Below are 56,098 nucleotides of genomic sequence, written 5' to 3'. Positions count from 1 at the left end.
ACGGCCTTACTTTTATCCGGCACCCGAACCTCGGTCAGATAGCTGCCAGTGTCGAAACCTGCCTTGCTCATCGGTTTGCGCGCAGGCACGATGCGCCATCCCAGAAGCGCGATGAAAGCCACGCCGACGAAGGCGACCGCCACACCTACGGGGGCATAGTCGAACATACCGAACTGCCCCAATCCGGCTTCGGCGCGAAAGCCCGAGACGATCAGGTTAGGCGGTGTGCCGACCAGCGTGGTCATGCCGCCGAGGATCGTGCCAAAGGCCAGGGGCATCAGCATCTGCCCCGGTGTCATGTCCAGCCGCCCTGCGAGCCGGATCGCGACCGGCATGAGAAGCGCCAGCGCTCCGACGTTGTTCATGAAGCCAGAAAGAACAGCCGAAAGAGCCACAAGCGCCGTCATGCTGGTCAGACGCTTTGCCTCGGAAGGTAGAATTGCCCCCGCCAGCCAGTCTACCGCCCCAGTATTTTGTAACCCCTGACTTAGTATCAGAACGCAGGCCACCGTAATCACGGCAGGATGACCAAATCCCGCGAACGCCGCATCGGCCGGAACCAATCCGGTCAAGACGCAGGCCATCAGCGAAGCCAAGGCAACCAGGTCGTGGCGAAGTTTCCCCCATAAGAACAGCGAGAGGGTTGCGCCGAGGATCGCGAACAAGGTGATTTGTGGCGCTGTCATCACGGCCTCCTTGCCTCGAAACTAGCGAAGAAGGCGTCCATGATACACGGGGTTATTCATTCTTCTGTTGGAAGGGCACTCAACCAAAGCCAAGACCGTCGGCGCAGTCATCTGGTTTAAGGTCCAGCTCCTCAGGAGTTGGGGAGGCAGACGCCGCTCCGATGTTCTGGAATTTATCTGCGAGATTTTGAGCGTCGGGGCCGTCCTTAAGAACTTCGAGGCCTCCGTCCGAGAGCCGCACCACTTCGCTGCCAAGCCTGATATCGATTGCACGATGTTCCGGGCGGCCGACCCACGTCCACCCACTAAAGTTCGCGCTAAACCAAGCCAGGGCACGAGTGAGCCAAGCGCCGTAGGTCAGGGCATCGGAAGCCTCATCGTGCGAAGAAGCAGGTCGAGTTTTCTTTCGATCCGGTCCAGCCGCGCGTCTTGCGCCTCCAGCCGTGCCGACAGATCCATCATCTGCTTGCGACGCTCCTTCTCCGCTTCTTCTTGCCGCAGACGGAGCGCGCGGAGCATCCGCAGCTCCTCGTTCATCAGCGACAACGCTTCGAGGATCCGTGCCCCAATGTCCGATGCGTTTTGCTTCATCCAGTCGAGCAGATCCAGAAGCGACATCAAGCGATCGGTTTTCGTGTCGATCGACTTCCAGAGATCTACGAGGACTTTGAAGCGTGACCTCGGTTTCAGCGATTTCGGCTCTTGCGGCATTCATAAGTTCTTTCAGTTGGGGTTGGATAGGTCGCAGGTTGATAATCAAGCGCGCGGCCGACAGGGCCATGGCGTGAGCGATCCGCGCGTGCAGGTGTTTGGGTTGCCACGCCGTGCCAAGCTCGCTTCCGCGCACAGCGCCGCTCTCGGTCAAGAAAACATAGCTGTCGTGGCCTGATTTCGTGGGCATCCGGGAAAAGCGGACCGGCTCGGGGCCGGCTTTCAGCTGCGTGACCATTTCGTCGAGCGTGAGCGGCGGGTTCGCCCCGAAGACGCGCGTAAGAGCGCGATAAGTAATCTGCGCGGCTTTTGACTTTAGATTCCGGATCGGGGTCGGCGGACGCAACGTCGGGAATTTCGGGTCGAAATATTCGGGGGCCGGTAGGCCGAGAAGTTTTGCGAGTTCTTGGTGCCGGTGATCCGTAGCCCTGCGCGAGAGGTTCGGCTTCAGCGTCTTGCCTGCCAATGTCGTTAGCGCCAGAGCGATGTGAATATGATCACACGTCGCATCCGTATGGCGCACGGCGATCCATGGAACTTGCATCGGCCGAAAGTCCATAAGCTCGAGGAGCGTGATGACGATCTGAAGCCAGAGCGCGTCTTCAGCGCGCATACCCTGCGGAAGCGAGAGTGTGATGTGCAGATAGCCGTGCCGGTCAACCAGTTGACTGAGTTGCTTTCGGGCATCGTGACGGCCGAAGATGACAAGAGTGCCGCCTATGGGCTCCGAGCCGTCACGTAGAACGTAATGCTCTACGAAGCTCGCATCAGAATGCCGTTTCGTGATTGCACGCATCGTCAGAAACCCGCCCACTTGTAGATCGCCGTAGTAAGCTCTTGAACGTTCCTCGAGAGCTGACGACAGGCGCTCTGCGATTTCGCATCGAGCCGGTTGACGGCGAAGCAAAGCTGACCGAGCGCCTCCGCGATTTCAGCGTCGCGGTTTGTCGGTTGCGGCAATTCGCCAGTAGCGCTCCGTCGCAAGTAATCTGCGATCGTCCTGCATCCTGTTGCCTTCACCCTCGCTTCGATGAGCTTCATCTCGCCATCAGAAAGCCGGACTTTAATTTCATGAGGGCGTCGCGCCATTTCAGCAGGTCTCCTGCGTCGCGATCTGCGTATCATCTGCCGCGGGGACGATAAGGCCCAAGCGCTTCTCGAGCCTAGCGTATCGTGCTTCGTGGATATGATGGCTCATGCACATGGCAAGCCTCCTTCATTCACGCAAGAAGCGTGTTATTTCTGTCTTGTTCATTTTGAATTGCGCCGCTTGGGAGCTTAGCTTGAATATACTGCTGCACCGCGTTTTGCGCAGGGTGGAAAAGCGCGAAAAGCGGGGGTTTGGGGCGAAATCGGGGCGATTATTGTGGAAAACTCGATCGCCGCTCCGCCCGAGTCCCGCACGTCACATATGTCGGTGGCCGCTCCTCAAGAAAATCCGTAATTCTCTGCCGGAAAAAGAATTTCAGAAATCGACTTGGGCTCGCGTGACACGAAAGAACCTAAGAGCTGCGCATGGGTGGGCCGGATTTTGAGGAAGCGTGTGGAGTTCCAGTCCAGACCTCCCAGAATGATCGCGGGAGATGCTCTTGCTTCTTGGTATGGAGCCTAAAGCGATCTTTGGCTGGCAGGGGGACGAATACGCTTCGTGACCTCGAAGGCCCTAGGTGAATTGAGATGGTCGCCTGCGCTCTTCCGAAATCCTCTGCAAAATGGAAGTATGCCTCCAGCGTGCAGGCCGGGTGAGGAGGGGGCGATGAGGCAAGCGATACTCTACAAGGCGATCGTCGCCAATTACGGGACTTATCTGTCGCGCAAGGATGGCAAGGCGGATCGCCTGGACCTCGTTGGGCAATATCTCGGAGATCCGACCGCGATCCAGAAAGCCCGGCATTTCCGGCAGTCGGTCATCGATGATCTCAGCCAGTCCAAGATCTACCTGCTCGACGGCCGCGCCGCGAATTACGTCGACAGTCTGCGTGATGAGGTGCAGGAGAGCGATACGGGCCGCGCGGCTGCCGATCTGGCAGCGTCCTATATGCGCGAGGTCGAGTTTCCCGCCGATCTCGTCTGGGTGGAGCACGATCACCGGATGCTGATCGCCGATCGCGCGAGACGGGAGGGCACCAACCTGCCGCGACATGCGCTCGAGGATGCCGGGCTTCGAGGCTATCTCTACGATCTGCGCGATCCCGGTGCCCTAAAGGTTTCGCTCTTCAGAAGCGACTCCGATGGCGGGATCATCGATCCGCTGATCTATCTTGTCTTCCCGCGCGACCCGGTTCGCGGAGAGTTCCTCGACACCTACGATTGGCGCCCGCATCCGCACATGTTCGACCTCTTCGCCCAGAAGAACACCTCCCAGAAGGATCTTCAGGGGATGGTGAATAACGAACTCAGTCACCTGACCTATGACATGGTGCTCGGCTTCGTGCTCTTCGCGCTCCTGTCCTCGCCGGAGAACGGGATTGAGCGAGAGGAGCGCGACAGCCTGTCGCCGGGAGAGCGCAAGACCGCCGCGAAATTCGGCAAGACCTGGCTCACAGAAAACCTTCGCTCCCATGTGACGATCCGGATCGGCAAGGAGGGAGATGCGCATCTGCGCGAGCAGGCAGCGCGGCGCGAATTTGAGCGTGAGCAGGCCGCCGGCCGCCACCCGCCGACCGAGCATTGGGTGAGCGCGCATGAACGGCGCTACAAGAGCGGAAAGATCGTGATGGTGCGCGCGCATCAGCGCGGCACGAAGCCGGACAGGAATATTCCGACGCGGGTGATGGGCCCGCGGATGCACTCCCCGCAGTGACCGCCCCCAGATACATGGGGGTGAAGCGTCCTTCTCTCCAGCATTCTCTCTGCCGCTGCCGCTGCTGCTTTTCTTGCGCCTCAATCCACGCGGGCGCCATTTAAGGCCTGTTGACTCCGGGTGAAATTTTCCGGTTCGGCACCGTTTCCGCCTAGGGCAAACCGAACTGCCTCGTCGCGTGGGGGGGAGGGAGCCCCTAATCTCGTGCCCACCTCCGGGCACGCTCGGTCTATTGCTCATCGATCCGGGTAGATTGCGAAACAGACAACCACGAGAGCGGGGGCGGCCGCGCCGCGCCCATAGTATCAATTGCAGAAGGTCTCCCGCAAAACATTGCTCTTGAAGGGTTTTTTAGTGTTATCCGCCCTCGCCATCTTGACCAAAATGCAGCCTGAGAGCCCGAAATGGGCCAATCGGGCACCGGCGATTCCGAAAAAAGTAAACGATTTCAATGCTGTGACAGCTGTTACGCGTGTTACAGGGCGCGTTACGCGCGCAAGCAATTGAAATAAAACAGAAATCTCTATCTAGGTATGTATGTAACACTCTATGAGATGAATATACATAGAGAGAGTGAGTGGTTCCTCCATCCACTTCGATCCAGAAAAGACTCCACCTATATATTTACTTCCGGCGTTACGCGCGTTACCGCGTTACGCGTCGGATAAGTCATTGAAATCGTTCAAGGTGCGTGTAACAGGCTTGTTCGATAACCTACCTGAGACGTTGGTCTGTGTTACGCGGGTGCCCGGTCTGGGAGGATCATTGCTGGTTTGTGAAATAACTTTTCATGGTCAATAGCCGCAAGCGACTACGACTGCACGGAGTTCGGACGGGCCTGAGCTCTCCCGCAAGGCAGAAAACTCCTTTCCTTTATTGCAACCGCGTCTTGCAAGGACCTCCCCTGCAAGATTGACACGGTCTGCCTGCATGGCGACGGGGCAGAGGCGCTGGCGATGGCGCGGGCACTGCGCGGACACCTGACCGAGGCTGGCTTCGAGATCGGCCGCTTCGGGGCCTGACCCGCCTTAGACCATCCGAGCGTGCAGGTTCCATAGTAGCCACAGCGTGCCGCCGCCCATCAGCAGCAGGATCAGCGTGGTGAAGAGGATCAGATGCAGGTCTTCCTGCTTCTGACCCTTCAGGCGGATATGCAGGAAGAAGCGGAAATGGACCACGATCTGCACGATCGCGGCCACCCCCGTCGCCCACCAGATCGCCACTTTCGGCAGCAGATCCCACGCCACCAGCGCGAAGATCGGCAGGGTCAGCGCCAGCGCAAGCGCATAGCCGATCAGGTAGCTGCGGGCCTCTTGGCGCCTTTCGTCATGTTCGCTCATGCCAGCCCCCCGATATAGACGATGGAGAAAATGCCGATCCAGACAATGTCGAGGAAGTGCCAGAGCACGGCGAGGCGCACCATCGACAGCTTCACCCGGTCGTCGAGACCGTAAACGAGCATCTGCACGAGGATCGCGACCGCCCAGAGGCACGCGAAGGTCACGTGCAGACCGTGAAGCGGCACCAGCGCGAAGAAAGCCGACAGGAAGCCGCTGCGTTCAGGCGTGCCGCCCTCGGAGAACATCTTCAGGAAGTCGTGGATCTCGAACCCCACGAAGCTCAGCGCCAGCGCCATCGCGACCAGCAGCCACAGCACCATCTTCACCGGGCGCGGCTCGTGCTTGAGTGCGAGATGCGAAAACCCGATCGCGACTGACGAGGTCAGGAGCAGCATTGTCTCGATGAAGATCGACTTCAGCTCGAACAGCTCCTGCGGGCCGGGGCCGCCGTTCGTATTGGGCCGCATCACGACGTAGGTCGCCATCAATAGCCCGAAGAGGATCGCGTCGGACATCATGAAGACCCAGAAGCCGAAGACCTCGGTTTCGGCGCGGTCATCGGCGCTTTGGTGTTTCTGGCCGAGATTGAGGCCGGGATGGCGGGTGGTCTGGCTCATCGCGCGGCCTCCTGCGACATCGGGATGGCGTGGCCGCGGTTGTCTCGGGTGTATTCCGAGCTGCGCGGCACACGCGGCGTGCGGGCGGCCAGCTCGCGGAAGGCGCGCCATTCCTTGCGGACCTCTTCGGCGGGGATGCGCTTCTCGGTGTTGCGGCGGAAGCCCTGCGCGATGATGACGAGCGGCACCAGCGCCGCGAGCGGCAGAACTGCCCACCACATATGCCATGTCAGGGTGAAGGCCAGCGCCGTTCCGAGCGCACCCATCACCGGGCCGAACGCCGCGTTCTTCGGGAGCCAGATATCTTCGAACCCGTCCTCGGGCGGGCCGAGATCATGGCCCGAAGCTTTCAGCGTCGCAAAGGCGTCGCGTCCCTCGACACGGGGCAGGGCGGGGAAGTTCCATTCCGGCGCTGGATTGGGGATCCCCCATTCGAGCGAGCGCCCGTCCCACGGATCGCCCACCGGCACGGCGAGGCGCTTGCGGTGGCGCACCGAAACCCAGAGCTGCACGATCAGCGACAGGAACCCGGCAAGGATCACCACCGCGCCCCCCAATGCGATGATCGTCCAAGGCAGCCACTCGCCGGTGAAATAGCCCGACATCCGGCGCGGCATGCCCATCAGCCCCAGCACGTAGAGCGGGAAGAACGCGCCCATGAAGCCGAGGATCCAGCACCACGCGGCGCGGTAGCCCCATTTCTCGTCGAGCCGGAACCCGAAGGCCTTGGGAAACCACATCGTATAGCCCGCGATCATCCCGTAAAGCAGGCCGGGGATCAGCATGTTGTGGAAATGCGCGACGAGGAAAAGCGTGTTGTGGGTCTGGTAGTCGATCGTCGGGTTCGCCAGCATGATGCCCGACAACCCGCCGATGGTGAACAGGAACAGGAAGGCGATGGCGTAGAGCATCGGCACTGAAATCCGCACCCGACCGCGATACATCGTCAGCATCCAGTCGTAGATCTTCACCCCTGTCGGCACCCCGATCAGCATCGTCGCGATCCCGAAGGCGGCGTTCAGATTGGCGCTCTGGCCCATCGTGAAGAAGTGGTGGACCCAGACGGTGAAGCTCAGCACCGCGATTGCCATCGTGGCGATCACCAGCGCGGTATAGCCGTAGAGCGTCTTGCCCGAGAATGTCGCGAACACTTCGGACCAGATCCCGAAGGCGGGCAGGATGAGGATATAGACCTCCGGGTGGCCGAAAAGCCAGAACAGGTTGGCGTAGTTCATCATGTTGCCGCCACCGCCGTTCGTGAAGAAGTGAAAGCCCATGTAGCGGTCGAGCGCGAGGAGCGCGGTCGCGATGGTCAGCGGCGGCATCGCGAAGATCATCAGGATCGAGGTGCAGAGCGACGTCCAGGTGAACAGCGGCATCCGCATCAGCGTCATGCCGGGGCAGCGCTTCTTGTAGATCGTGACCGCGAAGTTCAGCCCCGTGAAGGTCGACCCGATCGACGACAGCGTCACCGCCCAGATCCAGTAATCGGGCCCCGCGCCGGGATTGTAGGACAGCTCCGTATAGGGCGGATACCCTGTCCATCCGCCAGTCGAGAAGGGCTCGAGGACCAGCGAGACCATCAAGATGACCCCTCCCGCGATGGTCAGCATCAGCGAAACCGAGTTCAGCACCGGGAAGGCGACGTCGCGCGCGCCGATCTGCAGCGGCATCGCGAAATTTATCATCCCCGTCAGGAAGGGCATCGCCATGAAGAAGATCATGATCGTGCCATGAGTCGTGAATAGCTGTGCGAAGTGGTCGGGCATCACGATCCCGCCGCCATCATGGCCTACAACCTGTTGGCTGCGCATCACGAAGGCTTCGGCCAGCGCTCGCGCCAGCATCACGAAGGAGAAGACGATATACATGATGCCGATCTTCTTGTGATCGACCGAGGTCAGCCACTCGCTCCAGAGCGGGCGCCACCAGCCTTTCGCCGTTATCAGGATCACCACGACGACGAAGCCCAGCACGGCCATGCCCGCCGCCGCCGTCCCGGTAATTCCGGACAGCAATTCGGTCCGCCCGTCGGCTTTGAAGATATCCATGACCGGCAGCGCGTCCCATGTCAGCCGACCGAAGGGAAAGCCCCAGACATCATCGCTCCACGTATTCATTGTGCCGTCTCCTTCAGGCCGGCGATCTCGTCGAACATCGCGCTGGGCGCGGTCGAGAACAGGATCGGCTGCCCCGTGGGCTGGTCGAGCTTGCGCGCGAGTTCGACCTTGTTGCTTTTCGCCTCCAGCGCATCGCGGACCTTGGCGTCGAACGGCAGGCCGCTGGCCTTCGCCTTCGAAACCCAGCGCGAGAAGGCCGCGTCGCTCATGGCGCTCGCCTTGAAGGTCTGGGTGTAGAACCCCTCGCCGTTATATTGCGTGTTGCGCCCCTCGAAGGTGCCGGGGCTATCTGCGGCAAGGTTCAGCTTGGTGCGCATCCCCTTCATCGCGTAGATCTGGCTGCCGAGCCGCGGGATCAGAAAGCTCTGCATCACCGTGTCGGAGGTCAAATGCAGCTCGAGCGGACGCGAGGCGGGGAAGGCCAGCTTGCCCACGCTGGCCACACCCTCTTCGGGATAGATGAACAGCCATTTCCAATCGTATCCCACGACATCGACGACGAGCGGTTTGCCACTCGCACCGGGCACGGGATTGTATGGATCGAGGTTATGGGTTCGCTCCCACAGATAGCCTGCGAGGATCAGCACAACCATCACCGGCACGCCCCACGCGAGCCATTCGAACAGGGTCGAGAAAGACCAGTCGGGGCGGTAGTCGCCTTTCGAGCGGCCATAGCGATAGCGCCGGATCAGCCACGGGGTAGCCGCGAAAACCGGGATCACGACGATGGCCATGACGATCAGGATGATGCGCAGATGCGTAACCTGTGCAGTAGCCACCGGACCTGCGGGGTCGAGGAAGCTTTCGGCCTGCGCCTGTCCCGCGGCAGCCCAGAGTGCGGCGAGTGCGCCGACACGTAACCGGGCTCTGCGCTTTGGGACGGTGAGGGGCATGGCAAACTCGCTTGCACAAGGGGCTGTGCGAAAACGATAGACCGGCGGATTTGCCGGACAAGCGGGGCTGACCAACACTTTATTTTCAAGGAACTGCGCGCGGCGTTCCACGTTGTGCGCGGTTTTGGTTGACCGCAGTCGTATGTTGTCGCCCATTCTTCATATCCTGCGGACAGAGATTATGTCGCTTGAACCAGTGAAGGAGCGTCCCGTCGAACCGCTGGGGCGGCAGGCCTTCAAGGCCGCGACGCTTAAAACGGCTGGTCGGCAAGGGGCAGCGCCGGGCTGCGTTAGAGAAAAGCGCCAGTAGAATGCCTTGCCTGCGCGACGTAGCTGGAAAATTGCGGCAGAGTTTCTGGACAACTCGTCTGAGCACGAGGGAAATTCCTCAGCAGCGCGATCTCCGTTCCGCTTGAGCCCCGCGCGTCACTTATGTCGGTGGCTACGCGCCAGGATCGATCCGGATTTCTTTGCTGGAAATAAATCTTCAGGAAGCGACTTTCGCGCGCGTGACGCGAAAGAACCTAAGGGAGGCGCATAGTTGGGCCCGATTTATATGCGCGCATACTTTTCTTGGTCTATCAAGAAGTCTGGCGGCACCCTTCGGCGCCATCTGCTAGGAGGCCCTGCGACGTCATGATCGACGTAAATCATCCGCGCGACGAACCCGGCTTTAACTGGCCGGGATCGGGTTATGTCTTCGGCACCGGCTCCGCGAGAACACTCTTCGCGCAGGAAGATGACGAAGGACTTATCCATATCTCCAAGTTGGGCGAGACACATGGGAAATTGGTCTGCCTCGATTGTGGCGGTGCGCTCACACCGGTGCGCGGTCGAATTCGAGTTCATCATTTTCGCCATCTCTCAGGCACCGATTGCTCGAGCGCTGGGGAGACTGCGCTTCACAGGATGGCCAAGGAGATCATCAGCGAAGGGGGTGCGCTTCACATTCCGCCGCTTCAGGTTTCGTGCAATGTGAGCGCGAGGGATTGGAAAAAGGAGGTGTTTCCAGCGCGTCGGGTTCTGTTCGATCGGGTCGACCTACAAGTCCGGGAAGGAAATATTCACCCCGATCTCATCTGCACCAAGATAGGCCATTCGCCGACGGCCCCCATGGAAAACCGACTGCTCGTGGAGATCCGCGTGACCCATGCGGTTGGTGCGGAAAAGCTCCAGCGTTTCGTCGAGCGCGGCGAGTCCGCCCTCGAGATTGATCTCTCAAAGATCAGGCGTTCGCTGACGCTGGAGGAGCTCACGGATCATGTGCTGAAATCGGCGCCGCGCGCGTGGCTTTTCCATCGCAAGGCGGCTGAAGCACAGGCTGACTTCCGAGAGGCGAAGATGAATGAGGCGCGACGCATCGCGCGCACGAATGCCGCCTGGCGTCAAGCTGCGTATGAGCCCGTCGAACCGCCCAGCCAGAATGCGGAGGTCTGGCTCGAGGAAGAGCGGCGCCGCTGGCGCTCAATCTACGTGCCTCATATTCACTGGGGCGGTTTGCATCAAGGTGGTTTCAACGTCCCCGTCTCTTATGTCTAGGCGGTAATCTATCAGCCCCTTGCGCCATGGTGCACGTCCTACCCGCTCATGAGCGAACCTCGCGCGCTCGGGGAGATATACCGAGTGCTAATGGGCGAGATTGAAGACCGTGGCTGGGTCAAGGAAGCGGTGCGAGGAGATCTCTGGAGGCGGTGGGAAACTGGTGAGGTCGAGAGTTACCAAGTAGCGCGATCGGAGATCATCGAGACACTCACCCGGGCGGCTCGGCTGTGGGCTTCGCGCAAAGACGAGTTCAAGAGATACAGGCCCATCGAGGCACAACTCGCACGCATGCGGGCGGATCATATTTTGCAGTGGAGGGCCTTGGATCCGGCTCGGTGAGTGGGGATGGTTCTGCTAGAATAAAATTCGCGATCACACGTTGGATTAACCTCCGCTTGCACGTCCGGAATCGTTGGAGCGTTGGCTTCGGATAGTGAACTTCCAGCATCACACTCCGGATGATACTTGCTCACACTGACTTCTGGATGGACCTGGCCGCTCCCCTGTTTTTCTGGAGGTGCCCGCCCGAAAGCGGACATCGACGGGCCAGGAGCAAGACCTGTCGTCGTCACCATTAGTGAGACTCTGGGCGTTTCGGATCGTCGGGTCGCTCGGCGGACAGGAACCCCCGGTATCGAACCAACAACCCCTTCGTCATCGGTGCCAGTATCGCGACGTCGAAATGGAACTTGCCGTCAGCAACAAACTCTCGCGCGACGGACGCCGGCAGCATCCAGTGCGGTAGGGGTATTGGTCCCATACGTCCGGATGTGACCGGGTAGTGAAGCTCACCCCCCTGAACCTTAAGGCCGATCGCGAAGGTGAACGGCCCGAAACTCTCGCGCATGCCTTCGGGGCCTACGGAGAGGTTAGAGCGGAACGTGTTCCGGCCGAAGCGGCGAAGCCAGGTCTCTCCGCGTGAGGTGACGGTCTTGGTCACCGCCACTTCGATGTCCGGAGACCCGGGAGGAAATCGGAAAATCGCACAGAGCAAATGGGACCAGGCACCGGTCCCCCGCTCGACCTCACATCGCCCAACCCATCGTGAGGTGCCGAGCGTCAGGTGGGTTTCCTTGATCGCATCTGGCAACACGTGGAAGGCCTCCCCCAGCACCCGCGGGAAGATGGGCGAGATTGGCGCGACGCTGCGCTCGGTGACCACACGCAGGTCCGCCATCGCGGCCTCTGCCTCCTCCAAGTTGATCACCTCGATCGCCGGGCCAGCGCCGACCGGCAGATTGGCGCGGCGCAGCAAGGCGCGAGCCGCTACCGCCGGAATAAAAGGACCATCGCCATCCTCCGCCAAAAGGCTCCAGCTTCGGCATTCGTGGCGCGTGGTGACCGCGACGGACATCCCGCCGCGGCCGCTGCCGAAGGGGGCCAGGAAATCCGCCAGCACCTCGAACACGCGGACAACCGGGCGGGTCACCGGAAATGGCACGACCCGCCGCACGCCGGCGAAAAGCGCAAGGCCGTAACGCATGACGGCCAGCTCCAACCCTGCCCGGAAGAGGACCGTCTCTGCAACGAAATGTGTTGGAAAGAGGCGCTGGTCCGGAACCTCGACCTGCCAACCCTGCCGGACCAATCCACCTGGAAGGGTGTATCGCGCTGGCTTCGACCATCCGAAAGTCTTATCCCAGCGGTTCCCGTTCCAGACCAGCATGGGGCGTCCCGCTTGGGGCAGGATCGACTGCATGACCGAGAGCCCCCGGGGCGCGCGGTTTCCGGGCAGGATTGCGGTGTCGATCACCGCTGGCACGTCTGCGCCGGAGAGGGCGCGCACGGCGGCGGAGGACAGGGCCGGAACAGAAGAGAGGCCCGAGAGCACGCAGACACAGGCATCCCGCGCCTCGGCGTCGAAGGCCGATATGCCCGCGCAGAAATCTGCGTTGTCCGACAGATCGAGGTAGTGGACACCCGCCGCGATTGCGGCGCGCGCGAGGCGATAAGGCTCGTTGCCGTAGGCGTGGAAAGGTCCCGCGGCATCAATGACGACTTCGTGCCCCACTAAGGCGTCGAGATTGCCAGCGCGATCCATTCTGATTGCCCGGCAACCCAGTCCCTCAGCACAGGATCGGGCTTCTTTGAGGTTCCGGCCGGCGACGCAGACTTCATGCCCGTCGGCAACCAAGAGCTTCGCGAGCCTTGCGCCGAAAACGCCGTAACCTCCCAGCACCAGAATCTTCAACGGAGTAAGCGCCTTTGAAACGAAGGGTCCGGGATCGCACACATCTCCGCCCGTCCAAAAATCGCGTATCTATTGCGCGCGAGACGCTGGTAGAGCCAGTCCCGCATCGGTCTCGGCAGGATCAGCAAAACCGTGGCCAAACGTCCCCACCCTCCGAACCGTCGCGCGGCGTAGACCACCGCTTCGAAATCCTGATGCGCAATACCCTTGTCGATGAACAACCAGCTGGAAGGATCGGTCGGCTCAAGCCCGTAATGCTTAAGCAAGGCGGCTCCAAGCGGCGTCTGGATCGGACAGATGCGCACTGTCCCACTCCGGTCGAGGCGATGGATCATGCGCGCACCCCAGCTGCAGATCGCGCAGTCGGCATCCATCACGGCCAGCGGCGCCCCGTCAGCGAACTGTGGAACCTGCGGATCATCTCGAAAGGAGAACGGTTTGAGCATGTTACACTGACTATCCTACAACACCAAAGCTCGCACAAGAGACCGTCTTGAGACGCCAACTCCACATTCGGCGCTCTTCCGCTACGTGCTCAGCAGCGTTAGGCAATCAGAAAACACTCGTTTTGGCTCTCTACGAGGGGAACGCTTGTTCGCACGTGCGATTGAAAGTGAGTGTTCCGTCTTGAGACCATCGCCAGTTCCTTTCCGATCGAAAAGGCGGTTCGAAAAGTTGGATCAACCCATGTGTGCGGTGAAACCGGTCATTTTCTCTGTTCCTTCCAGGAAGTCTCATGCTTGTGCGTAAAACAATCAATCAGGGCTTCTTGATCTTGGCATGCTGGAGTTTTCCCTTCCAGAGATCGTCAAATCGTCGCCGGTAGTCGCGGAGATTGATAGGAATGCAGTCTGTGGCGGGCGTTACGGAGCGTTACGTCTCAAGTATCGGACTGTCAAAGAGAACGTCACCAATGATCGGTTCCATCTGCTTCGGGAGTTTCTTCGGGACTCTCCGGGAGTTTCCGTCGATTTATGTCCCGCTTTGGCTTCTCAGTCAGCAAATCAGCCAAATGCTCGTCTCCGCAATGAGGCTGGATTGTTTCTTTAAAAACAATGCTTTACCGTCATGGGAGCTTGGAGCGGGTAGCGGGAATCGAACCCGCGCGTTCAGCTTGGGAAGCTGACAGGCTACCATTACATCATACCCGCATGGTGCGAGCGCAGAGGTATTCCAGCCGAAAGCCACGGTCAAGAGGGATCGCGCGCGTCCTCGGGCCCGCTCACAAAAAAGCGCCCGGCGAGGAGGACCTCACCGGACGCCAGGCGCCGCGCGGAAGTTAGGGAGACGAGGCGCGGGGTCGATTTACATCTTCGGCTGAAGCACGGTGTCGATCACGTGGACCATGCCGTTCTTCTGCTTCACATCGGCGGTCTGAACCGTCGCGACATCGCCTTTCGGGTCCTTCAGCATCACCATGCCGTCCTTGACCATCGCGGTCAGATCACAGCCGCCGAGCGTCTTGATCGTGGCCATGCCGTTGCCCTTCTGAACGGTCGCCATGATGTTCTCGGCGGTGATCACGCCCTTGGCGACGTGGCAGGTCAGGATATGCGTGAGCATTTCCTTGTTCTCGGGCTTCACCAGCGTCTCGACGGTGCCCGCGGGCAGCTTGTCGAAGGCCGCGTTGGTCGGTGCGAAGACGGTGAACGGGCCGGGGCCTGCCAGCGTGTCGACGAGGCCCGCCGCTTTCACCGCGGCGACCAGCGTGGTCAGGTTCGGAGCGGCCGAGGCATTGGCTGCGATCGGCTTGCTCTCATACATCTTGGCGCCACCAACCATCGGGTTTGCCAGCGCGGGCAGGGCGAGGCCCAGCGTTGCAGCTGCGGTGAGCGATGCGGCGAATGCACGGAATTTCATAGACATAAGGATTTTCCTCCCTGTTAAACGACGGTTGTCCCCGCCAAAGCACAAGGGTTACGGCGCGCTGGGGGCGCGCCGATCACTTATGTCTCATCACGAAATCGTGTGCAGTCTGATCCGGCCTCAAATCGGGCTTCTCGAAGCGCTCCGGTGGAGGGCCCGAAGGCCCGCCTCAGCCGCGCCGGCGCCGTCTGCGCCCGCCATCCTCGCCGGATCCGCCGGTGTTGAAGCTGATCTCCGGAAGCGGCGCGATCTTGCGCAGCTCGGGGAAGGGGGCGGTGGCATGCGGCAGCGCGTTCGCGGCGACGAAATGCTCCTGAAAGCGCGGCTCGATCGCGGTCTCGACCTTGGTGATCTGATGCACCTGCACCTCGATCTCGCGCCGCGCCTTCACCGAACACAGCGCCATATGCGCCCCGGTGCCCGCCGCATTGCCCGCCGAGGTGACGTGATCGAGCGGCGCATCCGGGATCATCCCCAGCACCATCGCGTGTTTCGGCGAGATATGCGCGCCGAACGCACCCGCGAGCACCACGCGGTCGACCGTGTCCACGCCCATCTCGTCCATCAAGAGGCGCGCGCCCGCATAGAGCGCGGATTTCGCCAGCTGGATCGCGCGGATGTCGCCTTGGGTGACGGTGATGCGCGGGCCTTCCTCGCCGCCGTCATAGATCACGTATTCATGGGTGCGCCCGTTCGGCTCGCAGCGCGGCGTGCCGACCTGCTCGGCCGAGCCGATCAGCCCCGACGTGTCCACGATCCCGGCCATCCGCATCTCGGCCACGGCCTCGATGATGCCCGAGCCACAGATGCCGGTGATCCGCGGCGTGCCGAATTCGGGATCGGTCGACCAGTGGTCGTTGCCGATGATCTTGAAGCGCGGCTCCTTGGTCTCGGGGTCGATCTCGATGCGCTCGATGGCGCCCGGAGCGGCGCGCTGACCGCTGGAAATCTGCGCGCCCTCGAAGGCGGGGCCGGTGGGTGAAGAACAGGCCAGAACCCGTTGTTTATTCCCGAGAAGTATCTCGGCATTGGTGCCGACATCGACGATCAGAGACAGGTCGTCGCGCTTCTGCGGAGCCTCCGACAGCGCGACCGCCGCCGCATCCGCGCCGACATGGCCCGCGATCAGCGGCAGGATATAGGCGCGCGCGCCGGGGCTGGCCTCGATGCCGATCTCGCGCGCGGCGAATTCAAGGCTTTCCGAGGTCGCCAGCGCGAAGGGCGCCTGACCCAGCTCGACCGGGTCGATGCCCAGCAGCAGGTGATGCATCACCGGGTTACAGACCACGACCGCCTCGACAATCTCTCCCGTCTCGACCTTCGCCTCGCCCGCCAGCTGCCGCGCCAGATCGCCCATCGCGTCCCGCACCGCATTGGTCATTTCCTGATCGCCGCCGGGGTTCATCATCACATAGGAGACCCGGCTCATCAGGTCTTCGCCGAAGCGGATCTGCGGGTTCATCACGCCCGCGCTCGCCAGCACCCGCCCGTCGTCGAGCGCGACCAGATGCCCCGCGATGGTGGTCGAGCCGAGGTCGATCGCGAGCCCGTAAAGCGGCACCTCGCGCACGCCGGGGAAGATCCCCGTCACGCGCGGCCCGTCGCCCGCATCGTGGATCGCGACCGTGACCTTCCACTCGGCCTTGCGCAGCGCGGGCTGCAGCATCCGAAGAACATCAAGATCGGCGCGCACGCCCTTGATTTGCCATTGCTTTTCCAGCGCCTGCGAGAGCCGCTGCAGATCGCCCTCGGGGCGGTGCATATCCGGTTCCGCGACTTCGACATAGACGGGCCGCGTCGCCGGATCCATCTCCATCACGCGCTCGGAGGCCGCCTTGCGCACGACCTGTTTGTGGACCTGACTTTCGGGCGGCACGTCGATCACGACGTCGTCGAGGATCTCGGTCTGGCAGCCCAGACGCCGCCCCGGTTTCAGCCCGCGAATCCGGTCATAGCGCTCCTCGACCGCGTTGAGCGGGCTGACCGCGTCCGGCTCCACATGCAGGCCGAGTTTCGGGAAATCTCCGAAGGAGGGCGTGCATTGGCATTTCGAGCACACGCCGCGCCCGCCGCAGACGGAATCGAGGTCGACCCCCAGCTTGCGCGCCGCCGCGAGCACTCTCGTGCCACGCGCCACGCGCCCCCGCTTGCCAGAGGGGGTAAAGATCACCTGCACGTCGTCGGCCATATCGCGCTCCCGTTTTCCTTGCCCCCGTTCTAGGGCCCAAGCCGGGCAGAGCAAAGCCCGCAACCGACGCGCCTGCATGAGAAATCGTCATCATCATCATGCAGCCGATGCGCGCCGCCCATTGCTCTCCCCAGCGCCGCGTTCTATCTAATCGGGCCATGAAGATACTCTTTCTAGGCGATGTGATGGGCCGCGCGGGCCGCGCCGCGATCACCGAAACCCTGCCGAAACTTCGCGAGGAGTGGCGCCTCGATTTCGTTGTGGTCAATGGCGAGAACGCCTCGGGCGGCATGGGGCTGACCGGCGATCATGCGAAGCTTCTGCTGGATGCGGGTGCGGATGTGGTGACGCTCGGCGATCACGCCTTCGATCAGAAGGACATGTTGCGCTTCATCGAGAGCGAGCCGCGCATCATCCGCCCCGTGAACTACGCCAAGGAAGCGCCGGGCAAGGGCGCGCGGGTGTTTCAGGACCGGCGCGGGCGCAAGGTGCTGGTGGCGCAGGTGCTGGGCAATGTGTTCATGAAGCGCGCCTTCGACGATCCCTTCTCGGCCATCGAGGCGGAACTGAAACGCTACCCGCTGGGCGGGGCGGTGCAGGCGGCGCTGGTGGATGTGCATTGCGAGGCGACGTCGGAGAAGATGGCGATGGGCCATTGGTGCGACGGGCGTGCAAGCGTCGTCGTGGGCACCCATACACATGTGCCCACCGGCGATGCGCAGATTCTCGAGAAGGGCACGGCTTACCTCAGCGATGCGGGCATGTGCGGCGATTACGATTCCGTCATCGGCATGGCGAAGGCCGAACCGATGCGCCGTTTCGTGACCGGCATGGCGAAGGAACGCTTCTCGCCCGCGCGCGGTCCGGTGACGCTCTGCGGCTTTTACGTCGAGACCGACGACAAGACCGGGCGCGCCACCCGCTGCGAAGCGGTGCGCACCGGCGGCAGGCTCGCACAATCGGTGCCAATCTGAGCGTCGTTCGCGTCCCGAGTTGCCCGAACCTCATGCCGTTACGTGGAAATTTCCTCCGCCGCGGGCAGAGCGCGCTTGCTCGTGCAACACGTGTCGATAGTATCGGGCCGATGCGCTTACGCGAGAGCCTGACATGATCCAACTGCCCTTCACCGGCACCGAGACCGCCGTCGCGGCCCTTCTCGTCGTGGGGTGGATGTTCGTCATGTTCGTCCGCGAGACATGGCCGCCAGAGGTCACCGCCATGGCGGGCGCGGCCCTGATGCTGATCTTCGGATTCGTGCCCTACGAGAACGCGGCCGCGATTCTGTCGAATCCGGCGCCCTGGACCATCGCCTTCATGTTCCTGATCGTCGGCGCCCTGGTGCGCACCGGCGCGCTCGACGCGATGACGCGCTATGCGGAATCGCGGATCGACCAGAACCCGAAGCTGACCGTGCTCCTGATGTTCGGGGTCACGATGTTCGCAAGCGCCGTGATGAACAACACGCCGGTCGTCGCGGTGATGATCCCGGTCTTCATTCAGGTCGCGCGCAAGCTGAACCTCTCGCCGTCGCGGCTCTTGATGCCGCTGAGCTATGTCACGGTGATGGGCGGCATGATCACCCTGATCGGTACCTCGACCAACATTCTCGTCGATGGCGTCGTGCGGGGGCGGGGGATGGAGCCCTTCACGATCTTCGAGATCGCCCCTCTGGGCTTCGCGATCTGTCTGGTCGGCGGGACGTTCCTCGCGATCTTCGCGCCGAAGCTGATCCCCGAGCGGCAATCGCTCTCCTTCATGCTCGGCGACCGTCCGAAGATGAAATATTTCACCGAGGTCGCGATCCCGGAGGAAAGCGGGCTGATCGGCGAGTCGGTGCTCGAGACCGACACGTTCAAGCGCGAGGGCGTGCGGGTGATCGACGTGCTGCGCGGCGATGCGTCGCTGCGCCGCGATCTCGCCTCGGTCGAGCTGATGGCGGGCGACCGCGTGGTTCTGCGCTCCGAGATGGAAGAGCTTCTGGGGATGCAGAAGAACCGCGACCTGCGCATGGTCGACAAGCTGTCCTCGGTGCAGACCGAGACGGTGGAGGTGCTGATCTCGCCCGGCTGCAGGATGATCGGGCAGCGTCTGGGCGATATGCGCCTGCGCCGCCGCTACGGCGTCTACACGCTGGCCGCGCATCGCCGGAACCAGAATATCGGGCGCCAGCTCGACGATCTGATCGTGGTGGTGGGCGATACGCTTCTGCTCGAAGGCGCGCCCGAGGATATCGCGCGTCTTGCCGCCGATATGGACCTCGTGGATGTGTCCAAACCGCAGGCGCGCGCCTATCGCCGCTCGCATCTGCCGCTTGCCATGGGCGCGCTCGGCGCGGTGGTGATCTTCGCAGCGCTTGGCGTGGCCCCGATCCTCGCGCTGGCGATGGTGGCGGTGGCGGGCATCCTCGTGACCCGCTGCATCGACACCGACGAGGCCTTTACCTTCATCGAGGGCCGCCTGCTTGCGCTGATCTTCGCGATGCTGGTCGTGGGCGCGGGGCTGGAGCATTCCGGCGCGGTCCAGCTGATCGTCTCGGGCGTGGCGCCCTTCCTGAAGATGCTGCCGCCGCAACTCGCGCTGATCGTGGTCTATTTCCTCGGTCTCGTCATGACCGAGTTGCTGTCGAACAACGCCGTGGCGGTGATCTACACTCCGATCGCGATCTCGCTGGCTGCCGCCCTTGGGCTCGATCCGCGGCCCTTCGCGGTGGCGGTGATGTTCTCGGCCTCGGTGGCCTTCGCGACGCCGATCGGCTATCAGACTCACATGATGATCTATGGCCCCGGTGGCTATAAGTTCACCGATTTCCTGCGCGTCGGCATCCCGATGGATATCGTGACCGGGTTGACCGCCTGCCTGCTGATCCCGCTGATCTGGCCCTTCTGAGGAGGTTCCCCCATGCGCTTTGTCGCCCGTCTCGCCGCCCTGTCGCTTCTCGCACCGCTCGCGCTCGCCGCCTGTGTGCCGGGGCAGGGCAGCCGCGCGCCCTCCTGGCCAGACCGGGTGACCTTTCAGGGCACCGTGATGCGTGTCTCCTTCATCGACGGCAGGGTCTGCCACGCGAATATCTCGGGCCAGTATACCGGCGATCTGGCCGGGTGCCCGCATCCGATGCGCTATCAGGTGACCCGGTTCGAGCCGAGCTATCTCGGCGGCGTCGGTGTCGGCAATATCTTCCAGCCCTATGCCGAGGTCACGCTGAAGGACGCGCAAGGCCGCCGCTGGAGCTTCAAGACGCCCGAGCCGATCCCCTCGCGCAGCCAGCCCGACGGGGTCCTCAAGCTGCCGCATTGATCGGCAATGGCGGGCGCCCGGCACCGCCCGCAACCCATCTATCTTGAATCATCCCCCCGTTGCGCACTATACGGGGTCGATTTCGCGACTATTCCGAACGGAGATACCCATGGCAGGCCACTCAAAATGGGCCAACATCCAGCACCGCAAGGGCAAGCAGGATGCGGCGCGCTCGAAGATGTTTTCCAAGCTCTCGAAAGAGATCACGGTCGCCGCAAAGATGGGCGACCCCGATCCCGAGAAGAACCCGCGCCTGCGTCTCGCCGTGAAAGCGGCCAAGTCCCAGTCGATGCCGAAAGACGTGATCGACCGCGCGATCAAGAAATCGCAAGCGGGCGACGGTGATGACTACACCGAGATCCGCTACGAGGGCTACGGCCCCGAGGGCATCGCGGTGATCGTCGAGGCGATGACCGACAACCTCAACCGCACCGCGTCGAACGTGCGCTCCACCTTCACCAAGAACGGCGGCAATCTGGGCACCACCGGCTCGGTGTCCTTCATGTTCGACCGTATGGGCGAGATCATCTATCCCGCGTCCGTGGGCGATGCCGAGACCGTGCTGATGGCCGCGATCGAGGCGGGCGCCGAAGACGTCGAGAGCGACGACGAAGGCCATTGGATCTATTGCACGATGGAAGACCTCTCGGATGTCTCCGACGCGCTGGAGAAGGAACTGGGTGAGGCCGAGGAAGCCAAGCTGATCTGGAAGCCCCAGAACCGCACCGAGGTCGACCTCGAGACCGCGCAGAAGCTGATGAAGCTGATCGACACGCTCGAAGACGATGACGACGTGCAATCCGTCACCGCCAATTTCGACGTGCCCGAAGAGGTCGCAGCGCAGCTGTAAGGCGATATGCACCGAAAATTGATAAAAGCGCCCTCCGGGGCGCTTTTTGCGTCTCAAACGGCCTCAAACCGCCCGAATTTCGGCCCCCCGGTTTACATTCCCGCCCAGAACCCCCAATTTGTCGCGTGACGCTCCGAGCACCCGCGTAACCCCGTGGCCTCGGCAAATTCATCTCCCCGCGAAAGGATATCACCATGACCCAGGCAAAGGCTGGCGACACCCTGCATCTTCATTACACCGGCAAGCTCGATGACGGCTCCGTCTTCGATAGCTCGGAAGGCCGTGACCCGCTGTCCTTCACGCTCGGCTCCGGCCAGATCATCCCCGGCCTCGACAAGGGCGTGACCGGCATGGAAGAGGGCGAAAAGCGCACCGTGCGCGTCGAGCCCGCAGAGGCCTATGGCGAGCATCACCCCGAGCGCATGCAGTCGGTCGATCGCGCGAACATCCCCGACGACATCCCGACCGAGCCGGGCACCCAGCTTCAGGTTCAGACCCAGGACGGTCAGACCGTGAACGTGACCGTCGCCGAGGCGAACGAGAAAGAACTCGTCCTCGACGCGAACCACCCGCTCGCCGGCAAGGCGCTGACCTTCGACGTGGAACTCGTCAAGATCGACGCGTAAGCCTGCGTTTGCTTCCAGAGCTTGAGAAGGCGCCCTCGTGGCGCCTTTTTTCATGCACGCGAGCGTGCGCCGCGTCGCAGGAGCCTGCTCAGGCCGCCAGTTCGTTTCGCGCTGCGGGGGCCGTGACCTTCCTGCGCATTGCGGGCCCGGCACAGCGCGAGCAGGTCCGCATCGCTGCTCTCCGGATCGGCCCCCAGATAGGCGGCAAGTTTCGTCCGCAGAACGGTGAGATCCGCGGTCTTGGTCACCTTCGTGTGGTCCGTGCGCAGGGTCATGTCGAAATCACCCCAACCGAAAAACTGCCAGATGGCCTGAAACTGCCGCTCCGGGTCTTCGGTCAGGTCTTCATAGGTGAGGTCGCAAACGGGCTGGTCGAGTTGCGCGAGAACCGCATCGAGATGGGCTTCGTCCTGATCGATCCGAAAGATTTCGTGGGCAAGGTCCGCCCCGGTGATCTCGTCGACCGGATCGCCGCTGCCGGATTTGTGGTTCGGCGTGCGTTGCGCCTCTCCGGCTTTCACATGGGCAACGCCGCTCTTTCGATGCACGAGACGCGAGACCGCCTGCGCGACGCGGTCGCTGCGAGAGATGCGCAGATAGGCGCTCGATCCGAAGATTTTTGCATAGGCGTCGATGAACTGTGCGTGAGCCGCCACCGGCTCCAAAGCCTCATAGGCCGGTTTGCCGAAAAAGGCTTCCGCGATCGGAGCAAGCTGGTTCGACATCACGTTGATCGCCGAGGTCCCGTTTTCGCCACGCCCCATTTCAGCCGCGGCGAAGAAATCCGCAGGCGTGATCTCATTGCGGGGTTTGCTGCGCATCAAAAGCAGGAAAAATTCGCCCGCTTTTCCCAAACCCGCGCGTTGCAGATAGTCGCAAAGCAGCGAACTGCCGGTCCTCTGGGTGGAGAAGACGAGCAGGCAAGCCGGTCTGTAGCTATCGTTGGGTGCCATTACTCACCTTTCAGTCCCGGGGCGTTTTCGCACCTGTATCATGGACGGTCTCGAGGCGCACGACCAGCCCGGTCCGGCGGGTTCGGCTTTCCGGCGTGCGATAGGGAACCAAACCCTCTGCGCCCCCCTTTCCCCACCGACGTGTCTCTGTTACGCGGCGCGCTCCATCCCAGTGACACCACCTGAATCCCGAGAGAAGGAGCCGCCATGCGCATTTCCGTCGACGTGCAGATGCAATACCAGTTCCCGCAGCCGAATACGGTCGCGCTGGTGCTCGAAGCGGCCCAGGCTCCGGGACAGGAGATCGTCAACGCGTCGATGAACCTCGGCGATGCGAGCGTGGGCCGGATCGCGGGCGATTGCGGCGTGGGCGAGCGGATCTGGGCGCAGGTGGGCACGCAGATGACGCTGCATTATCAGGCGCTGATCGACATCACGCGTCCGGCGATCGACCTGACGCAGATGCGGGCGGCACAACTCCATGAACTGCCCGCCGAGGCCGCGCCCTATATCCGGCCCTCGCGCTACGTGCAGTCGGACAAGTTCGTCTCCTTCGTGAGCAAGCGTTTCGGCGATCTGCAGGGCGGGGCGAAAGTGGCCGCGATCCGCGACTGGATCGAGAAGAACCTGTCTTACGTGCCCGGCGCGTCGGATAGCGACACCAACGTGCTCGAGACCTTCGCGGGCCGGGCAGGGGTCTGTCGCGACTATGCGCATCTGTTCTGCGCGATGGTGCGCGCGGCGCAGATTCCGGCGCGGATGGCGTCCTCCTACGGGCCGGACGTGTGGCCGCAGGATTTCCACGCCGTGGCCGAAGTCTGGCTCGATGGCGCATGGCATATGGTCGATGCGACCGGCATGTGCGGGCCCGAGAACATGGCGCTGGTCGCGGTGGGGCGCGATGCCTATGACGTGGCCTTCATGGAATCGCAGGCCCCCGCGATGCTGATCAACCAGAGCGTCTCGGTAATCCGGGTCTGAGTGCCTTTCCTCAGGGTTTCAGCGGATAGCGATCGGCTTCTTCAAAGACGTCGATCACTTGCGTCCCGGCCTTCAGACGCGCGGAATGTTCCGCCCCGTCGGGGATGTTGTAGGTCTCACCGGTGCGGTAGACCTTGGTCTCGCCTGCGATGGTCAGCTCCGCCTCGCCTTCGATCACCGTGCCCCACTGGGCCTTATGCGCATGGGACGGCAGGTCAAAATCGGTGAGGAAGTGCAGGAACACCACCAGCCCCGTCTCCGAGCGGATCGCGTGGCTGCGCACCTGATCTTCGGGAAACGGCAGGTCGAGGGCGGGGAAGGCCTGAATGAAATCGGGTAGCTCCATGGGCGTCTCTCCTCCTGACGAGCCTACGGGACATGCGTCACTATGTGCGCCGCGCAGGCCGCGGGCAATGCGTGCGCTCAGACTGCCGGATCAGCCCTATTACCGGCCCCTTACAACAACACCGCTTTCGCCGCCTGCCGCAGCGCTTTGGTCAGCGGCGCGAGCGGGGCTTTCAGCCGCCTCGCACTCTGCCAGTAGAGCGGCACGTCGATCGGCGCCGGGCCCAGCCGTTCCAGCGCGCCGCTTTCCAGATGCGCGCGCACCAGAACCTCGGGGTTCAGCCCCCAGCCCATGCCGCGCAGGCAGGTCTCCACGAAGCCTTCGGTCGAGCCGATACGATGCGCGCGCAGCCCCATCGGCATGCCCGCGATCATCGAGGCCCAGCGGTCCTGCAGCCGATCCTTGGCGTTGAACTGCAGGGCAGGGGCCGCGCGCAAGCTGTGCCGGTCGATCCGGTTCGGGAAATAGCGCGCGACGAAGTCCGGGCTCGCCGTCGCGATATAGCGCAGCCGCCCGAGGCTCACGCTGTCGCAGCCCGCAATCGGCCCCTCGTCGGCGGTGATCGCGCCTGCGACCTCGCCCCGGCGCAAAAGCCCCGCCGAATGGTCCTGATCGTCGATCACCAGATCGAACCGCACGCCCTCCACCTCGGCCAGCGCGGGCATGACCCAAGTCGCGAGGCTGTCCGCATTCACCGCGATGCGCAGAACCGGCGGGGTCTCGGAGGGCGCAAGCTCGGTCTCCAGAAGCGCCACTTCGCGCAGATGCGCGATCAGCCGCGCCCCGTCCTCTGTCGCGCGGCAGGGCGTGGCGCGGATCACCAGAACCGCACCCATGCGTTCCTCCAACTGGCGGACCCGTTGCGAGACGGCCGATTGCGACACCCCGAGCCGCGCGCTTGCGGCCTCGAAGCTTCCGGTCTCGATCACGGTGGCGAGCGCATCCAGCGCGGCATAGTCGAACATAAGTTTTACTTATATAGAGTTAGTTTAATTAAGTTGAACTTATACGCACGTCCCGGCACTGAGAAGCGTCTCTGAGCAGACAAGAGGTGAGGCGGATGGAATTGGTGGCATTCTGGGCGGGGCTGAAACTTGGGCTCGGGCTGATCGTGGCGATCGGCGCGCAAAACGCCTTCGTGCTGCGTCAGGGGCTGCGGCGCGAGCATGTCTTCGCGGTGGCGCTGTTCTGCGCGCTCTCCGATGCGGTGCTGATCGCGCTTGGCGTGTCGGGCTTCGCCGCCGCCTCTACGGCGCTGCCATGGCTGCCGGAGACGCTGCGCTGGGGCGGTGTCGTCTTTCTCAGCTGGTACGCGATCCGCTCCGTATGGGCGGCGATCCGCGGCGGCGAGCATCTCGACCCGAGCGCAGGCAGCGCGCCGTCCCTGCGCGCCGTCCTCGTGACGGTGGCCGCGTTCACATGGGCGAACCCGCATGTCTGGCTCGATACGGTGGTGCTTCTGGGCGCGGTCTCGGCGCAGTTCGCAGGCGCGCGGATCAGCTTCGCCACCGGCGCGATCGTGGCTTCGTTCGTGTTCTTCTTTGCACTGGCCTATGGCGCGCGACTTCTCGCGCCGCTTTTCGCCAAGGAGAGCGCTTGGCGCGTGCTCGATGCGCTGATCGCGGTGCTGATGGGTTCTATCGCCTGGAAGCTCGCCGCGGGCGGATTATAACCGACACAAAGCCGCCCCTTGCGCGCGGTGCCGAACCAGCGTCCAAGAGGGGTCATGACCGCGCAAGACAAACCCAACAAACCGCTGATCGGCATCCTGTGGATGCTCGCCACCACGGCCTGTTTCGTAATGGTGAACATCATCGTCCACTGGCTGGGAGATCAGGTGCCCGCCGCGCAATCGGCCTTCGTGCGATTCATGTGGGGGTTGATCTTCTTCGCGCCCGCGCTGGCCCGCATCCTGCGCCAGAATTTTCCGCCTCAGGTCTGGGCGCTGTTCGGGCTGCGCGGGGCGCTGCATGCGGTGGCGGTGGGGCTGTGGTTCTTCGCGATGAGCAATATCCCGATCGCGGATGTCACTGCGATCAATTACCTCAACCCGATTGTCGTCACAGTGGGCGGCGCGCTCCTGCTGGGCGAGGGGCTGGCCTGGCGGCGCGTGACGGCGGTGATCGTCGCGCTGATCGGGGCGCTGATCATCCTGCGCCCGGGGATGCGCGCGATCGAGCCCGGCCATCTCGCTCAGCTTGGCGCGGCGCTGTTCTTCGGCGGCGCCTATCTCGCCGCGAAGCGACTGACCGATTACGTGCCCGCGGGCACGGTGGTGGCGATGATGACGCTGGTGGTGACTGTCGCGCTCGCCCCGGTGGCGATCTGGAAATGGGAGCCGATCACGCTGTCCGAGACGCTCTGGCTGGGCGCGGTGGCGGTCTTCGCCACCGGCGGGCATTACTGCATGACGCGGGCGTTTGCTGCGGCGCCTGTGACGGTGACGCAGCCGGTGATCTTCCTGCAACTGGTCTGGGCGGCGATTGCGGGCTGGACGATTTTCGGCGAGCGTCCGGACCCTTACGTGATCCTGGGCGGCGCGATCATCATCGCCTCGGTGAGCTACATGACTTTCCGCGAGGCGCAGCTCAAACGCCGGGTGACGCCGCCTCCTCCTGCCACCAAGATCTGACGGCGCGGCGCTTTCCTGCAAATGTCGGATGCCTCCGGCGGGGATATTTGAGCCAAGCCGAAGGGGCGCGCGCCTTGGTTTCGGCTTGGTCAAAATATCCTCCGCGAAGCGTCCCTCAGCTCGCCTCGGCGCTGCGCTGGGGGTCGATGAGCCGCGTGATGACGCCCTCGCGGGTTACGACACGGCCATCGGTGAGCGGCACGGCGGGCTCGAAGCGCAGCCGCTCCATCACGTCGCGCACGGGCGCGTCGGCGGGCATCGGCGCGCCGGTGGCATCGCCGGTGGGCGTGCCGACGGGATCGGCGATGTCTTCTGCGGTCAGCACGCCGAGCGGGTTCATATGGGCCACGAAATCGGCCACATAGCCGTTGGCGGGCTTGGCGATGATGTCGCGCGCGGTGCCGCATTGCACGATCCGCCCGCCTTCCATCAGCGCGATCCGGTTGCCGATCTTGAACGCCTCGTCGAGGTCGTGGCTGACGAAGATGATCGTGCGTTTGAGCTTGTTTTGCAGCTCCAGCAACTCGTCCTGCAGTTTGGTGCGGATCAGCGGGTCGAGCGCGGAGAAGGGCTCGTCCATCAGCAGGATCGGCGCGTCGGTGGCGAAGGCGCGGGCGAGGCCTACGCGCTGCTGCATGCCGCCCGAGAGCTCTGCCACCTGACGATCGGCCCAGTCCGAGAGGCCCACCAGTTCCAGCTGCCTGTCGACCTTCTTGCGGCGTTCCGCCTTGCTCATGCCGGCGAGTTCGAGGCCAAGGCCGACATTCTCGCGCACGGTCCGCCAGGGCAGCAGGCCGAATTGCTGGAAGACCATCGCAATCTTGTTCAGGCGCATTTTGCGTAAAGTTGCGGGATCCGCATGGGTGACGTCGACGAGACGCTCGCCGTCATGCACCTCGACCTGCCCGCGCACGACCGGGTTCAGCCCGTTCACCGCGCGCAGGAGCGTCGATTTGCCCGAGCCCGAGAGGCCCATCAGCACGAGAATCTCGCCTTCGGGCACCTCGACCGAGCAGTCATGCACGCCCAGCACCTGATCGGTACGCTCCTGAATCTCGGGGCGCGAGAGCCCTTCATCCATCAGGGGCAGCGCCTCTTGCGGGCGGTCGCCGAAGACGATGGAGACATTGTCGAATTTGACGGCGGTTTTGGCTTTGGTCTGGGTCATTTCGAACCTCCGCGGCGCAGCATGCGGTCAAGGATGATGGCGACGACGACGATCACGAAGCCGGACTCGAAGCCGAGCGCCGTGTTCACGGTGTTGAGCGCGCGCACGACGGGCACGCCGAGGCCGTCAGCGCCGACCAGCGCGGCCACCACGACCATCGACAGCGAGAGCATGATGGTCTGGTTCAGACCGGCCATGATCTGCGGCGTGGCGTAGGGCAGCTCGACCTTCCATAGCAGTTGGCTCTTGGTCGCGCCGAAGGATTGGGCGGCCTCGGTCAGCGTGTCGGGGGTCGAGGAGACGCCCAGATGGGTCAGGCGGATCGGCGCGGGCAGCACGAAGATCACGGTCGCGATCAGGCCCGGCACCATGCCGATGCCGAAGAAGACGATGGCCGGGATCAGGTAGACGAAGGCCGGGAGCGTCTGCATCAGGTCGAGCACCGGCTGCAGCACCGCATAGAGGCGCGGGCGGTGGGCGGCGGCGATGCCGATCGGCACGCCGATCCCCATGCAGACCACGCAGGCGGCGATCACGAGGGTGAGGCTTTCGGTCGTCTCTTCCCAGTAGTCCTGATTGAGGATGAACAGGAAGCCCACGATCACCAGCAGCGAAATCTTCCAGCTGCGCTGCAGCAGGTAGGCGATCACCGCGAAGGCGAGGATCACGAGAAGGGGCGGGGGGCCTTGCAACACCCAGAGCGTTGCGTCGATCAGCGCCTTCAGCGCGACGGAGAGCGCGTCGAAGAGCGGTGCGGCGTGGTCCTGCAGCCAGTCGATCACGATCTTGGCCGTCTTGCCCACGGGAATTTTGGTTTCGGTCAACCAGTTCATAACTGTCCTTGCGAGTTGTTATTTCTGGCGCGTCTCGATGCGGTCGAAGGCGACTTGCGATTGCGCCTTGCCGGTTTCGGGGTCGAGCTTGGTCACGCGCAGGACCAGCCCGGCCTTGGGGGAAAATTCCTTGAGGAAGGCGGTGCGCAGCTTGCCCATCGCGATCCGTTCGACGACCTGCCAGACATCGTAGCGGCACGCGCCGATCTGCACCGAGCCGGTGCCGCGATAGGCGTAGGAGATGGTGCCGCGATCCTTGGTCTCACCGTCGACTTTCAGGCTCACCGGGGTGCGCCAGTTGCCCAGTTGCGGCAATTGGTCGAGCCGCGCGGGGTCGTCGTCATAGAGGAGCGCGAAGCTGCGCCCATCCATTTCCTGCAGGCTCACCGCCAGCGGATGGTCGTAGCGCTCGCGCTTGGGCGGCCGGCCAAGCTCGGGATCGTCGACCCGGTAGGAGGTCAGCGTGCCGTTCTCGTAGCGATAGGCCTGTGCCATTTTCGGGGTGTTGCGGGTGAGCGTGACGCCTGCCGCGTGCAGGGCCTCGGCGTCCGGGCAATCGGCGGCGCGCGCCGGGGTGAGGGGCGCGGCGATCATCCCCGCGAAGAGAAGGGCCGCGCCGGTGAGGGCGCGGACCGAGGGGAAGCGGGGGCGGAGGGTCATGCCCTGTCGCCCGCGCGAAGGTTTTGCCCAAAGGCTCACGAGTTCAGCGCTTTCTCGACCGCTGCCTGCGCGTCGCCGCCGTCCTTCGTGGTCACACCGTCGAGCCATGCTTTCCAAGCGTCGGGATTGGCTTTGAGCCAAGCCTTCGCGGCGTCCTTGGGATCATCGCCATCGTCGAGGATCTTGCCCATGATCTCGTTTTCCATCCCGAGGGTGAACTTCAGGTTGGAGACGAACTTGCCCGGGTTCGGGCATTCGTCGACATAGCCCGCGCGGACGTTGGTCATGACCGTCGCACCGCCGTAATCGGGGCCGAAGAAGTCATCGCCGCCCGAGAGATAGGTGATGTCGAAGTTGGAGTTCATCGGGTGGGGCTCCCACGCGAGGAAGATGATCGGCTTGTCGGCTTTGTCGGCGCGCGCGACCTGCGCGAGCATGCCCTGCTCGGAGCTTTCCTTCAGGTCGAAGTCCTTCAGGCCGAACGCGTCCTTGTCGATCATGTCGAGGATCAGCGCGTTGCCGTCATTGCCCGGCTCGATGCCGTAGATCTGGTTGTCCAGCTCGTCGGCATGCTTGGCGATGTCGGAGAAGTCCTTGATGCCAGCCTTGGCGCCAGCGGCGTTGGTCGCGAGCGTGTATTTCGCGCCGGTCAGGTTGGTGCCGAGCGTCTCGACCGTGCCGTCCTTGGTGTAGGGATCCACGTTGGCGGCCATCGAGGGCATCCAGTTGCCGAGGAACACGTCGACATCGCCCTTCGAGAGCGCCTCGTAGGTCACCGGAACCGACAGCACCTTGGTGTCGGTCTCGTAGCCGAGCGCTTCGAGGATCGTGGTCGCGACCGCGGTGGTCGAGGTGATGTCGGTCCAGCCGACATCGGAGAAGGTCACTTTCGAGCAATCGGCGGCCTGTGCGGGCGCGGTGCCTGCCAGTCCGAGCGAGAGCGCAGCCCCCATTGCGAGGAGCGTGGAACGAAGTTTCATGCTTTTTTCTCCCTGTGCAGCGTTAAGAAAAACCGCGGGATGCGGTTGTTGATTGACGAGTCAATAAACATGTTCTAGCTCGACATGCAAGCAAGCCACCCGGAAGGAGGCCGATCACATGCCGAAGCTTGGAGCAGAGCCTATACGGCGCGCAGCCTTGGTCAAAGCCACTATTGAGACAGTGGGCGAGGCAGGATCGCTCGACGTGACGGTCGCGCAGATCGCCCGGCGCGCAGGTATGTCCTCGGCGCTGGCGCACCATTATTTCGGGTCGAAAGACCGGATTTTCCTCGCCGCGATGCGGTCGATTCTGTCGATCTATGGCGCGGAAGTCCGTGGCGCGATGGCGATGGCGCAGACCCCGCACGAGCGTGTTCGCGCAGTTGTGATGGGCTCTTTCGCGGCTGGCTCGTTCCGTCACGAGGCGATCGCCGCGTGGCTGAACTTCTACGTTCTCGCGCAGTCGAGCGCCGATGCGCGGCGCCTGCTGCATATCTATCAGCGCCGTCTGCGCTCGAACCTCATGCACGGGCTGCGGCCGCTGGTCGGCGACCGTGCGGGCTCCGTGGCCGAGGGTTTGGGCGCGCTGATCGACGGCGTCTACATCCGCGCGGCGCTGGTCGCGGGCGAACCCGACCGCGAGGCCGCCTGCGAACTGGTGCTGGCGCATCTGGAAAAGGAATTGGAGGTCCCCCAATGAGGGCACAGCCGAAAGCAAGCCATTTCGTGAATGGCGACTGGATGGAAGACACGGACGGCGACGAGCTGATCGTCACCTATCCCGGCACCGGCGAGGTGATCGCGAAGCTGCACGCCGCGACGCCCGCAGTGATCGACGCCGCGATTTCCGGCGCGGTTGAGGCGCAGAAGGACTGGGCCGCGCTGCGCCCGGTTGAGCGCGGCCGCATCCTGACCCGTGCCGTCGCGATCATCCGCGAGCGTGCCGAGGAGCTGGCGCTGCTGGAGACGCTCGACACCGGCAAGCCGATTCAGGAAACCCGCGAGGCCGACTGGCCCTCGGGCGCCGAGGCGCTGGAGTATTTCGCAGGTCTGGCGCCGACGCTGACCGGCGAGACGATGCCGCTGGGCGGCGATTTCGCCTACACGATCCGCGAGCCGCTGGGCGTTTGTGCAGGGATCGGCGCGTGGAACTATCCCAGCCAGATCGCCTGCTGGAAATCGGCGCCCGCGCTGTCGACCGGCAATGCGATGGTGTTCAAACCTTCCGAGATGACGCCGCTGGGCGCGCTGAAGCTGGCCGAGATTTTCATCGAGGCCGGGATGCCTGCGGGTATCTTCAACGTGGTGCAGGGCTTCGGCCCGGTGGGGGCGGCGCTCTCGACCGATCCGCGTATCGCGAAAGTGTCGCTGACGGGTTCGGTGCCGACGGGCGCGAAGGTCTATCAGGCGGCTTCGGCAGGCATGAAACACGTCACGATGGAATTGGGCGGCAAATCCCCGATGATCGTGTTCGACGACGCCGATATCGAAAGCGCGATCGGGGCGGCGATGCTGGGGAATTTCTATTCCTCGGGGCAGATCTGTTCGAACGGGACGCGGGTCTTCGTGCAGAAGGGCATCAAGGAGAAATTCCTCGCCCGGCTGAAAGAGCGCGCGGAGACCATCGTCGCAGGCGATCCGCTCGATGAGGCGACGCAGTTCGGTCCGCTGATCTCGAAGGCGCAGTTCGACAAGGTGATGTCCTATGTCGAGAGCGCGAAATCCGAAGGCGCGCGGCTGGTCTGCGGTGGCTCTGCGGGCAATGAGGGGCCGCTCTTCGTGCAGCCCACGGTCTTCGCCGATGTCACCGACGACATGACCATCGCGCGCGAAGAAATCTTCGGCCCGGTCATGTCGGTGCTGGATTTCGAGACCGAGGAAGAGGCGATCGCGCGGGCCAACGACACGCAGTTTGGCCTCGCCGCGGGTGTGTTCACCGGCGATCTGGCGCGCGGCCACCGTGTGGTCGGCCAGCTGCAGGCGGGCACCACCTGGATCAACGCCTATAACCTGACGCCGGTGGAGATGCCCTTCGGCGCGGTGAAGCAATCGGGCTTCGGGCGCGAGAATTCGCGCGCGGCGGTGGAGCATTATACGCAGCTCAAATCCGTCTATGTCGGCATGGGGCCGGTCGAGAGCCCGTACTGAGTTCGAATTTGGGGAGGCTGGGGGCGCTGCCCGTCGCCTGTTGGTCTTTGGGCCGATGGCGCGCCAAACGGCGACCCCCGGGATATTTCCGCCAAGGGGAAGATATGAGTGTTTCGGCAGAATTTGTGATCGTAGGCGCGGGCTCTGGTGGCTCTGCGATGGCGTATCGGCTCGTAGAAGCGGGCCGCGACGTCGTGGTGATCGAGCATGGCGGCTCGGATGCGGGGCCGTTCATCCAGATGCCCGGCGCGCTGAGCTATCCGATGAATATGGGAATCTATGACTGGGGCTTTCAGTCGGAACCCGAGGAGCATCTGGGCGGGCGGCGTCTTGCGACCCCGCGCGGCAAGGTGTTGGGCGGCTCGTCGAGCATCAACGGCATGGTCTATGTCCGGGGCCACGCGCGCGATTTCGACCATTGGGAGGAAAGCGGCGCGACCGGCTGGGGCTATGCCGATGTGTTGCCCTATTACAAGCGGATGGAGCATTGGCATGGCGGCGAAGAGACAGAATGGCGCGGCCGTTCGGGGCCGCTGCATGTGACCCGCGGGCCGCGCGCCAACCCGCTGTTCGACGCGTTCGTCGCGGCGGGCAAGGCGGCGGGCTATCCGGTGACCGAGGATTACAACGGCCAGCAGCAGGAAGGCTTCGGGCCGATGGAGGCCACGATCTACAAGGGGCGTCGCTGGTCGGCGGCCAATGCCTATCTGCGCCCGGCGCTCAAGACCGGGAAGCTGCGGATCGTGCGCGGTCTGGCGCGGCGCGTGGTCTTCGAAGGCAAGAAGGCTGTCGGCGTCGAGATCAAGCGCAAGGGCCAGATCGAGGTGGTCCGCGCGAGCTCCGAGGTCGTGCTGGCAGCCAGCTCGATCAACACGCCGAAGCTGCTGATGCTGTCGGGTGTCGGCCCGGCAGAGCATCTGCGCGAGCATGGAGTCGAGGTGCTGGCGGATCGCCCGGGTGTGGGTGCGAACCTGCAGGATCACCTTGAGATCTATATGCAATTCGCCGCGAAACAGCCGGTGACGCTGTTCAAATACTGGAACCTCTACGGCAAGGCCCGGGTGGGCGCGCAGTGGCTGTTCACCAAGGGCGGGCTCGGCGCGTCGAACCAGTTCGAGAGCTGCGCTTTCATCCGCTCGGATGCCGGGATCGACTATCCGGACATCCAGTATCACTTCCTGCCGATCGCGGTGCGCTATGACGGCAAGGCCGCCGCCGAGGGGCATGGCTTCCAGGCGCATGTCGGGCCGATGCGTTCGAAATCGCGTGGGCATGTGCGGCTCAGCTCGGGCGATCCTGAGGCCAAGCCCGAGATCAAGTTCAACTATATGAGCCATCCCGACGACTGGGCCGAGTTCCGCAAATGCGTGCGGCTGACGCGGGAGATCTTTGGCCAAGCGCCGATGGCCGCGCATGTGAAGCACGAGATCCAGCCCGGCGCTGCGGTCGAGACGGATGAGCAGATCGACGCGTTCATCCGCGAGCATGCCGAGAGCGCCTATCACCCCTGCGGCACCGCGAAGATGGGGGCGGCGGACGATCCGAGCGCCGTCGTCGATCCCGAAGGCCGCGTGATCGGGGTGGAGGGGCTGCGGGTCGCCGACAGCTCGGTCTTCCCGCGCATCACCAATGGCAATCTGAACGCGCCCTCGATCATGGTGGGCGAGAAGATGGCCGATCACCTGCTGGGCCGCGCGCCGCTCGCGCGCGAGAACCTCGAGCCATGGGTGGCGCCGAACTGGCAGGTGGCGCAGCGCTGAGTTAACCGTTCTCGCGGCGCGGGAGGTTGAGGGCATAGCGCCCCGGCCCTTGCGCCGCGAGGATCAAAAGTCCGCCCGCGATCGCCCAGTTTTTCACGAAGATCGTCACCTGCCACGGGTCGGCGCGCAGCTGCCAGTGAAACCAGCTGGTGAAGATGCAATAGCCCGCAAGGATCAGCGCCCAGCCCCGCACCTTCGGGCCGAAGATCAGGCCGAGCGCCGCGATCAGGTTGAACAGCGCCACAGGCCAGACCAGCCAGCCGGGCAGGCCAAGCCAGCCGATCATCTCCTCGACCATTTGCGGATCGGTGACTTTCTGCACCGCGCCGCCGAAGAACAGCAGAGCGATCAGGATGCGGCCGATCAGGTTGAGTGCGTCGGACATGTGGGGCTCCCAAGTTTCGCGTTTACTATTCAGCTACGAAATCTGTTGCGTGCGAGATCAGTTCCGCCGATATCTGGGGCATGTTAAGGATTTGTTCACTCCTCGTTCTTCTGGCGGCGCCCGCCGCCTCGCAGCTTTCGGCGGCCACGGTGACCGGTCTGCCGCGCGTCGTCGATGGCGATACGCTGGTGGTCCAGAACACGCGGGTGCGGCTTTTCGGGATCGACGCGCCGGAGGCGAAGCAAAGCTGCAAGACGGCGCAGGGTGTGCGCTGGGCCTGCGGACGGGCGGCGACGGCGGAGCTGCAGCGGCTTGCGGGGCAGGGGGTGCGCTGCTCGGGCGATGAGGAAGATCGCTACGGGCGGCTGATCGCGGTGTGCCGGGCAGGCGGGCGCGACCTGAATGCCGAGATGGTCGCGCGCGGGGCGGCCTTCGCCTATCGGAAATATTCGCGCGATTACGTGTCGCAGGAGGAGCGGGCGCGGCGCGCGGGGCTCGGCGTCTGGCAGGGCGCGGCGGAGCGGCCCGCAAAGGTCCGTGCAGCGGCCAAAGTTCAGAGTCCGCCGGGAAATTGCGCAATCAAAGGCAATATTTCCGGGCGCGGGCGACTCTATCACCTGCCGGGCACGCGCTCTTATGCCGCCACGCGGATCAATGAGGCCAAGGGCGAGCGGTGGTTCTGCACTGAAGCCGAGGCAAAATCCGCAGGATGGCGTCGCGCGGGCGGCTGATTTGATGCGCATCAAAGTGAGCCGAGTCGCGGTGGTCTAGTGTCGGTCCGACAGCAAGGAAAGGGAGCGACATGGCCAATACGCCGCACACGCTGCAAGAAGAATTCCCCACGCAACTCGATCGCATTCACGAGTTGAAAATCTCCAACGCGCATTTTGCAAAATTGTTGGACGATTATGACGCGCTCAATGATCGCGTGCACCGGGCCGAGACGAATGTGGAGCCGATGGACAGCTTGGCCGAGACCGACCTGCGCAAGCAACGCGCCGCAGTGAAGGACGAGATCGCGCGGATGCTGGGCACCGCCGACGCCTGAGTTGTAGGGTAACGAGTGATTTTGGTGAGACGCCCCGGGACTTCGGCCCCGGGGCGTTTTTCTATGCGATGTCGTAGGGCAAAAGGCCGCGATGGTCAGGATCGACATGCAGCCGGCGTTCCAGCGGCGGAACCGAGCGCTGGTGGCAATCCTTGCGCTCGCAGATTCGGCAGGAGATCCCGATCGGCTGGTAGGCCTTGGGATTGCCGAGCTCCATATCGTCGGCATAAACGAGCCCCTTCGCGTGGCTCACCTCGCAGCCCAGACAGATCGCGTAGCGCCGCACGGGCGCGGTGAAACTGCCGCCCGATTTCGAGACGTCGCGCGCGAGGCAGAGATAGCGCACGCCATCGGGGGTCTCAGCGAGTTGTCGCAGGAATTTCGTCGGTGTCTCAAAGGCTTGGTGGACGTTCCAGAGCGGGCAGGCACCGCCGAACCGGGCGAATTGTAGTCGCGTGGCGGAGTGGCGCTTGGTGATCGTGCCGGCCTGATCGACGCGGACGAAGAAGAAGGGGATGCCCTTCGCGCCGGGCCGTTGCAGGGTCGAGAGGCGGTGGGCGACCTGCTCGGTCGAGGCGGTGAAAATGTCGCAGAGCCGCTCCAGATCGTGGCGTGTGTCCTGCGCCGCCTCCAGAAAGGGGCGGTAGGGCAAAAGGGCTGCGCCCGCGAAGTAGTTGGCCAGACCGATCTTGGCGATAGCGCGGGCGGTGTCGGACTGGAAGCGCGCGAGGTCGAGCGTCGCCTCCAACAGGTCGTTTTGGGTCATCAGCGCGACCTGATGGAGCAGTTGGAACGCCTGCGTCGGGCGGCCCGCATGGGCGTTGATCAGAAGGCGATTGCCGTCACGCTCGCGCAGTTGCGAAATGTCGGAAAACTGCACGTCGATGCCCCGTTTCGCGAGGGTGTCGATCGCATGAGGAATGGGCTCCAACCGATTGCCATCGCGGCAGGAATAGCGCTCGGCGGCGCGGTCGACGGCGTCGATGTAATTGTCGCAATAGTGGAAGAAGTCGCGGACCTCTTCCCAGGGGGATACCACCGTTTGCGCGCCTTCGCGGCCCAGGGCTTCGTCGAGCGAGGCGAGGCGTTCATGGGTTTGGCGATAGGCGCGGTGCAGTTCGAGGAAGGACCGGGCGAGGGCGGGTGCGTTGGACGCCGCGAGCCGCAGATCGGCCAAGGGCGGCGCGCCATCGGAGAAGATCGGGTCGGCCAGCGCTTCGCGCATGTCCGAGACCAGCCGCTCCGCGTCGCCTGCCGAGAGTTCGGTCACGTCAAGGCCGAATTCGCTCGCCAGCGCCAGCACGACCTGCGCCGAGACCGGGCGGTGGTTGTTCTCCATCTGGTTGAGATAGGGCAGCGACACGCCGAGCCGCTCGGCGAAGGCTTTCTGGGTCAGGCCGAGCCGCGTGCGGGTTTCGCGTAGTTTCACACCGGCATAGAGTTTCTGAGTCGCCATCTGCCTCTCCCTTTGCAAAAGAATTTGTAGCTTTGCAAAAATCCCGCGTCAAATTTTCCCGGGTCAGAAGCGGCTTCGCGGGAGCAACCGTGGATAGGCTTCGATCAGCGGCGGACTTCGCAGTTATGCAATTCGCTATCCGTTGCTTGCCAATTATTTGCAAATTTTCTCGAATCCCCTTTGTAAGATTGTTGCGTTCGGAATAGTGTGCCGGGAAATTATGCGGAGGACCCTCATGAGAGACATCCTGAAGGAGCTGGAGCATCGGCGCGACGAAGCCCGCCTAGGTGGCGGCGAGAAACGCATCGAGGCGCAGCACAAGAAGGGCAAGCTGACCGCGCGCGAGCGGATCGAATTGCTGCTCGACGAGGGCTCTTTCGAAGAGTTCGACATGTTCAAAACCCATCGCTGCACCGATTTCGGGATGGAAGAGAGCAAGCCCTATGGCGACGGCGTCGTCACCGGCTGGGGCACCGTGAACGGGCGCATGGTCTATGTGTTCAGCCAAGATTTCACGGTCTTCGGCGGCTCGCTGTCGGAAACCCATGCCGAGAAGATCTGCAAGATCATGGATATGGCGGTGCAGAACGGTGCGCCGGTGATCGGGATCAACGATTCGGGCGGTGCGCGGATTCAGGAAGGCGTGGCGTCGCTTGCGGGCTATGCGGACGTGTTCCAGCGCAACATCATGGCCTCGGGCGTGGTGCCGCAAATCAGCCTCATCATGGGCCCGTGCGCGGGCGGTGCGGTCTATTCGCCCGCGATGACGGATTTCATCTTCATGGTGAAGGACACGTCGTACATGTTCGTCACCGGCCCCGACGTTGTGAAGACGGTCACGAACGAGCATGTGACGGCCGAGGAGCTGGGCGGCGCGTCCACCCATACCAAGAAGAGCTCGGTCGCCGACGGCGCCTATGAGAACGACGTCGAGGCGCTGTTCGAGACTCGCCGCCTGATCGACTTCCTGCCGCTGTCGAACCGCGAGAAGGCTCCCGTGCGGCCCTTCTTCGACGAGGTGGACCGGATCGAGGCGTCGCTCGACACGCTGGTGCCGTCGAACGCGAACACCCCCTACGATATGAAGGAACTGATCCTGAAAATCGCGGATGAGGGGGATTTCTTCGAGATTCAGAAGGATTTCGCGGGCAATATCATCACTGGCTTCATCCGTCTCGAAGGTCAGACGGTCGGTGTGGTCGCGAACCAGCCGATGGTGCTGGCGGGCTGTCTGGACATCGATTCCAGCCGCAAGGCCGCGCGCTTCGTGCGCTTCTGCGACGCGTTCGAAATCCCGATCCTGACGCTTGTCGACGTGCCGGGCTTCCTGCCGGGCACCAGCCAGGAATATAACGGCGTCATCAAGCACGGCGCGAAGCTGCTCTTCGCCTATGGCGAGGCGACCGTGCCGAAGGTCACCGTCATCACCCGCAAAGCCTATGGCGGGGCCTATGACGTTATGTCCTCCAAGCACCTGCGTGGCGATTTCAACTACGCCTGGCCGACCGCGGAAATCGCGGTGATGGGCGCCAAGGGCGCGGTCGAAATTCTCTACCGCTCGGAGCTGGGCGAACCCGAGAAGATCGCCAAGCGCACCGCCGATTATGAGGACCGTTTCGCGAACCCGTTCGTGGCGGCCGAGAAGGGCTTCATCGACGAGGTGATCCAGCCGCGCTCGACGCGTCGCCGGGTGGCCCGTGCCTTTGCGGCGCTGCGCTCGAAGAAGCTGTCCAACCCGTGGAAGAAGCACGATAACATCCCGCTCTGAGGAGGCGCATGACGGGCAGGCCGAGGATCACGACGCTCTTGCCCGGCGCTCTCGCCGGGCTGGTGCTGGCATTGCCCGCATCGGCTCAGGAGCTGCGGGAGGTGCCGCCGGTGCCCGATTACGGTGCGATGATGCATCCGGGCAATCTGGGTGAGGATCTGGGGCCGGGCGATGGGCCGGAGGGGACGAAGGGCGATGCGATCCCGGTCCCGTCGGGGCAAAAGGTCTGGTGGATCGACGTGATCCATAACGAGGCCGGGCCGGACGGGCTGACCTATCGCTTTCGCTTCCTTGCGCCGCAGATCGGAGGGCGCAGTCCGCTGTCCTCCGATATCGCGCTGAAGGATATCGAGGCGCTGTGCAACGGGTGGGTGGTGCCGCGCCTGCCGCAGCCCGGTCCGGAGCCCGCGCAGGTGATGGTGAGCCTGTCGGACCAGATCGTGCCGTTCGGCGATGCCGCCCCCGAGGTGGTGCAATATTTCGACAGCTTTTCCGTCGAGGACGGAAACTGCGTTTGGGAGTTTTTCTGATGGCTTTGGCCGGAACCGCAGATCACAGCTTGGAGGGCATGATGCCGGGGCGCGCGCAAGCGCAGCCGCTCACGGCTAAATCGCGCTTTCGTGAGCGGGATTTGCAGGCTAACCTGCCCTTGGGGAAAGCAATTTCGGTCCCCGCATTGAAACGGGTCGTGCCGGACCTCGCCGAGATCGGGGCGGGCGCCCCCTTGGACAGGAGAACGACATGTCGAAAGCTCTCATCGCGCTTGGCCTCGTGGCCTTCGTCGCAGCCTGCGCGCCCAAGCCCGAGCCCGCGCCGGTGGCCGTCACGACCGAGCCGACCTACACCGGCAAGTACAAATAATCTGCGTGCGGGGCGGGGCGGCAGCCGTCGCCTTGCCTCCGCGATCCCTGCGGGCGCGGTGGCGCTTTGCGTCCCGCAATACGTTTACCTAGCGGAAATTTGCCTTTTGGAGTATGCTCCTAACCATTCCAACAAAGAATGGGGGAGAGTGAGATGGTTCGAATTTCTCTGGGTGCTATGGCCTGCGCGGCCCTGCTTGTGGGTTGTGCGCCCAAGCCGGAGCCTGCACCGGTCACCGTGGAGCCGGTCTATACCGGCAAATATGGCGGCCCAGTTGGCGGCTCCTGCCGACCGACCGGCCGGCTCGTCGACTCGCAATACCCGGCTTCCGTGCCCGACTGTCCGCTCGAATGCGGACCGCTCGAAATGGCAACTGCCGCAACAACGCAGCGACCGGCACAATGTGTGCCCGAGCCGCGCGGCGGATCAATGCGTCAGCCGACGGGAACGCCTCGCTCGACAACTCCGAACGACCCGACGCGCGGGTAACAGTGTTGCACTGCTAACGCTCAGCACGCGCCGTCCCAACATCTTCAAAGGGGAGGGCGCGTCATGCTGAAGCATCGCGGTTTCCCGTCGCGGTTACCCTCGACGGATTATCAATTCACCATTCGCCGCGCCAACAAGAAGGGCGCGACGAAACTCATCCGGCGTGAACGCTATGCCGATCGCGGTCATGGCGATCGCAAGGCCGATGCGGGCTTCATGGCCGCGCTCTGGGCGCAGTTCGGCGAAGAGCCGTTCGAGCGCGGCAATCTCGATGCGGGCCGGTTGAGCTGGCTCTTCGGGCGCGAGGTGGTGGCCGCCGAGGATCCGTTCGATCCCGAAAGCTACGAGGCGCTTCTCAAAATCGACGTGAAACGCGCGGAAGCCTCCTTCCCGGAGGTCTTCGCCGATCCCGACGCCTTCACCTTCGATGATGACGAGGATGAGGATTGGGCATGATTTCGCTGATGTCCTGCGCGAAATGGCGGCATGCCGCCGAACCTCATGGTTGCAAGGATTTCGCCTTTGCAATCGCCGGTGCGCGCGGTCACATTGAGCGGGCAAGCCGTACTGTCCCCAACACCCGCGGCTTGTTTAATATCCCTACCCCTTCCCTATTCCTGCGGCCTGATCTTATGGTCGGGCCGCAGCTTTTTTCTTTCGGGGGTCAAGGGGGGCTCCGCCAAGATGTGAAGGGGAGCGGCGATAGCTCGCCGATGGGGCTTCAGCTCGCGTTTTCGCCGTTGGCTTTTCACGGCGCCGCGATAAACTCGCGTCCAATCATAACCGCTATTGGAGGCAGTTTCCCATGCGCAAAACCCCGATCCTTCTTCTCGTTGCCGGCCTCGCTCTCGCAGGCTGCATGCAAACCGACGGCCAGCGCGCCCTCGCCGGTGCGGCCGGCGGCGCGATCATCGCGGATGCGACCGACAACAACGCGCTCACCGGCGCGGCTCTCGGCGCGCTCGCAGGCACGTATTGCGACGACGCAGGCGTCTGCCAGCGCTCGTACTAAGCACATCTGCGCGGCTTTCGCCGCGTCCGATCGCTATTCGACCGCCATCGGGGCTGCACGCCCCGGTGGCGGTTTTTCTTTTGTCTCACATCATGAACACGACACGCGGGGCGGGGGGATGCCCCTCCCGCACCGGAAGGGAAGGGCCTGACATGTTCAAGAAAATCCTGATCGCCAACCGTGGCGAGATCGCTTGCCGCGTCATCAAGTCGGCGCAGAAGATGGGGATCAAGACGGTCGCCGTCTATTCCGATGCCGATGCGCAGGCGCTGCATGTCCAGATGGCCGACGAGGCGATCCATATCGGCCCGCCGCCCGCGAACCAGTCCTATATCGTGATCGACAAGATCATGGATGCGATCCGACAGTCGGGCGCCGAGGCGGTTCACCCGGGCTACGGCTTCCTGTCGGAGAACAAGAAATTCGCCGAGGCGCTCGAGAAAGAGGGCGTCGCCTTCATCGGTCCGCCCTCGGGCGCAATCGAGGCGATGGGCGACAAGATCACCTCGAAGAAGCTCGCGAAAGAGGCGGGCGTGTCGACCGTGCCCGGCTACATGGGGCTGATCGCGGATGCCGACGAGGCGGTGAAGATCTCCGACGAGATCGGCTACCCGGTGATGATCAAGGCTTCCGCCGGTGGTGGCGGCAAGGGGATGCGTATCGCTTGGAATGCCGAAGAGGCGCGCGAGGGCTTCCAGTCGTCCAAGAACGAGGCCGCGAACAGCTTCGGCGACGACCGTATCTTCATCGAGAAATTCGTGACGCAACCGCGCCACATCGAAATTCAGGTGCTCGCCGACAAGCACGGCAACTGCGTCTATCTGAACGAGCGCGAATGCTCGATCCAGCGCCGCAACCAGAAGGTCATCGAAGAGGCGCCGTCGCCCTTCCTCGACCCCGAGACGCGCAAGGCGATGGGCGAGCAGGCCGTAGCCCTGTCGAAAGCGGTGGATTACTGCAGCGCGGGCACGGTGGAATTCATCGTCGATGGCGACAAGAACTTCTACTTCCTCGAGATGAACACCCGCCTTCAGGTGGAGCACCCGGTCACCGAGCTGATCACTGGCATCGACCTCGTTGAGCAGATGATCCGCGTGGCCGATGGCGAGAAACTCCCGATGAAACAGGAAGATATCGGCATCAACGGCTGGGCCATCGAGAGCCGCCTCTACGCCGAGGATCCCTATCGCAACTTCCTGCCCTCGATCGGGCGTCTGACCCGCTACCGCCCGCCGGTGGAAGGCAAGACCGCGACGGGCGGCATCGTGCGCAACGATACCGGCGTCTTCGAGGGCGGCGAGATTTCGATGTTCTACGACCCGATGATCGCCAAGCTCTGCACTTGGGCGCCGAGCCGTGGCGAGGCCATCGAAGAGATGCGTCTCGCGCTCGATATGTTCGAGGTCGAGGGCATCGGTCACAACCTGCCGTTCTGTGCGGCTGTGATGGATCACGAGCGTTTCGTGACCGGCAACATCACCACCGCCTTCATCGAAGAGGAATATCCCGAAGGGTTCAACGGCGTGACGCTGGACGAGGGGATGCTGCGCAAGGTCGCGGCGGCCACCGCGGCGATGGAGCGCGTGGCCGAGATCCGGCGCACGAAGATCTCCGGCACGCTCGGCAACCACGAGCGCAAGGTCGGCGTGGATTGGGCGGTCTCGCTTCAGGATGAGGATTTCAAGCTGAAGGTGAACGCGGATCGCCATGGCTCCACCATCATCTTCGAGGATGGCGAGGAGATGCGCGTCGAGAGTGACTGGACGCCGGGCGACCCGCTGGCCGAATTGACCGTGAACGGCGCGCCGCTGGTGCTGAAAGTCGGCAAGATCCCGATGGGCTTCCGCATCCGGGTGCGCGGCGCCGATCTGAAGGTCCACGTCCGCACGCCGCGCCAGTTCGAGCTCGCGCAGCTGATGCCGGTGAAACTGCCGCCGGATACCTCGAAATTCCTGCTCTGCCCGATGCCGGGTCTCGTCGTGAAGATCTCGGTCGAGGAAGGCGCGGAAGTGCAGGAGGGTCAGCCGCTGGCCACCGTCGAGGCGATGAAGATGGAGAACATCCTGCGCGCCGAGAAGAAGGGCACCGTGAAGAAGATCAACGCCGAGGCGGGCGCGAGCCTTGCCGTCGACGACATCATCATGGAGTTCGAATAAGTGACGCCCGCGCCGTGGCATAGGGAGGCCGGGCGACCGGCTCACCCCGCCACGGCGGGGTGCGATCTATTGGCGCGCGGTGTTGTGCGGGGATGTGGTCAGAAGCCGCGCTCTTCGCGGATTTCGTCGCGCCGGATCGGCATCTTGTCGATCGAACGGACGATCTCGCGCGCGTCCCACGGGGCGGGCTTGCGCAGGTTCACCGTGCCGTCCTTGGCGATGATGACGAGGGAGAACCCGCGCGGGCGCAGCGTGCGGCGCACGTCGCTGGCCGGATCGGGCGTGGTGTCCGTGATGACGACGACGTCGCGCCGGGCCAATTCCGCCCAATGGTCCTTCAGATACCGGATCTGCTCCTTGAAGGCCGGGTCGAGCGGACTGTCGGCGAATACCACGATGGGCCGTTTTTGCCAGACGAACGCGTCCAGATCCGCATCCGCCCCATCGACCGGTGCGAAGGGGGGCATGACCTCGGGCTCTGCCACGGCGAGATCGACGGTGCTGTCCTGGGCTGCGGCCGCGAAGGGCGTCAGCGCAAGAAATGCAGCGAGTCCAAGGGATAATAGACGGGTCATGGGCTCCTCTCTCGTTCCTGATATATGCGCGCGAGCCCCCTCGCACCATGCCGGACCGTGCGAATTTTCGCCAAATGCGTCCTTTAAGCGCCGCGCAAGGACTCGCGGTGCAGACTGGCGCCGGGTTTTCGGGGCTGCGGTAGGGTGCCGCTTGGACCCGGGGCCGTGGGGGCCGGGCATGGATGTCATTTTGCATATCGGGGCGCATCGCACCGCGACGACGACGTTTCAGGCGTGGATGCTGCAAAACGCCGACGCGCTGGCCGCAGGCGGGATCGCCTATTGGGGGCCGGACCGTACGCGGGCGGGGCTGTTCTCGGGGCTGGTGAAGCGCCCCGATCTGGTGACGCCCGAGGATGGAACGGCGCTGTCGCGGCTGCGAACCGCGCTGGCGTTCGAGCTGGATCGGCTCGCCGATCAGGGGATGCGCCATCTGGTGATCTCGGAGGAAAATCTGCTGGGCGCGATGCCGCAATGCGTGGACATGCTGACGCTCTACCCGGATGCGGCGGGGCGGCTGGAGCGTGCGCGGCAGGTGCTGGGCGAGCATCTGGGCGGCGTGGCGCTGTCGATGCGGCGCTATGATATGTGGTGGTCTTCGGTGCTGTCGGTGATGGCCGGGCGGGGCACTGGCCTGCCCGATGCGCGCGGACTTGCGCGGCTTGCCGATCATCCGCGCGGCTGGCCGGAGGTGATCGCGCAGGCGCAGACAGCGCTTGGCGCCACCGTCACGGTGTGGAGCCATGAGGCGCTGGGGGCGGAGCCGCAGGCCCAGCTTCAGGCGCTTGTGCCGGGCGAAGGCCTGCCTGCCGGGCTGTTCGATGCCCGCAAACGGCGAAACGCGGCCCCGGGACGCGCGGCGCTGCGCGAGGGGCTGCTGCGCGCCGGGCATCGCGTCGCGGCGGGGCCGGGACGCTGGATGCCTTTCGATCAGGTGCAGCGCGCGCAGATGACCGCCCGCTATCTGGAGGATCTGACCTGGCTGCGCCGCGCGCCGCCGGGACTGAATTTCGTGGAAATGACGGCCGAAGACGCGGGGAAGACACCCGCCGCGGCGACAGTGGAAGAAGGATTTGGCCATGACGGACAAGAAAGAGGACTGGCGTAAGCTCGCCGAGAAGGAACTGCGTGGCAGGCCGTTCGAGGACCTGACCTGGAACACGCTCGAAGGGATCGCGGTCAAGCCGCTTTACACCGAAGAGGACGTGGACGGGCTCGACCATCTGGGCACCATGCCGGGCCTGTCGCCTTTCACGCGCGGCCCGCGCGCCACGATGTATGCGGGCCGTCCGTGGACGATCCGGCAATATGCGGGCTTCTCGACCGCCGAGGAGTCGAACGCCTTCTACCGCAAGGCGCTGGCCGCCGGGCAGCAGGGCGTGTCGGTGGCCTTCGACCTCGCGACCCACCGCGGCTATGACAGTGACCATCCGCGCGTCGAGGGCGATGTCGGCAAGGCGGGCGTGGCGATCGACAGCGTCGAGGACATGAAGATCCTGTTCGACGGTATCCCGCTCGATCAGATTTCGGTCTCGATGACGATGAACGGCGCGGTGATCCCGATCCTCGCCAACTTCATCGTCACCGGCGAAGAGCAGGGCCATGACCGCAGCGTTCTGTCGGGCACGATCCAGAACGACATCCTCAAGGAGTTCATGGTCCGCAACACCTATATCTATCCGCCCGAGCCTTCGATGCGGATCATCGCGGATATCATCGAATACACCTCGAACGAGATGCCGCGTTTCAACTCGATTTCGATCTCGGGTTACCACATGCAGGAGGCGGGTGCGAACCTCGTGCAGGAGCTGGCCTACACGCTGGCGGACGGGCGCGAATACGTGCGCACCGCGATCAAGGCGGGGATGGATGTCGACAAGTTCGCAGGCCGCCTGAGCTTCTTCTTCGCGATCGGGATGAATTTCTTCATGGAGGCCGCCAAGCTGCGCGCGGCGCGCCTGCTGTGGAGCCGGATCATGGAAGAGTTCGAGCCGAAGAAGCCGCAAAGCTCGATGCTGCGCACGCACTGCCAGACCTCGGGCGTCTCGCTGGCCGAGCAGGATCCCTATAACAACGTGATCCGCACGGCGTACGAGGCGATGTCGGCGGCGCTTGGCGGCACGCAATCGCTCCACACCAACGCGCTCGACGAGGCGATCGCGCTGCCCACCGAGTTCTCGGCCCGGATCGCGCGCAACACGCAGCTGATCTTGCAGGAAGAGACCGGGATCACCAACGTGGTCGATCCGCTCGCGGGCTCCTACTACGTCGAAAGCCTCACGGCGGAACTGGCCGAGAAGGCGTGGGAGCTGATCGAGGAAGTCGAGGAGATGGGCGGCATGACCAAGGCCGTGGCCTCGGGCATGCCCAAGCTGCGCATCGAGGAAACCGCCGCCCGGCGTCAGGCGCTGATCGACCGGGGCGAGGATGTTGTGGTCGGGGTGAACAAGTATCGCCGCGAGACCGAGGACGAGCTGGATATTCTTGATATCGACAATGCGAAGGTGCGCGACAACCAGATCGCGCGGCTCGAGAAGATGCGCGCAAGCCGCGACGAGGCGGCCTGCGAGGCGGCGCTGACGGAACTGACGCGCCGCGCCTCCGAGGGTGGCAACCTGCTCGAAGCGGCGGTGGAAGCTGCACGCGCCCGGGCCTCTGTGGGAGAGATTTCGATGGCGATGGAAAAGGTGTTCGGACGTCACCGCGCCGAGGTGAAGACTTTGGCTGGTGTCTACGGTGCGGCCTATGACGGCGACGAAGGCTTCGCCCAGATCCAGAAGGACGTCGAGACCTTCGCCGAGGAAGAGGGCCGCCGCCCGCGGATGCTGGTGGTGAAGATGGGGCAGGATGGCCACGACCGCGGCGCCAAGGTGATCGCGACGGCCTTCGCCGATATCGGCTTCGACGTCGATGTGGGCCCGCTGTTCCAGACGCCGGAAGAAGCCGCGCAGGACGCGATCGACAACGACGTGCATGTGGTCGGGATTTCGTCGCAGGCGGCGGGTCACAAGACGCTGGCACCGAAGCTGATCGAAGCGCTCAAGGAAAAGGGTGCCGAGGATATCATCGTGATCTGCGGCGGCGTGATCCCGCAGCAGGATTACGACTACCTCAAAAAGGCGGGCGTGAAGGCGATCTTCGGGCCGGGGACAAACATCCCGCTGGCCGCGCGCGAGATCCTCGACATCGTGCGTCAGGCGCGGTCCTGAGGGCGAGGGCCTGAGGGCGCGGGAGAGGTGGCACGGGCGAGGGGGCTCTGCCCCCGCGCTGACGCGCCCCCCGGGATATTTTGACCAAGGCGAAGTTCGGGCTTTGCTTTGAATTTGGGCGGCGCGCGGGGGAACTCTGCGCGCCGCCAGTCATTTCAAAACATTACAACGATTTAATCACAGGGCGGATTTGCGCGGGTGCATTTCCGCCGCAGCGCGGCTAGACTTGAATCATGGACAAGCCCATCTCCCTTTGGTCGCGTATCGCGCAGGCGCTCTCCGCTCTCGGGCGGGGGGAGGCGCTGTCGACCGTTTTCGACAATCTGCGCCAGCCGCCGGAACGCTCGGTCGCTTTCACCATCGCGGTGATCGCGCTGGGGGCGAAGATGGCGAAGGCCGACGGGCAGGTCACGCGCGACGAGGTCGCGGCGTTCCGGCGCATCTTCCAGATCCCGCCGGAAGAGGAAGCCAATGCCGCGCGCGTTTTCAACATGGCGCGCACCGATGTGGCGGGCTTCGACGCTTATGCCCGCAAGATCGCCAACATGTTCGGCCCCGGCGCGGATGTGCTGAAGGACGTGCTCGAAGGCCTGTTCTTTATCGCGCTGGCCGATGGCGATTACCACGAGGGCGAGGATGCCTTCCTGCTGGAAGTCGCGCGGATTTTCGGGCTGGAGGAATGCTGTTTCCGCGCGATGCGGTCGGCCTTCGTGGAAGATGCCGATCCCGATCCGTGGACCGTGCTGGAGGTCGAGCCGGGCACGCCGCTCGATCAGGTGCGCAAGGTCTGGCGCAACAAGGTGCGCGAGGCCCATCCCGACCGGGCGATTGCCCGCGGTCTGCCTGAGGAAGCCGTGCAGCTGTCTCAGGCGCGGGTCATTGCGCTCAACAAGGCCTGGGAGGAAATCCGCGCCAGCCATGCGGAGGCGTGATGCGGATCGCCACTTGGAATATCGAGTGGTTCAACAGCCTTTTCGCGCGCAACGGGACGCTTCTCGACGATGGTGAATGGTCGGCGCGCTACAACGTGACGCGTAGCCAGCAAACCGGGGCGATCGCGATCGTGATGAGCGCGCTGGAGGCCGATGTGCTTCTGGTTGTCGAGGCGCCCGACGACAATCATCGCCACAAGACGGTGGATATGCTCGAAGGCTTTGCGGAGCGGTTCGGGCTGCGCCAGCGTCGCGCGCTTCTGGGCTTTTCCAACGACACGCAGCAGGAATTGGCGCTGCTTTATGATCCCGATGTCGTGACGGCGCGGCATGATCCGCAAAGTTCGGAGGCGTGGCCGCGCTTCGATGGCAGCCTGCGGATCGACCTCGATATCGATGCGCGGATGGATACGGTCACCTTTTCCAAGCCACCCCTCGAAGTCGCGCTGGGAACCCAGAGCGGGGAAGTGCTTCGGCTGATCGGCGTGCATGTGAAGTCGAAAGCCCCGCATGGCGCAACGAGCCTCGAGACAGCCACCCGCATGGCGATCGAGAACCGGCGCAAGCAATTGGCGCAGTCGATCTGGATCCGGGGCCGCGTGGAAGAACATCTCGCGGCGGGCGACAGCCTGATCGTGCTGGGGGATTTCAACGACGGTCCGGGGCTCGACGAATACGAGAAGCTGTTCGGACGCTCGGGCGTGGAGATCGTCGCGGGCGAGGGCGGGCCGGACGCGGAGCGGCTTCACGATCCCCATGCGCGGCTGTCGAAAGCGCATCGTACGGCCGCAGCCCCCAGTTCCGCGCGGTTCTACCTCGTCGATCAGAAGCAGTATTTCTCGGCCATGCTGGATTACGTGATGCTCTCGCCCGATCTGGCGGCCCGGGCGACGAAGTGGCGTATCTGGCACCCGTTCGACGACCCCCATATCTACCGCGTGCCCGAATTGCGCGAGGCGCTTTTGCAGGCGTCCGATCATTTTCCCGTCTCCGTCGATATCGAGTGATCGGGGGGCGTGATTTTCGCGCCGCTTCAGCGTAGGATCGGAGCTATGAAACAGCCGCTTGTCTTCGCTTTGTCGCTCGCCCTTCTGGCAACGCCCGTCTCCGCGCAGGAGGAGGGCGGCGACGTCGATCAAGGGTTCTCCTTGTTGCAGGAGGGCGCGCAGATGCTGTTTCGCGGGCTGATGGACGAGATGAAGCCGCAGCTCGACGAGATGCAGAAAGGCTTGGGGGAGGCTGCGGCCCAGTTGGGGCCGAAGCTGCGCCAGTTCCTCGCGCTGGTTGACGACATGTCGAATTACGGCGCGCCCGAGCGGCTGCCCAATGGCGATATCATCATGCGGCGCAACGCGGACGCGCCGCCGCCGCCGCCCCTGATGACCGAGCCGCCCGAGGACGCGCCGCAGAAAGACGGCCCGAACCAGGGCGGGCCGGTTGAGATCCCGGAGGGCGGGATCGAGCTTTAGTCGGTGATGATAGGTTCGGCCTTCAACGCACTCGCAAGCGAGCGGAAGCGCGACTCGGCAACCTCGCCCATCAGCGCCTTGCCGCGCTTGGTCAGTTTCAGTTCCAACTCGCCCTTCTTGGCCGAATATTTCAGCTCGCCGGCATCGGCGGGGCTGTGGGTCGCGAACATCGAGCCGAAGCGCATCGCCTTGCCCAGAACCTCGGCCTCCTGAATCTGCTCTTCCGTCTGCAGCGGCAGGAACGGCTCCAGCCGCGATCCGCCGCGCGAGTTCTTGTAGCGGTGCAGCAGCGCCACGCCGAGCCAGATCCGCTCGGGGTGGGACATGGCCGAATAATTCGCGCGGGTGACGTTCTCGAAACAGGCCTCGGCGCGGTAATCGGGATGGGTGCGCCACGTCGTGTCATGCAGCAGGCAGGCCGCGCGCACGAGGCGGAATTTCTCGGGCGGCAGCGGCCCGAAGATAGGTTCGATGAAGGCGTGGAGCTTCTTGCCGAAACCGGGCATCCGGCTCATCACGCGCTCGGTATGGCGCGCGGCTTCCACCAGCGGATCGCGGCGGCGCAGCCGTTCGGGCATCTGCTCGTAAAGCAGCCCTTCGCGGATGCCGTAGGCGGAGACGTCGATCTCCTTGGGCTCGAAGGTGGCGATCAGCTCGCGCAGCACCTGACTTGCCAGCGGGACGAGTTCCATCCGCGCCGAGGAGGTGCCGGTTTTCGCGCGCAGCTTCTCCATGTCGGATTTGCCGATCCACTCGATCGTCTCGCCCAGCTCGTCGGGCTTCATCCGGTATTCGTGCTGCACGAGCAGCGGATAGTCGCGCCGCTCCATGTCGAGACGTGCGATGGCGCGCCACGAGCCGCCGACGAGGTAGATGCGTTCGTGCTCGGTGCCGACCTTCTCGGCCAGCTCCTGCATCGTCGCCTGAATATGGGCGGTGATGGCCTTCTTGCCGCCCGCGATCTGCTGCAGACGGAAGGGGCCAAGCTGCGAGGTGGCCCGACGCCAGACCTTGCCGCCGCGGATCTCGGCCAGCTCCATCGAGTTGCCGCCGATATCGCAGACGAGGCCCTCGGCCTCGGGCCAGCCCAGAAGCACCCCTTGCGCGGAGAGGCGCGCCTCTTCGAGCCCGTCGACGATATGGACCTTGAGGCCGGTCTCTTTCTCGATCTTGCGGTGAAACTCGGGGCCGTCCTCGGCATCGCGCATCGCGGCGGTGGCGACGCAGGTGAGCGGGCCGATCTCCATCCCCTCGGCGAGCGCGGCGAAGCGTTTGAGCGCGGTCAGCCCGCGTTCGCGGCCCTCGGGATTGAGCCTGCCGGTCTCCGCCAACCCTTGGCCGAGGCCCGCCATGACCTTCTCGTTGAAGAAATAGGCGGGGCTGCGCGCCGCCCCGTCGAAGACCACCATCCGGATCGAGTTGGAGCCGATATCGACGACGCCGACGCGCGAGAGCGCGCGCACGGATGGGTCATCGAAGAGAGGCTGGCCGAACGGATCCCAATCGTCGCTGTCATCAACTGTCGGCGCCGCTTTGTCTTTGCTCATCTGCCCGTCCGTTCGAGTCGTTCGCACCCAAAGCTAGGGCTAGTCGAAGCTATGGGCAAGTTCGGGAACGTCGCTTGCCCCAGCGGAACCCCGGCCCGAGAGCGAGGGGTATTCCATGAAGAACCGGTGGCAGGAGAACAGGTCCTCGCGGTCGTCGGGCAGGTGGCGGATGAACTTGCCGTCGGGCTGCAGAATCCAGCTCTGCGCCTCGTCGGCCATGTTCGCCGCCATGATCTGGCTGACGATCTGCGCCTTCACCGTGGGGTTCTTGGCCTCCACCAGCGTCTCCACCCGGCGGTTGAGGTTGCGTCCCATCCAGTCGGCGGAGGAGAAGAACACCCGCGCGTCGTTCGACGGCAGGGCATGGCCATTGCCGAAGCACACGATGCGCGAATGCTCGAGGAACCGTCCGACGATGGATTTGACGCGGATATTCTCGGACAGGCCCTTGATGCCGGGGCGGATGCCGCAGATGCCGCGGATCACGAGCGAGATTTTCACCCCCGCCTGCGACGCCCGGTAGAGCGCGTCGATCACGTCGGATTCGATCAGCGAGTTCATCTTCGCCCAGATCGCCGCGGGTTTGCCCGCCTTGGCGTGTTCGATCTCGCGGTCGATCAGGTCCAGCAGGCGCGGCTTCAGCGTGATCGGCGAGATCGCGAGGTTCTCCAGACCTTCAGGCTGCACATAGCCCGAGAGGTAGTTGAAAACCTTCGTCGCATCGCGCCCCAGCGCCGCGTCGCAGGTGAAGAAGCTCAGATCGGTATAAATCTTCGCGGTGATCGGGTGGTAGTTGCCGGTGCCGTAATGGGTGTAGGTCACGAGATGGTCGCCCTCGCGGCGCACGACGGTCGAGATCTTGGCGTGGGTCTTGTAGTTGATGAACCCGTATACGACATGAGCGCCCGCGCGCTCCAGACGGCGCGACTGGCGGATATTGGCGGCCTCGTCGAACCGGGCTTTCAGCTCCACGAGAGCGGTCACCGACTTGCCGTTCTCCGCCGCCTCACACAGCGAGGAGACGACGGGGCTGTCCTTCGACGTCCGATAGAGCGTCTGCTTGATCGCCAGCACGTTGGGATCGTTCGCCGCCTGATCGATGAAGCGCACCACCAGATCGAAGGTCTCGTAGGGATGGTGCAGAAGGATGTCCTTCTGCTTGATCGCGGCGAACATGTCGCCCTCGTGGTCCTGCACGCGTTCGGGCACGCGCGGGGTGAAGGTCGGCCAGAGCAGATCGGGCCGCTCGTTCAGGATCAGTTCCTTCACATCGGCAATGCCCACGAGGCCCTTTTCCTCGACGACCTCGTCGGGATCGACATGCAGTTCTCGCATCACCAGCGCTTGCAGGTCCTCGGGAGCGCCCGGGGAAACCGACATGCGGATGACCTGACCGCGGCGGCGGCGCTTGAGCGCGGTCTCGAATTCGCGCACGAGGTCTTCGGCCTCGTCCTCGACTTCCAGATCGCTGTCGCGCAGCACCCGGAACGAGCACGAGCCCACATCCTTGTAGCCCGGGAAGAGCGAGCTCAGATGCAGCATCAGAAGCTGTTCGAGCGGCAGGAAGCGCGCCTCGCCCGGCAGCCGCACGAAACGGTCGATCTGCGCCGGGATCGGCAAGAGCGCCTGCAACCGGCGCTGATCGCTTTCGCGCTCCAGCTCCAGCGCGAGGCAGAAGCCGGTATTCGGGATGAAGGGGAACGGGTGCGCGGGGTCGATCGCCAGCGGCGAGAGCACCGGGAAGACGTTGTTGAGGAAGTGATCTGAGAGGAAGTCGAGATCGCGCTTGGTCAGCCGCGAGCGGCTCACCACATGGATGCCCTCGCGCTCCATCTCACGCTTGAGCGCCGACCACGTCGCCTGCTGCGTGTCCATCAGCCGCCGGGCATTGGCGTTGATCTTTTCCAGCTGCTCGGCCGGGGTCAGCCCGTCATCGGAGGCGTTCACGTTGCTTTCGCGCACAAGCTCCATCAGGCCCGCCACGCGCACGGTGTAGAATTCGTCGAGATTGGTGGCCGAGATCGACAGGAAGCGCACACGCTCCAACAGCGGCACACGCGGATTGCGCGACTCTTCCAGCACCCGCCAGTTGAAGGCCAGCCAGCTCAATTCCCGGTTGAAGAACCGGCCCGGTCCGCTGATCTCCGACTCGGGCAGCGTGATCGGCGTGGGGAAGGGGGTCTTGAGGAAATCTGCTTGGGTCATGGCGCGCTTATCGTTGGATTTTGTAATGGCTCCGTGACAGTTTGCGCGGCTCAGTCGAGACTGTCCAGAACCTCCGCCGCCAGTCTTTGGGTGATCGCACGGCGCTGCGCGAGCGCCTGCCGATCGAGCGCCGCGACCAGTTTGCGCGCGGTCGCCAGAGAGCGGTCCATCCGCGTGACCAGCCAGCCGATCAGGTTCGGCGGCACGGTCAGTTGCCGGTCCGAGAACAGCTTCACCAGCACGGCCGCCAGCAGCGCGTCATCGGGGGGCGTGATCCGCACGGTCGCGGTCGCCTCCATCCGGCTGATCAGATCGGGCAGGGTCATCCCCCAGTCGCGCGGCGGCGTGCGCGCGGTCAGCAAAAGCCGCCCGCCCTCGGCCTGCATCAGGTTGTGCAGGTGAAACAGCGCGCGCTGGCCCGCCTCATCCGCGCCGATCCTCTCGGCGCGTTCGATCACGGCGGCCCCTTTCGCGACGAGGGCCGGGGCCATCTCTTCGGTCAGATCGCGGGCGGGCAGGATGTCGGCGCCCTGTTCATCGGCCCAGATCGTCGCGAGATGCGTCTTGCCCGCGCCTTCCGGCCCGATCAGGATCATCCGGCCCAGCGGCCATGTTTCGGGCGCATTGAGGGTCGTCACCGCCAGCGCATTGGCTGGCGAGATGAAGAAGTCTTCACGCCCCTGCGCGGAACGCAGGTGCAGCGGGAAGGTCAACTGCTCGGCCATTCTCAGCTCTCGTGTTCGGTCGTCTCGGTCGCGCCCGTCACTTCCCCGGTCTCCTCGTTGATGAGAGAGATCGGCGAATGGGCTGTCGGCTCGCGCTCCGTTTGCCCTCGGTAAAGCGCCCCTTGCAGATATTGGTCGATGAAGAAGCGCGCAACCACTCCGATCACCGCAGCGACGGGAACGGCGACCAACATGCCAACAAAACCGAACAAAGTGCCGAAAGCGGACAGCGCGAAGATCAGCCAGAGCGGATGCAGCCCGACCGAATCGCCCACGAGTTTCGGGGTGACGAAATTGCCTTCGAGAAACTGGCCGAGCACGAAGATGCCCGCGACGATGCCGATATTGAACCACTCGCCCCAGAACTGGAACAGCGCGAGGCCGATGGCGAGCGCGCCGCCGATGATCGCCCCGATATAGGGGATGAAGGTCAGCGCGCCTGCGACCGAGCCCACCAGCAGCCCGAAATCGAGCCCCGCCGCCATCAGCGCGATCGCGTAGAAAGTGCCCAGCACGAGGCAGACCGTGACCTGACCGCGCACGAAGCCCGACAGCACCCGGTCGATATCGCGCGCGATGGTACGGATCGTGTGGACGTGATCGCGCGGCAGCCAGCCGTCGATCTTCGCGACCATCCGGTCCCAGTCGAGCAGCATGTAGAAGGCCACGACCGGCACCACGACGATGAAGACGACGACATTCACCAGCGTCATCGCCGAACTCAGCAGGGTCGCCGCCAATTCGCCGCCGCGCGCCTTGATCGCGGTGCCGAGCGTATTGAGCGTGTCGTTCACGACCGAGTTGTGCAGGAGATTGGGGAAACGCTCGTTCAGGAAGGTCTGCAACGAGGCCAGAAGATCGGGCGCCAGGGCGACGAGCTGTCCCAACTGCCGCGCCAGCATCGGCACCACGGCGAGCGCCAGCACGACGAAAATCAGAACCGTCACCAGCCCGATGATCGCGGTCGAGGCCGCGCGGCTCAGCCCCAGCTTCTCCAGCCGGTCTGCGAGCGGGTCGAGGAAATAGGCGATCGCGCCACCCATGATGAAGGGCAGGATGACATTGCCCAGCCACCACAGCGACAGGACCAGCACCAAGGCGGCGACGGACCAATAGGTGACTTGCTGGCGGGCAGGCAGGGCCATGCGCGGTCCTTTTAAGCGATGCGTTCGCTCTAACGTGGCGAAATGCGGTGGGAAATCAAGGCTAGGATCGCGCGCCCCTTCCTCTTGGCGGAAATATCCCGGGGGAGGCGCGGATGCGCCGGGGGCGGAGCCCCCTCATAGGCGACACCCGCAACCTGCGCCACCATCTTGCCCAACGCCCCCGTTTCCTCTAGGCCAAACGCAACGTCTGACACCAACCCTCGAAGGACCGCTCATGCGCCTGTCCCGCTATTTTCTTCCCGTTCTCAAGGAAACCCCCGCCGAGGCGCAGATCGCCTCGCATCGGCTGATGCTGCGTGCGGGTATGATCAAGCAGCAGCAGGCCGGGATCTATTCCTGGCTGCCGATGGGCTTCAAGGTGCTGCGCCGGATCGAGCAGATCGTGCATGAAGAGCAGGCGCGTGCCGGCCATCTCGCGATCCAGATGCCGACGCTGCAATCGGCAGATCTGTGGCGCGAGTCGGGCCGCTATGACGGCTATGGCGAAGAGATGCTGCGGATCACCGACCGGCAGGGGCGAGATATGCTTTACTCGCCCACCGCCGAGGAGATGGTGACCGACATCTTCCGCGCGCATGTGTCGAGCTACAAGCAACTGCCGCTGACGCTCTATCAGATCCAGTGGAAATTCCGCGACGAGATCCGCCCGCGCTTCGGCGTGATGCGCGGCCGCGAATTCCTGATGAAGGACGGCTACAACTTCGATCTGTCGAAGGAAGACGCGCTGCACGCCTATAACCGCCATCTCGTCAGCTATCTGCGCACCTATGAGCGCATGGGGCTGCAGGCGATCCCGATGCGCGCCGATAGCGGCCCGATCGGCGGCGATTACACCCATGAATTCCTCGTGCTGGCCGAGACGGGCGAGTCGGAGGTCTTCTATGACAGCGAGATCACCGATCTGACC

52 protein-coding genes and 1 tRNA gene (2 of these 53 only partly in view) are annotated in these 56,098 nt (G+C 63.8%); 27 read left to right on the top strand and 26 right to left on the bottom strand.

Annotation, left to right across the window (positions count from 1 at the left end; translation table 11 throughout):
• From BMI87_RS17445 to BMI87_RS17430, 3 genes are all read right to left on the bottom strand, one after another.
• A protein-coding gene (locus BMI87_RS17445; RefSeq protein ID WP_078522893.1) for an SLC13 family permease crosses the window boundary here: on the bottom strand, positions 1-686 show its start. Its footprint begins 1,183 nt before the window's first position; 686 of the gene's 1,869 nt are visible here — the first part of the coding sequence; its start codon is at positions 684-686; its stop codon lies off the left edge, out of view.
• Between the two features lie 79 nt (positions 687-765).
• The gene (locus BMI87_RS22240) at positions 766-2,193 is read right to left on the bottom strand and encodes a relaxase/mobilization nuclease domain-containing protein (RefSeq protein WP_146681653.1); all 1,428 of its coding nucleotides are present in this window, start codon (positions 2,191-2,193) and stop codon (positions 766-768) included.
• A gap of 2 nt (positions 2,194-2,195) precedes the next feature.
• Entirely contained in the window at positions 2,196-2,486 is a 291-nt protein-coding gene (locus BMI87_RS17430; RefSeq protein WP_078522890.1) for a hypothetical protein, read from the bottom strand.
• Positions 2,487-3,153: 667 nt separating this feature from the next.
• Between BMI87_RS17430 and BMI87_RS17425 the strand changes: the two genes are divergently transcribed.
• Together BMI87_RS17425 and BMI87_RS22235 are read left to right on the top strand one after the other, a co-directional pair.
• The gene (locus tag BMI87_RS17425) at positions 3,154-4,200 is read left to right on the top strand and encodes a hypothetical protein (RefSeq protein ID WP_078522889.1); all 1,047 of its coding nucleotides are present in this window, start codon (positions 3,154-3,156) and stop codon (positions 4,198-4,200) included.
• A gap of 875 nt (positions 4,201-5,075) precedes the next feature.
• On the top strand, positions 5,076-5,222 hold the full coding sequence (locus tag BMI87_RS22235) for a LamB/YcsF family protein (RefSeq protein WP_146681657.1): 147 nt from the start codon (positions 5,076-5,078) through the stop codon (positions 5,220-5,222).
• A 6-nt stretch (positions 5,223-5,228) separates the two neighbouring features.
• Here BMI87_RS22235 and BMI87_RS17420 read toward each other — a convergent pair whose 3' ends face one another.
• From BMI87_RS17420 to BMI87_RS17405, 4 genes are read right to left on the bottom strand one after another with little or no spacing between them, the layout of a single operon-like run.
• Positions 5,229-5,540: a cytochrome o ubiquinol/quinol oxidase subunit IV gene (locus tag BMI87_RS17420; RefSeq protein WP_078522888.1), complete on the bottom strand. Its 312-nt coding sequence runs from the start codon at positions 5,538-5,540 to the stop codon at positions 5,229-5,231.
• Entirely contained in the window at positions 5,537-6,157 is a 621-nt protein-coding gene (locus tag BMI87_RS17415; protein ID WP_078522887.1) for a cytochrome c oxidase subunit 3, read from the bottom strand. Before BMI87_RS17415 ends, BMI87_RS17420 begins: the two co-directional genes overlap by 4 nt.
• The gene (locus tag BMI87_RS17410; protein ID WP_078522886.1) at positions 6,154-8,277 is read right to left on the bottom strand and encodes a cbb3-type cytochrome c oxidase subunit I; all 2,124 of its coding nucleotides are present in this window, start codon (positions 8,275-8,277) and stop codon (positions 6,154-6,156) included. Before BMI87_RS17410 ends, BMI87_RS17415 begins: the two co-directional genes overlap by 4 nt.
• Positions 8,274-9,170 (bottom strand): cytochrome ubiquinol oxidase subunit II, encoded by an 897-nt coding sequence (locus tag BMI87_RS17405; RefSeq protein WP_146681652.1) that lies wholly within the window; start codon positions 9,168-9,170, stop codon positions 8,274-8,276. Before BMI87_RS17405 ends, BMI87_RS17410 begins: the two co-directional genes overlap by 4 nt.
• 636 nt (positions 9,171-9,806) lie before the next feature.
• On the opposite strand from BMI87_RS17405, the gene BMI87_RS17395 reads away from it, so the two are divergent.
• Positions 9,807-10,709: a hypothetical protein gene (locus BMI87_RS17395; protein ID WP_146681651.1), complete on the top strand. Its 903-nt coding sequence runs from the start codon at positions 9,807-9,809 to the stop codon at positions 10,707-10,709.
• A 577-nt stretch (positions 10,710-11,286) separates the two neighbouring features.
• Here the strand turns inward: BMI87_RS17395 and BMI87_RS17385 are convergent.
• From BMI87_RS17385 to BMI87_RS17365, 5 genes are all read right to left on the bottom strand, one after another.
• The gene (locus BMI87_RS17385) at positions 11,287-12,903 is read right to left on the bottom strand and encodes an SDR family oxidoreductase (RefSeq protein ID WP_078522881.1); all 1,617 of its coding nucleotides are present in this window, start codon (positions 12,901-12,903) and stop codon (positions 11,287-11,289) included.
• A complete protein-coding gene (locus tag BMI87_RS17380; protein WP_078522880.1) occupies positions 12,900-13,349 on the bottom strand; it encodes a thiol-disulfide oxidoreductase DCC family protein in 450 nt (149 codons plus the stop codon). Before BMI87_RS17380 ends, BMI87_RS17385 begins: the two co-directional genes overlap by 4 nt.
• Positions 13,350-13,980: 631 nt before the next feature.
• Positions 13,981-14,054, bottom strand: a tRNA-Gly gene (locus BMI87_RS17375).
• Positions 14,055-14,208: 154 nt separating this feature from the next.
• A complete protein-coding gene (locus BMI87_RS17370) occupies positions 14,209-14,769 on the bottom strand; it encodes a fasciclin domain-containing protein (RefSeq protein WP_078522879.1) in 561 nt (186 codons plus the stop codon).
• Positions 14,770-14,938: 169 nt separating this feature from the next.
• Positions 14,939-16,957, bottom strand: a complete 2,019-nt coding sequence (locus tag BMI87_RS17365; protein ID WP_078522878.1) for an ASKHA domain-containing protein — start codon at positions 16,955-16,957, stop codon at positions 14,939-14,941.
• A gap of 158 nt (positions 16,958-17,115) precedes the next feature.
• Here BMI87_RS17365 and BMI87_RS17360 point away from each other — a divergent pair, with 158 nt between their 5' ends.
• From BMI87_RS17360 to BMI87_RS17340, 5 genes are all read left to right on the top strand, one after another.
• Entirely contained in the window at positions 17,116-17,931 is an 816-nt protein-coding gene (locus BMI87_RS17360; protein ID WP_078522877.1) for a TIGR00282 family metallophosphoesterase, read from the top strand.
• A 133-nt stretch (positions 17,932-18,064) separates the two neighbouring features.
• A complete protein-coding gene (locus BMI87_RS17355; protein WP_078522876.1) occupies positions 18,065-19,843 on the top strand; it encodes an SLC13 family permease in 1,779 nt (592 codons plus the stop codon).
• Positions 19,844-19,855: 12 nt separating this feature from the next.
• Positions 19,856-20,251, top strand: a complete 396-nt coding sequence (locus BMI87_RS17350; protein ID WP_078522875.1) for a hypothetical protein — start codon at positions 19,856-19,858, stop codon at positions 20,249-20,251.
• Between the two features lie 109 nt (positions 20,252-20,360).
• A complete protein-coding gene (locus tag BMI87_RS17345; RefSeq protein WP_078522874.1) occupies positions 20,361-21,101 on the top strand; it encodes a YebC/PmpR family DNA-binding transcriptional regulator in 741 nt (246 codons plus the stop codon).
• A gap of 194 nt (positions 21,102-21,295) precedes the next feature.
• Entirely contained in the window at positions 21,296-21,727 is a 432-nt protein-coding gene (locus BMI87_RS17340; protein WP_078522873.1) for a peptidylprolyl isomerase, read from the top strand.
• Positions 21,728-21,777: 50 nt separating this feature from the next.
• Here BMI87_RS17340 and BMI87_RS17335 read toward each other — a convergent pair whose 3' ends face one another.
• On the bottom strand, positions 21,778-22,680 hold the full coding sequence (locus BMI87_RS17335; RefSeq protein ID WP_078522872.1) for a Stf0 family sulfotransferase: 903 nt from the start codon (positions 22,678-22,680) through the stop codon (positions 21,778-21,780).
• A 207-nt stretch (positions 22,681-22,887) separates the two neighbouring features.
• Between BMI87_RS17335 and BMI87_RS17330 the strand changes: the two genes are divergently transcribed.
• Complete coding sequence (locus BMI87_RS17330; RefSeq protein WP_078522871.1) at positions 22,888-23,661, top strand: transglutaminase family protein; 774 nt, start codon at positions 22,888-22,890, stop codon at positions 23,659-23,661.
• A 10-nt stretch (positions 23,662-23,671) separates the two neighbouring features.
• Here the strand turns inward: BMI87_RS17330 and BMI87_RS17325 are convergent, their stop codons facing one another.
• Positions 23,672-24,007 carry a cupin domain-containing protein gene (locus tag BMI87_RS17325; protein WP_078522870.1) on the bottom strand — a complete coding sequence of 112 codons (336 nt, stop codon included), beginning with the start codon at positions 24,005-24,007 and terminating at the stop codon, positions 23,672-23,674.
• 110 nt (positions 24,008-24,117) lie between these two features.
• Positions 24,118-24,972 (bottom strand): LysR family transcriptional regulator ArgP, encoded by an 855-nt coding sequence (locus BMI87_RS17320; protein ID WP_078522869.1) that lies wholly within the window; start codon positions 24,970-24,972, stop codon positions 24,118-24,120.
• Positions 24,973-25,067: 95 nt separating this feature from the next.
• On the opposite strand from BMI87_RS17320, the gene BMI87_RS17315 reads away from it, so the two are divergent.
• A complete protein-coding gene (locus BMI87_RS17315) occupies positions 25,068-25,679 on the top strand; it encodes a LysE/ArgO family amino acid transporter (protein WP_078522868.1) in 612 nt (203 codons plus the stop codon).
• 54 nt (positions 25,680-25,733) lie between these two features.
• Positions 25,734-26,639 (top strand): DMT family transporter, encoded by a 906-nt coding sequence (locus BMI87_RS17310; protein WP_246832729.1) that lies wholly within the window; start codon positions 25,734-25,736, stop codon positions 26,637-26,639.
• A 115-nt stretch (positions 26,640-26,754) separates the two neighbouring features.
• Here BMI87_RS17310 and choV read toward each other — a convergent pair whose 3' ends face one another.
• Genes choV through BMI87_RS17290 form a run of 4 tightly spaced genes read right to left on the bottom strand, consistent with a single transcriptional unit; the run spans position 26,755 to position 30,280 of the window.
• Complete coding sequence (choV, locus tag BMI87_RS17305) at positions 26,755-27,807, bottom strand: choline ABC transporter ATP-binding protein (RefSeq protein ID WP_078522867.1); 1,053 nt, start codon at positions 27,805-27,807, stop codon at positions 26,755-26,757.
• Positions 27,804-28,640: a choline ABC transporter permease subunit gene (choW, locus tag BMI87_RS17300; RefSeq protein ID WP_078522866.1), complete on the bottom strand. Its 837-nt coding sequence runs from the start codon at positions 28,638-28,640 to the stop codon at positions 27,804-27,806. The genes choV and choW overlap by 4 nt, the downstream gene beginning before the upstream one ends.
• Before the next feature lie 18 nt (positions 28,641-28,658).
• Complete coding sequence (locus BMI87_RS17295; protein ID WP_078522865.1) at positions 28,659-29,300, bottom strand: hypothetical protein; 642 nt, start codon at positions 29,298-29,300, stop codon at positions 28,659-28,661.
• A 35-nt stretch (positions 29,301-29,335) separates the two neighbouring features.
• Positions 29,336-30,280: a choline ABC transporter substrate-binding protein gene (locus BMI87_RS17290; protein WP_078522864.1), complete on the bottom strand. Its 945-nt coding sequence runs from the start codon at positions 30,278-30,280 to the stop codon at positions 29,336-29,338.
• Between the two features lie 118 nt (positions 30,281-30,398).
• Between BMI87_RS17290 and betI the strand changes: the two genes are divergently transcribed.
• From betI to betA, 3 genes are all read left to right on the top strand, one after another.
• A complete protein-coding gene (betI, locus tag BMI87_RS17285) occupies positions 30,399-30,980 on the top strand; it encodes a transcriptional regulator BetI (protein ID WP_078522863.1) in 582 nt (193 codons plus the stop codon).
• Positions 30,977-32,428: a betaine-aldehyde dehydrogenase gene (gene betB, locus BMI87_RS17280; RefSeq protein WP_078522862.1), complete on the top strand. Its 1,452-nt coding sequence runs from the start codon at positions 30,977-30,979 to the stop codon at positions 32,426-32,428. The genes betI and betB overlap by 4 nt, the downstream gene beginning before the upstream one ends.
• Before the next feature lie 104 nt (positions 32,429-32,532).
• Positions 32,533-34,188, top strand: coding sequence for a choline dehydrogenase (gene betA, locus BMI87_RS17275; RefSeq protein WP_078522861.1), 1,656 nt, complete (start codon positions 32,533-32,535; stop codon positions 34,186-34,188).
• 1 nt (position 34,189) lies between these two features.
• On the opposite strand, the gene BMI87_RS17270 is transcribed toward betA, so the two are convergent.
• Complete coding sequence (locus BMI87_RS17270) at positions 34,190-34,573, bottom strand: DoxX family protein (RefSeq protein ID WP_078522860.1); 384 nt, start codon at positions 34,571-34,573, stop codon at positions 34,190-34,192.
• Between the two features lie 80 nt (positions 34,574-34,653).
• Here BMI87_RS17270 and BMI87_RS17265 point away from each other — a divergent pair, with 80 nt between their 5' ends.
• Both BMI87_RS17265 and BMI87_RS17260 read left to right on the top strand, forming a co-directional pair.
• Positions 34,654-35,304 (top strand): thermonuclease family protein, encoded by a 651-nt coding sequence (locus tag BMI87_RS17265; RefSeq protein WP_078522859.1) that lies wholly within the window; start codon positions 34,654-34,656, stop codon positions 35,302-35,304.
• Positions 35,305-35,375: 71 nt separating this feature from the next.
• Entirely contained in the window at positions 35,376-35,621 is a 246-nt protein-coding gene (locus BMI87_RS17260) for a YdcH family protein (RefSeq protein ID WP_078522858.1), read from the top strand.
• Between the two features lie 61 nt (positions 35,622-35,682).
• On the opposite strand, the gene BMI87_RS17255 is transcribed toward BMI87_RS17260, so the two are convergent.
• Positions 35,683-37,077 (bottom strand): short-chain fatty acyl-CoA regulator family protein, encoded by a 1,395-nt coding sequence (locus tag BMI87_RS17255; RefSeq protein ID WP_078522857.1) that lies wholly within the window; start codon positions 37,075-37,077, stop codon positions 35,683-35,685.
• 235 nt (positions 37,078-37,312) lie between these two features.
• Between BMI87_RS17255 and BMI87_RS17250 the strand changes: the two genes are divergently transcribed.
• The 5 genes from BMI87_RS17250 (at position 37,313) to BMI87_RS17230 (ending at position 43,363) form a co-directional block, all read left to right on the top strand.
• Positions 37,313-38,845, top strand: a complete 1,533-nt coding sequence (locus BMI87_RS17250) for an acyl-CoA carboxylase subunit beta (RefSeq protein WP_078522856.1) — start codon at positions 37,313-37,315, stop codon at positions 38,843-38,845.
• 8 nt (positions 38,846-38,853) lie between these two features.
• Positions 38,854-39,375 carry a DUF6497 family protein gene (locus BMI87_RS17245; RefSeq protein WP_246832728.1) on the top strand — a complete coding sequence of 174 codons (522 nt, stop codon included), beginning with the start codon at positions 38,854-38,856 and terminating at the stop codon, positions 39,373-39,375.
• 883 nt (positions 39,376-40,258) lie between these two features.
• Complete coding sequence (locus BMI87_RS17240) at positions 40,259-40,651, top strand: hypothetical protein (protein WP_078522855.1); 393 nt, start codon at positions 40,259-40,261, stop codon at positions 40,649-40,651.
• 349 nt (positions 40,652-41,000) lie between these two features.
• The gene (locus BMI87_RS17235; RefSeq protein WP_078522854.1) at positions 41,001-41,207 is read left to right on the top strand and encodes a hypothetical protein; all 207 of its coding nucleotides are present in this window, start codon (positions 41,001-41,003) and stop codon (positions 41,205-41,207) included.
• A 152-nt stretch (positions 41,208-41,359) separates the two neighbouring features.
• A complete protein-coding gene (locus BMI87_RS17230; RefSeq protein ID WP_078522853.1) occupies positions 41,360-43,363 on the top strand; it encodes an acetyl/propionyl/methylcrotonyl-CoA carboxylase subunit alpha in 2,004 nt (667 codons plus the stop codon).
• Positions 43,364-43,461: 98 nt separating this feature from the next.
• Here BMI87_RS17230 and BMI87_RS17225 read toward each other — a convergent pair whose 3' ends face one another.
• Positions 43,462-43,938 carry a DUF4174 domain-containing protein gene (locus BMI87_RS17225; RefSeq protein WP_078522852.1) on the bottom strand — a complete coding sequence of 159 codons (477 nt, stop codon included), beginning with the start codon at positions 43,936-43,938 and terminating at the stop codon, positions 43,462-43,464.
• A gap of 178 nt (positions 43,939-44,116) precedes the next feature.
• Between BMI87_RS17225 and BMI87_RS17220 the strand changes: the two genes are divergently transcribed.
• From BMI87_RS17220 to BMI87_RS17200, 5 genes are all read left to right on the top strand, one after another.
• A complete protein-coding gene (locus BMI87_RS17220) occupies positions 44,117-45,046 on the top strand; it encodes a hypothetical protein (RefSeq protein ID WP_078522851.1) in 930 nt (309 codons plus the stop codon).
• Positions 45,018-47,147 (top strand): methylmalonyl-CoA mutase, encoded by a 2,130-nt coding sequence (gene scpA / locus BMI87_RS17215; RefSeq protein WP_078522850.1) that lies wholly within the window; start codon positions 45,018-45,020, stop codon positions 47,145-47,147. The genes BMI87_RS17220 and scpA overlap by 29 nt, the downstream gene beginning before the upstream one ends.
• 245 nt (positions 47,148-47,392) lie before the next feature.
• Positions 47,393-48,079, top strand: coding sequence for a TerB family tellurite resistance protein (locus BMI87_RS17210; RefSeq protein ID WP_078522912.1), 687 nt, complete (start codon positions 47,393-47,395; stop codon positions 48,077-48,079).
• A complete protein-coding gene (locus tag BMI87_RS17205) occupies positions 48,079-49,086 on the top strand; it encodes an endonuclease/exonuclease/phosphatase family protein (RefSeq protein WP_078522849.1) in 1,008 nt (335 codons plus the stop codon). The genes BMI87_RS17210 and BMI87_RS17205 overlap by 1 nt, the downstream gene beginning before the upstream one ends.
• Positions 49,087-49,131: 45 nt before the next feature.
• Positions 49,132-49,548: a hypothetical protein gene (locus tag BMI87_RS17200; RefSeq protein WP_078522848.1), complete on the top strand. Its 417-nt coding sequence runs from the start codon at positions 49,132-49,134 to the stop codon at positions 49,546-49,548.
• Here BMI87_RS17200 and BMI87_RS17195 read toward each other — a convergent pair.
• From BMI87_RS17195 to BMI87_RS17180, 4 genes are read right to left on the bottom strand one after another with little or no spacing between them, the layout of a single operon-like run.
• A complete protein-coding gene (locus BMI87_RS17195) occupies positions 49,545-51,095 on the bottom strand; it encodes a Ppx/GppA family phosphatase (protein ID WP_078522847.1) in 1,551 nt (516 codons plus the stop codon). The genes BMI87_RS17200 and BMI87_RS17195 overlap by 4 nt on opposite strands.
• A 39-nt stretch (positions 51,096-51,134) precedes the next feature.
• Complete coding sequence (locus tag BMI87_RS17190) at positions 51,135-53,300, bottom strand: RNA degradosome polyphosphate kinase (RefSeq protein WP_078522846.1); 2,166 nt, start codon at positions 53,298-53,300, stop codon at positions 51,135-51,137.
• A gap of 50 nt (positions 53,301-53,350) precedes the next feature.
• Complete coding sequence (locus BMI87_RS17185) at positions 53,351-54,025, bottom strand: DnaA ATPase domain-containing protein (RefSeq protein WP_078522845.1); 675 nt, start codon at positions 54,023-54,025, stop codon at positions 53,351-53,353.
• Between the two features lie 2 nt (positions 54,026-54,027).
• A complete protein-coding gene (locus tag BMI87_RS17180) occupies positions 54,028-55,170 on the bottom strand; it encodes an AI-2E family transporter (protein WP_078522844.1) in 1,143 nt (380 codons plus the stop codon).
• A 235-nt stretch (positions 55,171-55,405) separates the two neighbouring features.
• On the opposite strand from BMI87_RS17180, the gene proS reads away from it, so the two are divergent.
• Positions 55,406-56,098 carry the 5' portion of a proline--tRNA ligase gene (gene proS, locus BMI87_RS17175; protein WP_078522843.1) on the top strand. The gene runs 645 nt beyond the window's last position, so 693 of the gene's 1,338 nt are visible here — the first part of the coding sequence; its start codon is at positions 55,406-55,408; its stop codon lies beyond the right edge, outside the window.

Source organism: Thioclava sp. F28-4, from assembly GCF_002020045.1.
In the GTDB taxonomy this organism is placed as follows: Bacteria; Pseudomonadota; Alphaproteobacteria; order Rhodobacterales; family Rhodobacteraceae; genus Thioclava; species Thioclava sediminum.
The sequence above is the reverse complement of the archived record's forward strand: the minus strand, read 5'-3'. Positions and strand labels throughout refer to the sequence as shown.

Coding starts and splice junctions, on each gene's coding strand:
- BMI87_RS17240 (WP_078522855.1), top strand. CDS start 40,259: ATGCTGAAGCATCGCGGTTTCCCGTCGCGGTTACCCTCGACGGATTAT.
- betI (WP_078522863.1), top strand. CDS start 30,399: ATGCCGAAGCTTGGAGCAGAGCCTATACGGCGCGCAGCCTTGGTCAAA.
- BMI87_RS17420 (WP_078522888.1), bottom strand. CDS start 5,540: ATGAGCGAACATGACGAAAGGCGCCAAGAGGCCCGCAGCTACCTGATC.
- BMI87_RS17405 (WP_146681652.1), bottom strand. CDS start 9,170: ATGCCCCTCACCGTCCCAAAGCGCAGAGCCCGGTTACGTGTCGGCGCA.
- BMI87_RS17220 (WP_078522851.1), top strand. CDS start 44,117: ATGGATGTCATTTTGCATATCGGGGCGCATCGCACCGCGACGACGACG.
- BMI87_RS17260 (WP_078522858.1), top strand. CDS start 35,376: ATGGCCAATACGCCGCACACGCTGCAAGAAGAATTCCCCACGCAACTC.
- BMI87_RS17310 (WP_246832729.1), top strand. CDS start 25,734: ATGACCGCGCAAGACAAACCCAACAAACCGCTGATCGGCATCCTGTGG.
- betA (WP_078522861.1), top strand. CDS start 32,533: ATGAGTGTTTCGGCAGAATTTGTGATCGTAGGCGCGGGCTCTGGTGGC.
- choV (WP_078522867.1), bottom strand. CDS start 27,807: ATGACCCAGACCAAAGCCAAAACCGCCGTCAAATTCGACAATGTCTCC.
- BMI87_RS17410 (WP_078522886.1), bottom strand. CDS start 8,277: ATGAATACGTGGAGCGATGATGTCTGGGGCTTTCCCTTCGGTCGGCTG.
- scpA (WP_078522850.1), top strand. CDS start 45,018: ATGACGGACAAGAAAGAGGACTGGCGTAAGCTCGCCGAGAAGGAACTG.
- BMI87_RS17190 (WP_078522846.1), bottom strand. CDS start 53,300: ATGACCCAAGCAGATTTCCTCAAGACCCCCTTCCCCACGCCGATCACG.
- BMI87_RS17395 (WP_146681651.1), top strand. CDS start 9,807: ATGATCGACGTAAATCATCCGCGCGACGAACCCGGCTTTAACTGGCCG.
- BMI87_RS17270 (WP_078522860.1), bottom strand. CDS start 34,573: ATGTCCGACGCACTCAACCTGATCGGCCGCATCCTGATCGCTCTGCTG.
- BMI87_RS17365 (WP_078522878.1), bottom strand. CDS start 16,957: ATGGCCGACGACGTGCAGGTGATCTTTACCCCCTCTGGCAAGCGGGGG.
- choW (WP_078522866.1), bottom strand. CDS start 28,640: ATGAACTGGTTGACCGAAACCAAAATTCCCGTGGGCAAGACGGCCAAG.
- BMI87_RS17315 (WP_078522868.1), top strand. CDS start 25,068: ATGGAATTGGTGGCATTCTGGGCGGGGCTGAAACTTGGGCTCGGGCTG.
- BMI87_RS17320 (WP_078522869.1), bottom strand. CDS start 24,972: ATGTTCGACTATGCCGCGCTGGATGCGCTCGCCACCGTGATCGAGACC.
- BMI87_RS17205 (WP_078522849.1), top strand. CDS start 48,079: ATGCGGATCGCCACTTGGAATATCGAGTGGTTCAACAGCCTTTTCGCG.
- BMI87_RS17350 (WP_078522875.1), top strand. CDS start 19,856: ATGCGCTTTGTCGCCCGTCTCGCCGCCCTGTCGCTTCTCGCACCGCTC.
- BMI87_RS17330 (WP_078522871.1), top strand. CDS start 22,888: ATGCGCATTTCCGTCGACGTGCAGATGCAATACCAGTTCCCGCAGCCG.
- BMI87_RS17340 (WP_078522873.1), top strand. CDS start 21,296: ATGACCCAGGCAAAGGCTGGCGACACCCTGCATCTTCATTACACCGGC.
- BMI87_RS17325 (WP_078522870.1), bottom strand. CDS start 24,007: ATGGAGCTACCCGATTTCATTCAGGCCTTCCCCGCCCTCGACCTGCCG.
- BMI87_RS17290 (WP_078522864.1), bottom strand. CDS start 30,280: ATGAAACTTCGTTCCACGCTCCTCGCAATGGGGGCTGCGCTCTCGCTC.
- BMI87_RS17265 (WP_078522859.1), top strand. CDS start 34,654: ATGTTAAGGATTTGTTCACTCCTCGTTCTTCTGGCGGCGCCCGCCGCC.
- BMI87_RS17430 (WP_078522890.1), bottom strand. CDS start 2,486: ATGGCGCGACGCCCTCATGAAATTAAAGTCCGGCTTTCTGATGGCGAG.
- BMI87_RS17180 (WP_078522844.1), bottom strand. CDS start 55,170: ATGGCCCTGCCTGCCCGCCAGCAAGTCACCTATTGGTCCGTCGCCGCC.
- BMI87_RS17335 (WP_078522872.1), bottom strand. CDS start 22,680: ATGGCACCCAACGATAGCTACAGACCGGCTTGCCTGCTCGTCTTCTCC.
- BMI87_RS17255 (WP_078522857.1), bottom strand. CDS start 37,077: ATGGCGACTCAGAAACTCTATGCCGGTGTGAAACTACGCGAAACCCGC.
- BMI87_RS17200 (WP_078522848.1), top strand. CDS start 49,132: ATGAAACAGCCGCTTGTCTTCGCTTTGTCGCTCGCCCTTCTGGCAACG.
- BMI87_RS17425 (WP_078522889.1), top strand. CDS start 3,154: ATGAGGCAAGCGATACTCTACAAGGCGATCGTCGCCAATTACGGGACT.
- BMI87_RS17380 (WP_078522880.1), bottom strand. CDS start 13,349: ATGCTCAAACCGTTCTCCTTTCGAGATGATCCGCAGGTTCCACAGTTC.
- BMI87_RS17345 (WP_078522874.1), top strand. CDS start 20,361: ATGGCAGGCCACTCAAAATGGGCCAACATCCAGCACCGCAAGGGCAAG.
- BMI87_RS17225 (WP_078522852.1), bottom strand. CDS start 43,938: ATGACCCGTCTATTATCCCTTGGACTCGCTGCATTTCTTGCGCTGACG.
- BMI87_RS17250 (WP_078522856.1), top strand. CDS start 37,313: ATGAGAGACATCCTGAAGGAGCTGGAGCATCGGCGCGACGAAGCCCGC.
- BMI87_RS17185 (WP_078522845.1), bottom strand. CDS start 54,025: ATGGCCGAGCAGTTGACCTTCCCGCTGCACCTGCGTTCCGCGCAGGGG.
- BMI87_RS17355 (WP_078522876.1), top strand. CDS start 18,065: ATGATCCAACTGCCCTTCACCGGCACCGAGACCGCCGTCGCGGCCCTT.
- BMI87_RS17235 (WP_078522854.1), top strand. CDS start 41,001: ATGCGCAAAACCCCGATCCTTCTTCTCGTTGCCGGCCTCGCTCTCGCA.
- BMI87_RS17360 (WP_078522877.1), top strand. CDS start 17,116: ATGAAGATACTCTTTCTAGGCGATGTGATGGGCCGCGCGGGCCGCGCC.
- BMI87_RS22240 (WP_146681653.1), bottom strand. CDS start 2,193: ATGCGTGCAATCACGAAACGGCATTCTGATGCGAGCTTCGTAGAGCAT.
- BMI87_RS17295 (WP_078522865.1), bottom strand. CDS start 29,300: ATGACCCTCCGCCCCCGCTTCCCCTCGGTCCGCGCCCTCACCGGCGCG.
- BMI87_RS17245 (WP_246832728.1), top strand. CDS start 38,854: ATGACGGGCAGGCCGAGGATCACGACGCTCTTGCCCGGCGCTCTCGCC.
- BMI87_RS17415 (WP_078522887.1), bottom strand. CDS start 6,157: ATGAGCCAGACCACCCGCCATCCCGGCCTCAATCTCGGCCAGAAACAC.
- BMI87_RS17230 (WP_078522853.1), top strand. CDS start 41,360: ATGTTCAAGAAAATCCTGATCGCCAACCGTGGCGAGATCGCTTGCCGC.
- BMI87_RS17370 (WP_078522879.1), bottom strand. CDS start 14,769: ATGTCTATGAAATTCCGTGCATTCGCCGCATCGCTCACCGCAGCTGCA.
- betB (WP_078522862.1), top strand. CDS start 30,977: ATGAGGGCACAGCCGAAAGCAAGCCATTTCGTGAATGGCGACTGGATG.
- BMI87_RS17195 (WP_078522847.1), bottom strand. CDS start 51,095: ATGAGCAAAGACAAAGCGGCGCCGACAGTTGATGACAGCGACGATTGG.